Annotated in this window: 48 protein-coding genes, 2 tRNA genes and 1 pseudogene (2 of these 51 running past the window's edge); 19 read left to right on the top strand and 32 right to left on the bottom strand. The window is 71.6% G+C overall.

The window, feature by feature from the left end; genetic code table 11:
• The 6 genes from gatB to mnmA form a co-directional block, all read right to left on the bottom strand.
• Positions 1–1,107, bottom strand: the 5' portion of a protein-coding gene (gene gatB, locus ASF89_RS05890) for an Asp-tRNA(Asn)/Glu-tRNA(Gln) amidotransferase subunit GatB (protein ID WP_055812750.1). It extends 393 nt beyond the left edge of the window; 1,107 of the gene's 1,500 nt are visible here — the first part of the coding sequence; its start codon is at positions 1,105–1,107; its stop codon lies off the left edge, out of view.
• On the bottom strand, positions 1,107–2,657 hold the full coding sequence (gene gatA / locus ASF89_RS05885; protein ID WP_055794584.1) for an Asp-tRNA(Asn)/Glu-tRNA(Gln) amidotransferase subunit GatA: 1,551 nt from the start codon (positions 2,655–2,657) through the stop codon (positions 1,107–1,109). The genes gatB and gatA overlap by 1 nt, the downstream gene beginning before the upstream one ends.
• A 2-nt stretch (positions 2,658–2,659) precedes the next feature.
• Complete coding sequence (gene gatC, locus ASF89_RS05880; RefSeq protein ID WP_055794582.1) at positions 2,660–2,959, bottom strand: Asp-tRNA(Asn)/Glu-tRNA(Gln) amidotransferase subunit GatC; 300 nt, start codon at positions 2,957–2,959, stop codon at positions 2,660–2,662.
• 100 nt (positions 2,960–3,059) lie between these two features.
• Positions 3,060–4,451, bottom strand: coding sequence for an alpha/beta hydrolase (locus tag ASF89_RS05875; protein WP_055812746.1), 1,392 nt, complete (start codon positions 4,449–4,451; stop codon positions 3,060–3,062).
• Positions 4,452–4,557: 106 nt separating this feature from the next.
• Entirely contained in the window at positions 4,558–6,867 is a 2,310-nt protein-coding gene (ligA, locus tag ASF89_RS05870; protein ID WP_055812743.1) for an NAD-dependent DNA ligase LigA, read from the bottom strand.
• A gap of 7 nt (positions 6,868–6,874) precedes the next feature.
• Positions 6,875–8,002 (bottom strand): tRNA 2-thiouridine(34) synthase MnmA, encoded by a 1,128-nt coding sequence (gene mnmA, locus ASF89_RS05865; protein ID WP_082474966.1) that lies wholly within the window; start codon positions 8,000–8,002, stop codon positions 6,875–6,877.
• A 74-nt stretch (positions 8,003–8,076) separates the two neighbouring features.
• Between mnmA and ASF89_RS05860 the strand changes: the two genes are divergently transcribed.
• The 3 genes from ASF89_RS05860 to ASF89_RS05850 all read left to right on the top strand — a co-directional run bounded on the left by ASF89_RS05860 (position 8,077) and on the right by ASF89_RS05850 (position 10,233).
• Positions 8,077–9,330: an MFS transporter gene (locus ASF89_RS05860; RefSeq protein ID WP_055812740.1), complete on the top strand. Its 1,254-nt coding sequence runs from the start codon at positions 8,077–8,079 to the stop codon at positions 9,328–9,330.
• A 70-nt stretch (positions 9,331–9,400) separates the two neighbouring features.
• A tRNA-Leu gene (locus ASF89_RS05855) sits at positions 9,401–9,485 on the top strand.
• 22 nt (positions 9,486–9,507) lie between these two features.
• Complete coding sequence (locus ASF89_RS05850) at positions 9,508–10,233, top strand: DedA family protein (protein ID WP_055813187.1); 726 nt, start codon at positions 9,508–9,510, stop codon at positions 10,231–10,233.
• Positions 10,234–10,255: 22 nt separating this feature from the next.
• Here ASF89_RS05850 and rdgB read toward each other — a convergent pair whose 3' ends face one another.
• Genes rdgB through murI form a run of 3 tightly spaced genes read right to left on the bottom strand, consistent with a single transcriptional unit; the run spans position 10,256 to position 12,482 of the window.
• Positions 10,256–10,843, bottom strand: a complete 588-nt coding sequence (rdgB, locus tag ASF89_RS05845; protein ID WP_055794574.1) for an RdgB/HAM1 family non-canonical purine NTP pyrophosphatase — start codon at positions 10,841–10,843, stop codon at positions 10,256–10,258.
• On the bottom strand, positions 10,840–11,601 hold the full coding sequence (rph, locus tag ASF89_RS05840; protein WP_055794572.1) for a ribonuclease PH: 762 nt from the start codon (positions 11,599–11,601) through the stop codon (positions 10,840–10,842). Before rph ends, rdgB begins: the two co-directional genes overlap by 4 nt.
• Positions 11,598–12,482: a glutamate racemase gene (murI, locus tag ASF89_RS05835; RefSeq protein WP_055812737.1), complete on the bottom strand. Its 885-nt coding sequence runs from the start codon at positions 12,480–12,482 to the stop codon at positions 11,598–11,600. Before murI ends, rph begins: the two co-directional genes overlap by 4 nt.
• Positions 12,483–12,540: 58 nt before the next feature.
• On the opposite strand from murI, the gene ASF89_RS05830 reads away from it, so the two are divergent.
• Positions 12,541–13,830 carry a nicotinate phosphoribosyltransferase gene (locus ASF89_RS05830; protein ID WP_082489801.1) on the top strand — a complete coding sequence of 430 codons (1,290 nt, stop codon included), beginning with the start codon at positions 12,541–12,543 and terminating at the stop codon, positions 13,828–13,830.
• A gap of 26 nt (positions 13,831–13,856) precedes the next feature.
• Here the strand turns inward: ASF89_RS05830 and ASF89_RS05825 are convergent, their stop codons facing one another.
• The 3 genes from ASF89_RS05825 to ASF89_RS15940 are packed head-to-tail and all read right to left on the bottom strand — an operon-like array spanning position 13,857 to position 17,239.
• Positions 13,857–14,117 carry a DUF3039 domain-containing protein gene (locus ASF89_RS05825; RefSeq protein ID WP_156357251.1) on the bottom strand — a complete coding sequence of 87 codons (261 nt, stop codon included), beginning with the start codon at positions 14,115–14,117 and terminating at the stop codon, positions 13,857–13,859.
• A 39-nt stretch (positions 14,118–14,156) separates the two neighbouring features.
• On the bottom strand, positions 14,157–15,722 hold the full coding sequence (locus ASF89_RS05820) for an ABC transporter permease (RefSeq protein ID WP_156463319.1): 1,566 nt from the start codon (positions 15,720–15,722) through the stop codon (positions 14,157–14,159).
• The gene (locus ASF89_RS15940; RefSeq protein ID WP_235483993.1) at positions 15,698–17,239 is read right to left on the bottom strand and encodes an ABC transporter ATP-binding protein; all 1,542 of its coding nucleotides are present in this window, start codon (positions 17,237–17,239) and stop codon (positions 15,698–15,700) included. The genes ASF89_RS05820 and ASF89_RS15940 overlap by 25 nt, the downstream gene beginning before the upstream one ends.
• Before the next feature lie 257 nt (positions 17,240–17,496).
• Between ASF89_RS15940 and ASF89_RS05810 the strand changes: the two genes are divergently transcribed.
• The 5 genes from ASF89_RS05810 (at position 17,497) to ASF89_RS05790 (ending at position 21,032) form a co-directional block, all read left to right on the top strand.
• Entirely contained in the window at positions 17,497–18,210 is a 714-nt protein-coding gene (locus tag ASF89_RS05810) for an NTP transferase domain-containing protein (protein WP_055794561.1), read from the top strand.
• Positions 18,211–18,256: 46 nt separating this feature from the next.
• On the top strand, positions 18,257–19,054 hold the full coding sequence (locus ASF89_RS05805; protein ID WP_082474963.1) for an ABC transporter permease: 798 nt from the start codon (positions 18,257–18,259) through the stop codon (positions 19,052–19,054).
• 1 nt (position 19,055) lies between these two features.
• Positions 19,056–19,832, top strand: a complete 777-nt coding sequence (locus ASF89_RS05800) for an ABC transporter ATP-binding protein (RefSeq protein ID WP_055794559.1) — start codon at positions 19,056–19,058, stop codon at positions 19,830–19,832.
• A 9-nt stretch (positions 19,833–19,841) separates the two neighbouring features.
• On the top strand, positions 19,842–20,615 hold the full coding sequence (locus ASF89_RS05795) for a hypothetical protein (RefSeq protein ID WP_156463318.1): 774 nt from the start codon (positions 19,842–19,844) through the stop codon (positions 20,613–20,615).
• 135 nt (positions 20,616–20,750) lie between these two features.
• A complete protein-coding gene (locus ASF89_RS05790; protein ID WP_055812729.1) occupies positions 20,751–21,032 on the top strand; it encodes a hypothetical protein in 282 nt (93 codons plus the stop codon).
• A 12-nt stretch (positions 21,033–21,044) separates the two neighbouring features.
• On the opposite strand, the gene ASF89_RS05785 is transcribed toward ASF89_RS05790, so the two are convergent.
• The 6 genes from ASF89_RS05785 to ASF89_RS05760 form a co-directional block, all read right to left on the bottom strand.
• Positions 21,045–21,350, bottom strand: a complete 306-nt coding sequence (locus ASF89_RS05785) for a helix-turn-helix domain-containing protein (protein ID WP_055794553.1) — start codon at positions 21,348–21,350, stop codon at positions 21,045–21,047.
• A gap of 78 nt (positions 21,351–21,428) precedes the next feature.
• Positions 21,429–22,709 carry a CDP-glycerol glycerophosphotransferase family protein gene (locus ASF89_RS05780; protein WP_055794551.1) on the bottom strand — a complete coding sequence of 427 codons (1,281 nt, stop codon included), beginning with the start codon at positions 22,707–22,709 and terminating at the stop codon, positions 21,429–21,431.
• A 58-nt stretch (positions 22,710–22,767) separates the two neighbouring features.
• A complete protein-coding gene (locus ASF89_RS05775) occupies positions 22,768–23,646 on the bottom strand; it encodes a glycosyltransferase family 2 protein (protein WP_055795533.1) in 879 nt (292 codons plus the stop codon).
• Positions 23,643–24,449, bottom strand: coding sequence for a CDP-alcohol phosphatidyltransferase family protein (locus tag ASF89_RS05770; RefSeq protein ID WP_055812726.1), 807 nt, complete (start codon positions 24,447–24,449; stop codon positions 23,643–23,645). Before ASF89_RS05770 ends, ASF89_RS05775 begins: the two co-directional genes overlap by 4 nt.
• An 8-nt stretch (positions 24,450–24,457) precedes the next feature.
• The gene (locus ASF89_RS05765; RefSeq protein WP_055812723.1) at positions 24,458–25,501 is read right to left on the bottom strand and encodes a glycosyltransferase family 2 protein; all 1,044 of its coding nucleotides are present in this window, start codon (positions 25,499–25,501) and stop codon (positions 24,458–24,460) included.
• A gap of 162 nt (positions 25,502–25,663) precedes the next feature.
• A complete protein-coding gene (locus tag ASF89_RS05760) occupies positions 25,664–27,382 on the bottom strand; it encodes a S1C family serine protease (RefSeq protein WP_055812720.1) in 1,719 nt (572 codons plus the stop codon).
• A 158-nt stretch (positions 27,383–27,540) separates the two neighbouring features.
• On the opposite strand from ASF89_RS05760, the gene ASF89_RS05755 reads away from it, so the two are divergent.
• A complete protein-coding gene (locus ASF89_RS05755; protein WP_055812716.1) occupies positions 27,541–28,740 on the top strand; it encodes an aminotransferase class I/II-fold pyridoxal phosphate-dependent enzyme in 1,200 nt (399 codons plus the stop codon).
• 3 nt (positions 28,741–28,743) lie between these two features.
• Here the strand turns inward: ASF89_RS05755 and ASF89_RS05750 are convergent, their stop codons facing one another.
• From ASF89_RS05750 to ASF89_RS05735, 4 genes are all read right to left on the bottom strand, one after another.
• Positions 28,744–29,865, bottom strand: coding sequence for a glycerate kinase (locus tag ASF89_RS05750; protein ID WP_055812714.1), 1,122 nt, complete (start codon positions 29,863–29,865; stop codon positions 28,744–28,746).
• 88 nt (positions 29,866–29,953) lie between these two features.
• Positions 29,954–30,027, bottom strand: a tRNA-Met gene (locus tag ASF89_RS05745).
• Between the two features lie 148 nt (positions 30,028–30,175).
• Positions 30,176–33,085 carry a UPF0182 family protein gene (locus ASF89_RS05740; protein WP_369814529.1) on the bottom strand — a complete coding sequence of 970 codons (2,910 nt, stop codon included), beginning with the start codon at positions 33,083–33,085 and terminating at the stop codon, positions 30,176–30,178.
• A 149-nt stretch (positions 33,086–33,234) separates the two neighbouring features.
• Complete coding sequence (locus tag ASF89_RS05735) at positions 33,235–34,359, bottom strand: PDZ domain-containing protein (RefSeq protein ID WP_369814537.1); 1,125 nt, start codon at positions 34,357–34,359, stop codon at positions 33,235–33,237.
• Between the two features lie 82 nt (positions 34,360–34,441).
• Here ASF89_RS05735 and ASF89_RS05730 point away from each other — a divergent pair, with 82 nt between their 5' ends.
• On the top strand, positions 34,442–35,818 hold the full coding sequence (locus ASF89_RS05730; RefSeq protein WP_055794536.1) for a zinc-dependent metalloprotease: 1,377 nt from the start codon (positions 34,442–34,444) through the stop codon (positions 35,816–35,818).
• Between the two features lie 69 nt (positions 35,819–35,887).
• Positions 35,888–36,679, top strand: a pseudogene (locus tag ASF89_RS16080) (hypothetical protein); the annotation flags it as partial.
• Here the strand turns inward: ASF89_RS16080 and ASF89_RS05725 are convergent.
• Complete coding sequence (locus tag ASF89_RS05725; RefSeq protein ID WP_055812711.1) at positions 36,666–38,378, bottom strand: ATP-dependent helicase; 1,713 nt, start codon at positions 38,376–38,378, stop codon at positions 36,666–36,668. The pseudogene ASF89_RS16080 and the gene ASF89_RS05725 sit on opposite strands and share 14 nt — an antisense overlap.
• The gene (nudC, locus tag ASF89_RS05720; RefSeq protein WP_055794533.1) at positions 38,375–39,307 is read right to left on the bottom strand and encodes an NAD(+) diphosphatase; all 933 of its coding nucleotides are present in this window, start codon (positions 39,305–39,307) and stop codon (positions 38,375–38,377) included. Before nudC ends, ASF89_RS05725 begins: the two co-directional genes overlap by 4 nt.
• Before the next feature lie 74 nt (positions 39,308–39,381).
• Here nudC and ASF89_RS05715 point away from each other — a divergent pair, with 74 nt between their 5' ends.
• Positions 39,382–40,377, top strand: coding sequence for a phosphotransferase (locus tag ASF89_RS05715; protein WP_055794531.1), 996 nt, complete (start codon positions 39,382–39,384; stop codon positions 40,375–40,377).
• On the opposite strand, the gene ASF89_RS05710 is transcribed toward ASF89_RS05715, so the two are convergent.
• Positions 40,374–43,691 carry an ATP-dependent DNA helicase gene (locus ASF89_RS05710; RefSeq protein ID WP_055812708.1) on the bottom strand — a complete coding sequence of 1,106 codons (3,318 nt, stop codon included), beginning with the start codon at positions 43,689–43,691 and terminating at the stop codon, positions 40,374–40,376. The genes ASF89_RS05715 and ASF89_RS05710 overlap by 4 nt on opposite strands.
• Positions 43,688–46,822, bottom strand: a complete 3,135-nt coding sequence (locus ASF89_RS05705; protein WP_055812705.1) for an ATP-dependent DNA helicase — start codon at positions 46,820–46,822, stop codon at positions 43,688–43,690. The genes ASF89_RS05710 and ASF89_RS05705 overlap by 4 nt, the downstream gene beginning before the upstream one ends.
• Positions 46,823–46,896: 74 nt before the next feature.
• Between ASF89_RS05705 and ASF89_RS05700 the strand changes: the two genes are divergently transcribed.
• Together ASF89_RS05700 and ASF89_RS05695 are read left to right on the top strand one after the other, a co-directional pair.
• Positions 46,897–47,121, top strand: a complete 225-nt coding sequence (locus ASF89_RS05700; protein ID WP_055795529.1) for a DUF3107 domain-containing protein — start codon at positions 46,897–46,899, stop codon at positions 47,119–47,121.
• A 2-nt stretch (positions 47,122–47,123) separates the two neighbouring features.
• Positions 47,124–47,411, top strand: a complete 288-nt coding sequence (locus ASF89_RS05695) for a hypothetical protein (protein ID WP_055794525.1) — start codon at positions 47,124–47,126, stop codon at positions 47,409–47,411.
• Positions 47,412–47,461: 50 nt separating this feature from the next.
• Here ASF89_RS05695 and ASF89_RS05690 read toward each other — a convergent pair whose 3' ends face one another.
• Positions 47,462–48,181, bottom strand: a complete 720-nt coding sequence (locus ASF89_RS05690; protein ID WP_235483992.1) for a ferritin-like fold-containing protein — start codon at positions 48,179–48,181, stop codon at positions 47,462–47,464.
• A gap of 85 nt (positions 48,182–48,266) precedes the next feature.
• On the opposite strand from ASF89_RS05690, the gene ASF89_RS05685 reads away from it, so the two are divergent.
• On the top strand, positions 48,267–49,712 hold the full coding sequence (locus ASF89_RS05685) for a DEAD/DEAH box helicase (RefSeq protein ID WP_055812698.1): 1,446 nt from the start codon (positions 48,267–48,269) through the stop codon (positions 49,710–49,712).
• 148 nt (positions 49,713–49,860) lie between these two features.
• Here the strand turns inward: ASF89_RS05685 and ASF89_RS05680 are convergent, their stop codons facing one another.
• On the bottom strand, positions 49,861–50,715 hold the full coding sequence (locus ASF89_RS05680) for a PHP domain-containing protein (protein WP_055795527.1): 855 nt from the start codon (positions 50,713–50,715) through the stop codon (positions 49,861–49,863).
• Between the two features lie 40 nt (positions 50,716–50,755).
• Between ASF89_RS05680 and ASF89_RS05675 the strand changes: the two genes are divergently transcribed.
• Positions 50,756–51,784 (top strand): endonuclease/exonuclease/phosphatase family protein, encoded by a 1,029-nt coding sequence (locus ASF89_RS05675; protein ID WP_055812696.1) that lies wholly within the window; start codon positions 50,756–50,758, stop codon positions 51,782–51,784.
• A 79-nt stretch (positions 51,785–51,863) separates the two neighbouring features.
• Positions 51,864–53,366: an aminopeptidase P family protein gene (locus ASF89_RS05670; protein ID WP_055813178.1), complete on the top strand. Its 1,503-nt coding sequence runs from the start codon at positions 51,864–51,866 to the stop codon at positions 53,364–53,366.
• A 135-nt stretch (positions 53,367–53,501) separates the two neighbouring features.
• On the opposite strand, the gene ASF89_RS05665 is transcribed toward ASF89_RS05670, so the two are convergent.
• The 4 genes from ASF89_RS05665 to ASF89_RS05650 form a co-directional block, all read right to left on the bottom strand.
• On the bottom strand, positions 53,502–54,305 hold the full coding sequence (locus ASF89_RS05665) for a copper resistance CopC family protein (RefSeq protein ID WP_055812693.1): 804 nt from the start codon (positions 54,303–54,305) through the stop codon (positions 53,502–53,504).
• On the bottom strand, positions 54,302–55,072 hold the full coding sequence (locus tag ASF89_RS05660) for a YcnI family protein (RefSeq protein ID WP_055812690.1): 771 nt from the start codon (positions 55,070–55,072) through the stop codon (positions 54,302–54,304). The genes ASF89_RS05665 and ASF89_RS05660 overlap by 4 nt, the downstream gene beginning before the upstream one ends.
• A 104-nt stretch (positions 55,073–55,176) precedes the next feature.
• On the bottom strand, positions 55,177–55,782 hold the full coding sequence (locus ASF89_RS05655; protein ID WP_055812687.1) for a hypothetical protein: 606 nt from the start codon (positions 55,780–55,782) through the stop codon (positions 55,177–55,179).
• Positions 55,782–56,279, bottom strand: coding sequence for a general stress protein (locus ASF89_RS05650; RefSeq protein WP_055794509.1), 498 nt, complete (start codon positions 56,277–56,279; stop codon positions 55,782–55,784). Before ASF89_RS05650 ends, ASF89_RS05655 begins: the two co-directional genes overlap by 1 nt.
• Before the next feature lie 48 nt (positions 56,280–56,327).
• On the opposite strand from ASF89_RS05650, the gene ASF89_RS05645 reads away from it, so the two are divergent.
• Positions 56,328–56,799: the 5' portion of a magnesium transporter MgtE N-terminal domain-containing protein gene (locus ASF89_RS05645; protein ID WP_055794507.1), read on the top strand. Its footprint extends 848 nt past the window's final position; the window shows 472 of its 1,320 coding nt (coding positions 1–472); it begins with the start codon at positions 56,328–56,330; its stop codon lies beyond the right edge, outside the window.

Genomic DNA, 56,799 nt, shown 5'->3' with positions numbered 1-56,799 from the left:
CCACTTGCGGGCCGCCTGCGGCGTCGCACCGGCCTGGACGGTCTCGACCAGCTCGGTCAGGAGACCCGAGTTGACGACGTCCTGGAACTCGAGGTCCGCGAAGCCCCACTCGGCCTTCAGCCGACGCCGCAGGGCGACCGGAGCCTCGGGGAGCGCGAGGCGGAGCTCCTCGACGAGCTCGCGCGGCGGCACGACCGGAAGCAGGTCGGGCTCGGGGAAGTACCGGTAGTCGTCGGCGTCGCTCTTGGGGCGACCCGCCGAGGTCCGACCGGTGTCCTCGTGCCAGTGACGCGTCTCCTGGGTGATCGTCCCGCCACCGTCGAGGATCGCCGCCTGACGCTGGATCTCGTGCCGGATGGCGCGTTCGACCGAGCGGAACGAGTTGACGTTCTTGGTCTCGGTCCGGGTGCCGAGCTTCTCCTGGCCGTGCGGGCGGAGCGACACGTTGGCGTCGCAGCGCAGGTTGCCGCGCTCCATCCGCGCCTCGCTGACGCCGAGCGACCGCACGATGTCGCGGATGGTCGAGACGTAGGCGGCGCCGAGCTCGGGGCCGAGGGCGCCCGCGCCGATGATGGGCTTGGTGACGATCTCGACGAGGGGGATGCCCGCGCGGTTGTAGTCGACGAGCGAGTACTCGGCCCCCTGGATGCGACCCGTCGAGCCGCCGACGTGCGTCAGCTTGCCGGCGTCCTCCTCCATGTGGGCCCGCTCGATCGGGATCCGGAAGACGGTCCCGTCGGGCAGCTCGACCTCGACCTCGCCCTCCGAGGCGATCGGCTCGTCGAACTGGCTGACCTGGTAGTTCTTGGGGTTGTCGGGGTAGAAGTAGTTCTTGCGAGCGAACCGCGAGCTCTCGGCGATCGAGCACCCGAGCGCGAGTCCGAGGCTGATCGAGTACCTCACGGCCTGCTCGTTGACCACCGGCAGCGAGCCCGGGAGTCCGAGGTCGACCGGGGTGACGTTCGTGTTCGGGGCGCCGCCGAAGAAGTTGGGCGCATCCGAGAACATCTTGGTCTTCGTGGCCAGCTCGACGTGCACCTCGAAGCCGAGGACGACCTCGAACTTCTCGAGGGCCTCGTCGTAGTCCATCAGGTCTGCCTTGGCCATCAGATGACTCCTTCGGTGGCGGCGTTCTGCTCGGTGCTGCTGAGATCGGGGGCGCGCGAGATGAGGGTGCGCCCCCAGCTCTGCTCGAGCAGCTGCTCGAGGGCGGCGCCGTAGGTGTAGAGGCGGGCGTCCTGTCGGGCCGGCGCCATGAACTGGAGACCGACCGGGAGGCCGTCCTCCGGGGCGAGTCCCATGGGGACCGTGATCCCGGGGATGCCGGCGAGGTTCGCCGGGATCGTCGTGATGTCGTTAAGGTACATCGCCAGCGGATCGTCGATCTTCGAACCGAGCGGGAACGCCGTGGTCGGCGCGGACGGCGAGACGAGCACGTCCACGTCGGCGAACGCCTTCGCGAAGTCGCGCTGCACGAGCGTGCGCACCTTCTGAGCACTGCCGTAGTAGGCGTCGTAGTAGCCCGCGCTCAACGCGTACGTGCCGAGGATGATGCGGCGCTTGACCTCGGGGCCGAACCCGGCCTCGCGGGTCGCGGCCATGACGTCCTCGACGGTTCCGCCGCCCTCGGGGACGACGCGCATGCCGAAGCGGACCGAGTCGAACTTCGCGAGGTTGCTCGACGCCTCCGCCGGGAGGATCAGGTAGTAGGCGCTGATCGCGTACTCGAAGCTGGGGGCCGACACCTCGACGATCTCGGCGCCGGCGCCCGTCAGCAGTTCGAGGGCCTCCGAGAAGCGCGTCTTGACTCCGCCCTGGAACCCCTCGCCGTTCAGCTCCTTCACGACGCCGATCCGGACGCCCTTCAGCGCACCGCCGGCGAGACCGGCACGGGCGGCCTCGGTGAACGAGGGCCACTCGTCGCGCAGGGAGGTCGAATCGCGGGGATCGTGCCCCTTGATGACGTCGTGCAGCAGAGCCGAGTCGAGCACGGTGCGGCTGACCGGACCGACCTGGTCGAGCGAGCTGGCGAGCGCGATCGCGCCGTACCGGCTGACCGAGCCGTAGGTGGGCTTGACGCCGACGGTGCCCGTCACGGCACCCGGCTGGCGGATCGAACCGCCGGTGTCGCTGCCGAGCGCGAGCGGAGCCTCGAAGGCCGCGACGGCCGCCGCCGAGCCACCGCCCGACCCGCCGGGGATGCGGTCGAGCGACCACGGGTTGTGGGTCGGACCGTAGGCCGAGAACTCGGTCGACGAGCCCATCGCGAACTCGTCCATGTTGGTCTTGCCGAGGGGCACGAGATCGGCGGCGCGGAGCTTCTGGACGACCGTCGCGTCGTACGGCGGGATCCAGCCCTCGAGGATGCGGCTGCCCGAGGTCGAGGGCATGTCGATGGTGCAGAGGACGTCCTTCACGGCGATCGGCACACCGGCCAGCGGGCCGAGCGCGTCGCCGGCGGCGCGACGACGATCGACGTCGGCGGCCGTGGCGAGCGCGGCGTCGCTGACGTGGAGGAAGGCGTGCACGTCGCCGTCGACGGCGGCGATGCGGTCGAGGTGGGCCTGCGTCGCTTCGACCGACGAGACCTCGCCCGTCGCGAGCTTCGTGGACAGGTCGGCCGCGCTGAGGCGGATGAGGCTTGCGGTGTCGGTCATCTCTACTGCTCTTCTCCGAGGATGGCGCTCACCCGGAAGCGCGAGCCGTCGTGGTCGGGGGCTCCGGACAGCGCCTGCTCGGCGGTCAGCGTCTCGCCGACGACGTCGGGGCGGAAGACGTTCTCGAGCGGGATCGGGTGGCTCGTCGCCGGCACGTCGTCGGTGGCGACCTCGGCCACTTTGGCGACGTTGTCGACGATCTGCCCGAGCTCCCGGGTCATGGTGTCGATCTCGTCGGCGGTGAGGGCGATGCGGGCGAGACCGGCGAGGTGCTCGACCTGCTCGCGCGTGATGTCAGACATGGTGCTCCGTCACAGATTCGTGTGGGGTACAGCGCTTGGGGGTCGCCGACGATTCTACGGGGCGGCGCGGACGGCCGACCCGCGCCTCCCCGGGGTCGCGTCAGTCGCGGGCGTAGAGGTCCTGAGGGCGAACCAGCGCGATGTCGGGCAGTTCGGGGCCGCCGGTGCCGGGGGTCCGCTCGTCGACGTCGACGAGCTCGCCGTGACCGAGCCCGATCAGGGCGATGCTCCGCAGCGACTCGGTCCCGGGGCGCAGGTAGTCGTTGTGCCCGAGGGCGGCCGAGAGCGCCTGACCGGTCAGACCGTCCGGGCCGCCGCCCGTGTGCATCAGCACCGCGCCGAAGGCCGCGGACCCCGGATCGGCCCCGAAGGCGCCGCTGCCCGCGACGGGGTCGAAGCTCCCCGCGGCGGCGTAGACGTCGCTGCCGACGACGGCCAGCTGCGTCGCGGTCTCGACGACGCTGCCGGGCGAGCCGAGGAGGACGAGCGAGTCGACGGTGACGCGACCGGACGACAACGCCATCGTCGCGGCCGTCGACCCGTACGAGTGAGCGACGACCGTGACCCGCGCCGGGTCGGCCGCTCGCACCGCGTCGAGTCCGGCGATCGCGTCGGCGAGGTGCGCGGCGCCCACCCGGGCGAGGTCGAGCGAATAGACGTTCGTGAGATCGGGCGTGCGGTAGCCCATCCACGCCACCACAGCGGTGGTCTGCGGGGCGTCCGCCGACCGTCCGGCCAGCAGGGTGGCCCAGGCCGCCTGCTCGTCGTAGAGGTCGCCGGCCGTCTCCGACCAGTCGACGATCTGGCCGCTCACCGTGAAGAGCATGCCGGGGACGAGGACGCTGACGTCGTCGGCCGTGTCGAGGTCACCGACCACGACGGCGGCGCGACCCGGCATGACCGTGTCCAGCGCCACGAGATGCCGGTCGGCCGTGCCGCTGGTCCGGTCGGCGAGCGCGGCACCCACCTCGTCGAGCATCGCCGCCCGGGCGAGGTCGTCGGGGCTCGTCGAACCTCCCGCGAGACGGATGTCGAGCGCTGCGACCGCATCGGAGAGGAACGAGCGGTTGGCCGTGTCGCGCGCAGCGTACGGAACGCCCTCGAGATTCCCGACGAGCCCGGGGAGCGCGGTCGTCAGCCGATCCTGATGGACCCGGTCGAGCGACTCCCACCAGGCCAGCACGGTCGCGGGGGCGACGTCGGCGGTCAGCGCCGAGCTCGTGGTCCCGATGTCGTCGCCCGCGGGGTCGAGCGTCTGGCGCAGGACGTCGAGCGACGCCGAGGAGGCGCGGGTCAGCTCGCCGAGGCACCGCGCCCCGTCGAGCTCGTCGGCCTCGTCGACGACGCAGGCCCGCTCGAGGACGAGCGCGCTCGTCGACGCCGGGCCCGAGTCCGTGGCGGAGACGACGGTCGCGGAGGTCGCGGGTGGGGCCTCGACCACGCCGAAGACGTGGATCGAGGCACTCAGGATCGCTGCAGCGAGGAACAGCACGTCGGGTCTTCCCCCTCGAGGCGCATCTGTACCCCGGACTCCCTACAGTCCGAAGACGATGCGTGCTCATATCGTAGGGGCGACCGGTGACGCGTCACCAGACGGTCTAGCGATCTTCTGGCGCTTCGTCCCCCGTTTCGGGTACCGGGAGGGCCGCTGGGCCCTCCTTAATGAGGACTTGAAATTGCGCCGCATCGATGATCCGCACACCGAGGGCCTCCGCCTTCGCCAGCTTGGACCCGGCACCCGGGCCCGCCGCGACGAAGTCCGTCTTCTTGCTCACGCTGTTCCCGGCCTTGCCGCCCGCCGCGAGGATCGCCTCCTGCGCCCCTTCGCGGCTGAATCCCTCGAGGCTGCCGGTCGCGACCACGGTCAGCCCGGCCAGCACTCCCCCGGCGGCCTCGGCCGCCCCCGGTCCCGGGTGACCCGGAGTGGTGAGCTGCACCCCGGCGGCAGCCCAGCGATCGATGATCTCGACATGCCAGTCGACGGCGAACCAGTCGCTGAGGGCGTCCGCGATGATCCCGCCGACCCCGTCGACGGCGGCGAGCGCATCGCGATCAGCCGCTCGGATCGCCTCGAGCGATCCGAAGTGATTCGCCAGAGCTCGGGCGGCGACCGGACCGACGTGGCGGATGCTGAGACCCACGAGGATCCGCCAGAGCGGACTCGTCTTGGCCTTCTCGAGGTTGGCGAGCATCTCGAGCGCGCTCTTGGACGGGACGTGGTCCGCGTCGCCGGAGAACTCCGACGCTTCGGGATCGAACGGGCCGTCGCGCTTGGCGCGCCGACGGCGGAACGGCGTGACGAGCTTGGGGGCGCCATCGGCCTCGAGGCGCTGCATGCCCGTCTCGGAATCGCGCACGACGACGCGCACCGGGAAGATGTCGGCGATGGTCAGATCGAAGAGACCGGCCTCGGTGCGCAGGGGCGGTGTCGCCGGCTCCGCCGGCTGGGTCAGGGCCGCCGCGGCGACCTCGCCGAGACCCTCGACGTCGAGCGAGCCGCGCGACGCGATGTGCTCGACGCGGCCCCTGACCTGCGCGGGGCAGCTCTCGGCGTTCGGGCAGCGGAGGTCGATGTCGCCCTCTTTGGCGGGCCGGAGGGGCGTGCCGCACTCGGGGCACTCGGCCGGCATGACGAATTCGCGCTCGGTGCCGTCGCGCAGCTCGGCGACCGGTCCGAGCACCTCGGGGATGACGTCGCCCGCCTTGCGCAGCACGACGGTGTCGCCGATCAGGACGCCCTTCGCCTTGACCACCTGCTGGTTGTGCAGGGTCGCCTGGCGCACCTCGCTGCCGGCCACCTCGACCTTCTCCATGACGGCGAACGGCGTGGCGCGCCCCGTGCGGCCGACGCTGACGACGATGTCGAGGAGGGTCGTGTTGACCTCCTCGGGCGGGTACTTGAACGCGGTCGCCCACCGGGGAGCGCGACTGGTCGACCCGAGCTCCTCGTGCAGAGCCAGGTCGTCGACCTTCACGACGATGCCGTCGATCTGATGCTCGACGGAGGCGCGGCGGACGCCGTAGTCGTGGATGAACGCCTGGACCTCGGCGACCGTGTCGAAGACCCGGTGGTGGGTCGAGATGGGCAGACCCCAGCCGCCGAGCAGGTCATAGACCTCCGACTGCGAACGCACCTCGGTGGCGCGTTCCAGATCGCCGACCGGCCACGCGCCGATGCCGTGCACCAGCATCCGCAGGCGACGAAGGCGCGCGTGCATCAGCTCGCGCTTCTCGGGGCTCTTGCCCTCCTCCTTCTGACGCAGCGATCCGGCGGCGGCGTTGCGGGGGTTCGCGAAGACCCGTTCACCGGCCTCGCGCTGCCGGGCGTTGAGCTCGTCGAATCCACTGACGGGGAAGAAGATCTCGCCGCGCACCTCGACGAGAGGCGGATGCCCCGTGCCCGAGAGCCGTTCGGGGATCGAGCCCATGGCGAGCACGTTGCCCGTGACGTCCTCTCCGACGACCCCGTCGCCGCGGGTGGCCGCCGTGACGAGCAGCCCGTTCTCGTAGCGCAGGTTGATGGCGAGGCCGTCGATCTTCAACTCGGTGAGGAACCGCACCCGCTCGCCGCCGGCGTCACGCTGCACCTTGCCGGCCCACTCGGCGAGCTCGTCGTCGCTGAAGACGTTGTCCAGGCTCAGCATGCGCTCGGCGTGCTCGACGGGCGCGAACTGCGTGGTCTCGGCGCGGCCGCCGACCGTCTGCGTCGGGCTGTCGTCCTTCTGCAGCTCGGGATGGGCGCGCTCGATGGCGTCGAGTCGGCGCACCAGCCCGTCGTACTCGGCGTCGGAGGCGGTGGACGCGTTGCCCTCGTAGTACTGGTCTCGCAGATCGAGGATGACGGCGGTGAGCCGCTCGGCCTCGTCGCGCGCGGAGGACAGGTCGGCGGGGACCTCGGTGTCGCTCATGACGGGCTCAGGCGAGGGCGGTCGGGACCGGGACGGCGCTGACCGTGCGGTCGATCGTGCACTGGCCGAGCACGCGGGTTCCGACGTAGACGACGGCGGTCTGCCCGGGGGCCACGCCGTTGAGGGGTTCGCGAGGTGTGATCACGAGTTCAGTCTTACCCGCACCCTCCGACACGCGCGCCACCGCGGGCACCGGGTCGGCGTGGGCCCGGATCTGGACGTCGCACTCGAACTCGGTCGTCGGGTCGGCCGGGGGCAGTCCGGCCCAGGTGAAGGATCGTCCGGCGATCTCGGCGATGTCGAGGGCCTCCTTCGGCCCGACGACGACCGTGTTGTCGACGGGGCGCACCTCGAGCACGAAGCGGGGCTTGCCGTCGTCGGCCGGGAACCCGATGTTCAGGCCCTTGCGCTGACCGACCGTGAAGGCGTGAGCACCCTCGTGGCTGCCGATGACGGACCCGCTGCGGTCGAGGATCTCGCCGGTCTCGGCGCCGACCCGCTCGGCCAGCCAGCCCCGGGTGTCGCCGTCGGGGATGAAGCAGATGTCGTGGCTGTCGGGCTTCGTGGCGACGCTGAAGCCGCGCTCGGCCGCTTCGGCCCGCACCTCGGCCTTCGACGGGGTCGCTCCCAGCGGGAACATCGAGTGCGCGAGCTGCTCCGTGGTCAGGACGCCCAGCACGTAGGACTGGTCCTTCGCCCAGGCGGAGGCGCGGTGCAGCTCGCGGTTGCCCTGGTCGTCCGTGAGGATCGTCGCGTAATGCCCCGTGCACACCGCGTCGAACCCGAGGGCGAGCGCCTTCTCGAGGAGGGCCGCGAACTTGATGCGCTCATTGCAGCGCATGCACGGGTTCGGCGTCCGACCGGCCGTGTACTCCGCGACGAAGTCGTCGACGACGTCGAGCTTGAACCGCTCGCTGAAGTCCCAGACGTAGTACGGGATGCCGATCTTGTCGGCCGCCCGCTGCGCATCCATGCTGTCTTCGATGGTGCAGCAGCCGCGGCTGCCGGTGCGGAGGGTGCCGGGCATCCGGCTGAGGGCCAGGTGGACCCCGACCACGTCATGGCCGGCCTCGACCGCCCTCGCCGCGGCGACCGCCGAGTCGACGCCGCCGCTCATCGCTGCCAGAACCTTCATCCGGCAAGTGTACGCAGCCATCGTCGCCGCGGCAGGGCCCCGCGGGGCGACCCGGGCATAGTCTGACCGACGACATGACCGACTCATCCCCCGACTTCAGCATGCGGTCGGTCGCTCTCGCGGCGTTCCTGCCCGCCGCCCTCTTCGCCATCGGCGAGGGGGCGATCATCCCGATCATCCCCGTGGTGGCGAGCGGCCTCGGAGCCTCGCTCCCGTTCGCCGCGTTCGTGGCAGCGCTCATCCTCGTCGGCGAGCTCGTCGGAGACATCCCGAGCGGCTGGCTCGTGTCGCGGGTCGGCGAGCGCAGCAGCATGATCGGTGCCTCGCTCGTGAGCATCGGCGGTCTCGTGACCTGCCTCCTCGCCCCCAACGAGGTCGTGCTGGCGGTGGGCGTGCTCGTGATCGGTCTGGCGACGGCCGTCTTCGCGCTGGCTCGTCACGCGTTCATGACGAGCTTCGTGCCGATCGCCGTCCGGGCGAGGGCCCTGTCGAGCCTCGGCGGCGTCTTCCGACTCGGGTACTTCGTCGGGCCGTTCCTCTCGGCGGGCGTCATCGAGCTCACCGGCAGCGTGCAGTCCGCCTTCGTCGTGCACATCGTCGGCTGCCTCGGCGCGGCGGTCTCGCTCCTCGTCCTCCGCGACCCGTCGGCGTCGTTCGGTCCGACGCCGGCCGCGCGTCGCACCACGGCCGAGCCCGACCTCGTCGCCCTCGAACGTCAGGGGCTCTTCGCCACGCTCCGGCGCCATCGCGGCGTCCTCGTCAAGCTCGGCAGCGGCGCGGCCCTGATCGGGGCGATGCGCTCGGGCCGCCAGGTGATGCTGCCGCTCTGGGCCGTCAGCATCGGCCTCGGGGCGTCCGAGACCGCGATCATCATCGGCATCGCCGGGGCCGTCGACTTCGCCCTCTTCTACACGAGCGGGCAGATCATGGATCGGTACGGTCGACTCTGGAGCGCCGTCCCGTGCATGGTCGGTCTCGGACTGTCGTATCTCGCCCTCTCGCTCACCCACGATCTCGATGACCGCGTCGGATGGTTCATCGCCGTCGCGGTGGCCATGTCGCTCGCCAACGGCATCGGGAGCGGCATCCTCATGACCCTCGGCGCCGATCTCGCCGACCCGAAGGACCCGGCTCCGTTCCTGGGGGCCTGGCGCTTCACCGGCGATGCGGGCAGCGCGGGGGCGCCCCTCCTCATCTCGGCCGTGACGGCCCTCGTCTCCGTCTCGGTGGCGAGCGGCGTCATGGGTCTGCTCGGTCTCGTCGGAGCCGGCATCCTCCTCCGGTACGTTCCCCGCTACTCGCCGCACACGCCCCGCTCGAAGCGGTAGCGCCTCCCCGGCCGCCGACGCCGTCGAGCCGACGTCGACCCGGGGCTCGGATCGCTACACTGACCCTGCCGCGGGAGTGGTGGAATTGGCAGACACGCAGGATTTAGGTTCCTGTGCTTTCGAGCGTGAGGGTTCAAGTCCCTTCTCCCGCACCACCCGAGACCGGAGAACAACCCGATGCTGCCCCTCGCCGTCATCCCCTGGCTCGACCCCGAGTACCTCCTGTCGGCGTTCGGCCCCTGGGCCGTGCTCGGGGTCTGCGTGCTCGTCTTCGCCGAGACCGGGCTGCTCATCGGGTTCCTGTTCCCCGGCGACACCCTCCTGATCATCACGGGCATCCTGGCGGCGACGAACCCGGACGCCCTCGGCATGCCCATCTGGCTCATCGCGATCCTCATCAGCATCGCCGCCTTCGCCGGGGGCGAGCTCGGGTACCTGATCGGCCACAAGGTCGGACCCCGCATCTTCGAACGCCGGGAGAGCGGACTGTTCAGCGTCGCGAACGTGAACCGCACCAACGCCTTCTTCGAGCGGTTCGGCCCGACGGCGGTCATCATCGCCCGCTTCGTGCCGATCGTCCGCACGTTCGCCCCGATCATGGCCGGGGTCGCGCACATGAGCTATCGCCGCTACTCGCTCTTCAACGCGATCGGCGCCGTGGTCTGGGGCATGGGGATCACCCTGCTCGGATTCGGAATCGGGCACATCCCCCCGGTCGCCGATTTCGTCAGCTCGTACATCGACCTGATCCTGCTCGGCGCCGTGCTGGCCACGGTGATCCCGATCGCCGGGCACTACTTCCACGGCGTGCATCAGGCGAAGAAGGCCGAGGCCGAGGGCGAGTCCGAACCGGCCGACCCGCCGGCGGCGTCCGATCTCCCGGGCCGATCCCCCGGAGCCTGACCACGAGGAGGCGCGGGTCGGCTCAGTCGGCCAGTGCCGCCACGAGGGGCGCGATCGCCCGGAAGGCCCGAGAGCGATGGCTGACCGCGTTCTTCTCCTCGGTCGTGAGCTCGGCGGCGCTGCGGCTCTCGCCCTCGGGCCGGAAGACCGGATCGTAGCCGTGTCCGCCGGAGCCGACCCGCGCCTCCAGCAGGGTCCCCCGCCACTCGCCGTACTCGACGTGCTCGCGGCGAGGCTCGCCGGGGACGACGAGAGCCGCCGCGCACGAGAACCACGCCGACCGGTCGTCGGCCCCGGCGACAGCGGCCAGGAGCTTGTCGATGTTGTCGTCGGCGTCGCGGGTGCCCGCGTAGCGCGCCGAGTGGATCCCGGGCGCGCCGCCGAGGGCCGTGGCCGAGATGCCGCTGTCGTCGGCGAGGGCGGGCAGGCCCGTGTGCTCGGCGGCGGCCCGCGCCTTGATCAGCGCGTTCGCCTCGAAGGTCGAGCCGTCCTCGACGGGCTCGGGTCCGTCGTAGGCGACGAACTCGACACCGGGCACGACGTCGGCCAGCAGCCGACGCAGCTCGGCGACCTTGCCGGGGTTGTGCGTCGCGATGACGACCCGGGTCACGAGCCGAGCACCTCGAGCTGCTTGCGCGTGAGGTCGGCCGCACCCGCCACGGCGAGGTCGAGCAGCTCGCCGAGCTCACGGCGGTCGAAGGGCGCGCCCTCGGCGGTGCCCTGCACCTCGACGAAGAGGCCGCGGCCGGTCACGACGACGTTCATGTCGGTCTCGGCGCGGACGTCCTCGACGTAGGCCAGGTCGAGCATCGGCTCGCCGTCGATGATCCCGACCGAGACCGCCGAGACGCTGTCGATGAGGGGGACGGCCTTCTGCGAGATGAACTTCCGCTCGCGGCCCCACTCGATCGCCTGCGCGAGGGCGACGTAGGCCCCGGTGATGGCTGCCGTGCGGGTTCCGCCGTCGGCCTGCAGCACGTCGCAGTCGAGCACGATCGTGTTCTCGCCGAGGGCCTTGGTGTCGACGACGGCCCGGAGGCTCCGGCCGATGAGACGCGAGATCTCGTGCGTGCGACCGCCGATCCTGCCCTTGACGCTCTCGCGATCGTTGCGGGAGTTCGTGGCGCGCGGCAGCATCGAGTACTCGGCCGTGACCCAGCCCTTGCCCTTGCCCGCCAGCCACCGCGGCACGCCGTTCGTGAACGACGCCGTGCAGAGCACCTTGGTGTCCCCGAACGAGACGAGGGCGCTGCCCTCGGCCTGAGAGCTCCAGCCCTTCTCGATCGTGACGGCGCGCAGGTCGTCGACGCGCCGCCCGTCGGCTCGGACGGTCGCGCTGGTGCCGGTCGTTCCGCTGGTCTCGCTCATGCTGTTCTCCTGGGGCCGGTCGTCGGCCCGTGCTCGGTCGTTCGTGTGGGTCGTGCGGGAAGGTCGATCGCACCCGTCTCGAGGTGACCGACGCGGGAGATCTCGGGCCCGAGGAACCGCTTCGCGAGACGGAGGAAGGCCGGCTTGTCGTCGCCGGTCGCCTCGAACTCGTAGCGGGGGGTGTTGTCGCCCGGCGCCTCGAGACCGTGGTCGACGAGGGTGCGGTACACGTCGGCGGCCGTCTCGTCGGCGCTCGAGACGAGGCGGACGTCCGGTCCCATGACGTACTGGATGGCGGCCGACATGAGGGGGTAGTGGGTGCAGCCGAGCACGAGCGTGTCGACCTCGGCCTCACGGAGCGGTGCCAGGTACTCCTCGGCGACGGCGCGGAGCTCGGCGCTCGACGTGTCGCCGGCCTCGACGAACTCGACGAACCTCGGGCACGCGCGGGTGACGAGCTCGAGGTCGGCGGCCGCCGCGAAGGCGTCTTCGTAGGCCCGGGAGTTGATCGTGCCCTCGGTGCCGATCACGCCGATCCGCTTCGCCCGGGTCTGCTTGACCGCCGAGCGGACCGCCGGCTGGATGACCTCGACGACCGGGATGCCCCGACCGATCGTGTAGCGCTCCCTCGCGTCGCGGAGCACGGCCGCGGAGGCGGTGTTGCAGGCGATGACCAGCAGCTTGACGCCCTGCGCGACGAGGTCGTCCATGACGGCGAGCGCGTACTCGCGCACCGTCGCGATGGGCTTGGGGCCGTAGGGCGAGTGGACGGTGTCGCCGACGTAGAGGATCGACTCGCGAGGCAGCTGATCGATGATGGCCCGCGACACGGTGAGGCCGCCGACCCCGCTGTCGAAGACTCCGATGGGTGCGTCCGTCACGGTCGCCCAGCTTACCCGGCGCTCGGCCCACCGGGCCCTCACGGCCTAGGGTGGCGGGGTGACCAGTGCGCTGTTGACCGACCGCTACGAGCTGACGATGGTCGAGGCCGCGCTCCGCGCCGGCACGGCGCACCGCGACAGCGTCTTCGAGGTGTTCGCCCGCCGCCTGCCCGAGGGCCGCCGCTACGGCGTCGTCGCGGGCACGGGGAGGTTCCTCGACGAGCTGACGAGGTTCCGCTTCGGTGACGCCGAGCTCTCCTGGCTGCGCGACGAGCGCATCGTCGACTCCCCCACCATCGACTGGCTCGCCGACTACCGGTTCTCGGGCGACGTGCACGGGTACGCGGAGGGCGAGGTGTACCTGCCCGGATCACCGCTCCTCGTCGTCGAGTCGACCTTCGCCGAGGGCGTGCTGCTCGAGACCCTCGCTCTCAGCATCTTCAACTACGACTCGGCCGTGGCCGGCGCGGCTGCGCGCATGGTCTCCGCCGCCGACGGGCGGCCCCTGGCCGAGATGGGCTCCCGCCGCACCGGCGAGCGCAGCGCCGTCGCCGCCGCGCGCGCCGCCTACATCGCCGGGTTCGACGCCACGAGCAACCTCGAGGCGGGCCGCACCTGGGGCGTCCCGACGATGGGGACCGCCGCCCACGCCTTCACCCTGCTGCACGACAGCGAGGAGGAGGCCTTCCGGGCGCAGGTCGCCACCCTCGGCTCCGGCACGACCCTGCTGGTCGACACCTACGACATCGAGACGGCGGTCCGGACCGCGGTCGACGTGGCCGGGACCGACCTGGGGGCCGTGCGCATCGACAGCGGGGACCTCCCCTCGCTCGTCGGCCAGGTCCGTCGTCAGCTCGACTCCCTCGGCGCGACGGGCACGCGCATCACGGTCACGAACGACCTCGACGAGTACACGATCGCGGCTCTGCGCGCCGCCCCGGTCGACAGCTACGGCGTCGGCACCTCGGTGGTCTCGGGCTCCGGGCATCCGGCGGCGGGGATGGTCTACAAGCTCGTCGCCCGCCGCGGCGACGACGGCGCCTGGCTGTCGGTGGCGAAGAAGTCCGCCGACAAGGCGAGCGTCGGGGGACGCAAGGCGCCCGTGCGGGTGCTCGACGGCGGAGTGGCGACCACCGAGCTCGTGCGGGTCGGCGACCATGAGACGGCTGCCCATGAACGCGCCCTGCTCGTCCCGCTGGTCACGGGTGGAGTCGTCGACGAACGCTACACGGGGCACCACGGCGTCGAGCGGGCACGCGATCACCGCCGAGCGGCGGTGGCCGAACTGCCCGCCGGCGCGTTCCGCCTCGGGCGGGGCGAGCCCGTGATCCCGACGATCTACGCCTGACCCGCGGAGGGGACCCGCCAGGGCGTCTACTCGGACTTCATCTTCTCGTAGATGTCGCGGCAGGTCGGGCACACCGGGAACTTCTCGGGGTCGCGCCCGGGCGTCCACTTCTTGCCGCAGAGCGCCTTGACCGGTTTGCCGCTCAGAGCGGACTCCATGATCTTGTCCTTCTTGACGTAGTGCGAGAAGCGCTCGTGATCACCCGGGTCGATGTTCTCCTCGTTGAGGAGCTTCTCGAGCTCGCGATCGAGGACGTCGAGGCCACCGCCGGTTTCCGTGTTGCTCATGGCGACCATGGTACGACGGCCGGAGCCGATCGCGCCGAGTCAGCTCCGCAGCGCGAAGGCGAGCAGCTCGGGCGCGCGCCGCGTGAAGATCCGGGAGCCGACGACGACGCCCACGACGAGGACGATCGCGCCGACGGCGACACCCGTCACGAGTGACCACGGACCCGCGGAGACGTCGCCTCCGAAGAGATCGCGTCCGGCGAAGTACGACGCGGGGACGGCCGCCACCAGCGCGCCCCCGATCATGACGGTCTGCGCCATGACGGACGACGAGCCGAGCGACTGCGGCTGCTGGAACGGATCGTCGTGGGGTCGGACGGTCGCATACGGCATGGCCGCCGACATGATGCTCGAGAGACCCAGCCCGCTGAGCAGGAGCGCCGAGCCGATCCCGATCTCGGACCACAGCGCTCGCCAGTCGCCGAACGCCCACACGGCCAGGGTCGAGCCCAGCACGACCAGGGGGACGCCGATGACGAGCGCGGGAGCGAGCCGGCCCAGCCGGTCCGCCGACCCCTTCGTGTCGGCGGCGACGTGGAGCCACAATGCCGTGCTGTCGTACGCGACGTCGTTGTGCGGCAGGAACCCGACGATGAGGCACATGAGCGGCACGGGTACGAGAGCCAGCCAATGCCAGCTGACGCCGGCGATCCCGAGCGGGACGACGAGCAGGGGGAGGATCGGGATGACGACGAGCGACATCCGGTACCGCGCGTCGCGCATCCAGTAGGTGAGGCTCCGGGCGGCGACCGCCCCGGCCGGCGTGGCCCGGACGAACTCGAACCAGCCGAGCGCGCTGGTGTCGTCGCCGACGGCGGGTGCCGGCCGGTCGCGGAACGCCCGGGCGACGAGGGCGCGCCACGCCCACCAGAGACCGGCGACGGAGGCGACGGCGATGACGACGTCGCCGACGACGCGGCCCGTGTCGCCGACCGAGAGGTGTCCGGGGATCGCGAGCGCGGCCCCGAACGGGGTCCAGGCGAGAGCGTCGGCGACGACGCCGGTCGGCGACGAGCCCGTCCAGGTGGCCCGCACGAGATCGACGATCAGCGGCACGACCAGCACGGCGACGAGCACGCCCCCGACGAGGAGGAACTGCCGCGCCCGGCGGGAGGTCAGGACGACCGTGTTCAGGGTCGAGGCGACGAGCGACAGCAGGAACGCCGTGACGCCCGCGAGGAGCGCCGCCGCCACCGCGGCGATCGCCGGAGCCCCGGTCTCATCCCACGCCCGCACGTAGCCGGTCGAGAGCACGAGGAGGGCGAGGACGGGCAGACCCACGAGCGCCCCGAGGGCGAGACCCGTCGCGACGGACGACTCGGGCGCGCCGACGAGTGCGAGACGACGCGGATCCGCCCAGGGCGGACGGACTCGCGCGAAGGGCACGACGAAGTAGCCGAGGACGACGAGCGAGCCCGCGCCGACGACGAGCGCACGGACGTCGTCGACCGGCGATCCGCGGAGACCGCCGGCGAGGGCGGACAGGGCGGAGGACGAGAGGAGGACGACGAGGATCGAGACGACCGAGACCAGCAGAGCACGCGGTCCGAAGCGCACCGTGTTGGCGATCGTCTGGAGCCTCAGTCGGAGAAGCTCTGCAACCATTCCATGCCCTCCGTGACGGCACGCCCGCCGGCGAGTTCGACGAACGTCTGCTCGAGCGAGCGTCCGGCCCGGACCTCGTCGACCGTGCCGCTCGCCAGCACGTGGCCGTCGACGATCACGGCGACGCTGTCGCAGATGCGCTCGACGAGGTCCATGCTGTGGCTCGAGAGCAGCACCGTCCCCCCGCCGGCGACATACCGCTGCAGGACGTCGGTCACGGTCTGAGCGGAGACGGGGTCGACTGACTCGAAGGGCTCGTCGAGCACGAGCACCCGAGGCGAGTGGATGATGGCCGCGGCGATGGCGATCTTCTTGGTCATGCCGACGGAGTAGTCGCTGACGAGTCGCCCGAGCGCGTCCTGGAGGCCGAAGGCCGTGGCCAGATCGGACGTGCGCTTGCGGGCCGTCGCCCCGTCGAGGCCGCGGAGCGTGGCGGAGTAGTACAGCAGCTGGGCGCCGGTGAGGCGGTCGAACAGCCGCAGGCGGTCGGGGAGGACGCCCAGGGCGCGCTTGGCCGCCGCCGGATCCGTCCAGACGTCCGATCCGAGCACGCTGACGCTGCCCTCGTCGGGACGCAGCAGACCCGTGACGATCGAGAGGGTCGTGGTCTTGCCGGCGCCGTTCGGTCCGACGATCCCGTAGAAGGATCCGGCGCGCACCTCGAGGTCGATCCCGTCGACCGCGGTCGTGGCTCCGTAGCGCTTCACGAGACCGGAGATCGCGAGGACGACCGGGGGCAGGTCCGGATCCGAGGAGGGGCGGGTTGGGTCCTCGACGACGGCCTCGACCGCGTCCGCTGACGGCTCCGCATCGTGGCCGCCGTCATCGGGGAGGTCGTCGTCCGACCGGTCCCCGACGTCGAGGGCGGATCCGCCGGAGTCGGGTGCGGCCGGATCGGTCGCGTCGGCGTCCGCAGCGTCGACGGCGGGGTCGGCGTCGTCAGAGGGGTCGGCGTCCGCCTCGACGACCACGGAGGGACCGGCGTCCGCGTCGGCGACGACCGCGGGCTCGATGTCAGCGTCGTCGTCCGTCGCGGCGTCGATCGGCTCCTCGGCTACCGACGCAGGCGCGTCGTCGTCGCGAACGCTGCCGGACGCGACGTCCGCCTCGGTCTCGGCCGCGGGCTGCTCGGCGGTCTCCTGCTCGGCGACCTGCTGCTCGGCGACCTGCTGCTCGGCCCGCTCGCGCTCGGCTCGCTCCTGGGCGACGGCGGCTGCAGCGACCTCGGCTGCTCGGGCCCGGGCGTTCGCCGCCCGTGTCGCCGCGGCCTTCTTCGCGGCGGCCGAACGGTCGGCGGCCGATCGCGTCGCCGACGGACGCCGCGGCGCCCGTGCGCTCGGACGGGGCTTCGGGGTCGGAGTCCCCGCCGCGCTCTCGTCCTGCGTCGCCGACACGTCTCCGTCGCCGCTCTCGTCGCCCTGCATGTCGGTCCCCGTCCCGCTGTCCGGCCGACCCCCGTCGACCTCCGTCTGCTCGGCGCGCTCGGCACCCTGTTCGTCGTCGGTCGTCGCAGCCATCGCTCAACCGTACCAACGAGCGTCGGCCCGGCCCGCCGCCCGGAGCTCATCACGAAAGGGAAACGAAGAAGTCTCGGACCCTACCCTCGAATGGGCCGCCGCGATAGACTCCCCACACACAACGATGTGTCCAGATCGATACCCCGCGGTGAACTCCGCTCGAACACGAGACGGACCCGCGACTTCGCGGGCCGGGTCGCACCGGCGGGGCCCCAGAGAGCCGGCCCGACCGGCCTCGCCCCGTAAGGAGACAGCACGTGAGCAGAACCGACGCGACAGCACCGCAGCAGGTCGTCATCCTGGCCGCCGGCCTCGGCAGCCGCCTGGGCCGCTCGCTGCCCAAGGCTCTGACCGAGCTGAACGACGGCCGCACGATCATGCAGCAGCAGTTCGACAACATCCACGAGGCATTCGGGCCCGACGCGCGCATCACGGTCGTCGTCGGCTACAAGTTCGAGCACATCGTCGAGGCCTTCCCGTCCGCCGCGTTCGTCTACAACGAGCAGTACGACCAGACCAACACCTCGAAGAGCCTGCTCCGCGCCTTGCGTGCGAGCGCCTCCGGCGGCGTCCTGTGGATGAACGGCGACGTCGTCTTCGACCCCGAGGCCCTGCGCCGTGCGGCGCGTCTCGTCCGCGCCGACCAGTCGTTCGTCACGGTCAACACGTCGAAGGTCTCCGACGAGGAGGTCAAGTACACGACCGACGCCGAGGGCTTCATCGCACAGCTCTCGAAGCAGGTCGTCGGCGGACTGGGCGAGGCCGTCGGCATCAACTACGTCTCGCGCGCCGACAAGGCCGTCCTCATGCGTCAGCTCAACAAGGTCGACAACCAGGACTACTTCGAGCGTGGCATCGAATTGGCGATCGAGCAGAACGGGCTACTCTGTGAGCCCGTAGACATCTCCGACCTCTACGCCGTCGAGGTCGACTTCGCCGAAGACCTGGAGCGCGCGAACCTCTTCGTCTGACCGACGTCGGTCCGAGGTCGGTCGGCCCGACCGACGAAGGACATCCGTGAGCACAGCCCCGATCGCACGCCCGCAGCGCAGTGCCTTCACTCGCTATCGGCAGACGTTGTGGCTGCTGACGACTCGCGACCTCCGGGTGCGGTACTCGACGTCGGCCCTGGGATACGTCTGGTCGATCCTCGATCCGCTGGTCATGGCCGGGATCTACTACTTCGTCTTCACCGTCGTCTTCCGGCGTGACGTGGGCGAAGAGCCCTACATCGTCTTCCTGCTCAGCGGACTCCTCGCCTGGATGTGGTTCAACGGGGCCGTGTCCGACAGCACCCGGGCCTTCATCCGCGAGTCCAAGCTGGTCCGTTCGACGAAGATCCCGCGGACGATCTGGGTGAACAGGCTGGTGGCCTCGAAGGGCATCGAGTTCCTTCTGAGCCTCCCGGTGCTCGCCCTGTTCGCGATCGTCGCCGGGGCCCAGCTCCACTGGCAGGTGGTCTACTTCCCGCTCGCGATCGTGATGCAGGCGATCCTGGTCACGGGGGTCGGCCTCATCGTGGCGCCGCTCGTCGTGTTCTTCCGCGATCTGGAACGCGCGACCAAGCTGGCGCTGCGGTTCCTCTTCTACGCCTCGCCCATCATCTACAGCACGAACAACCTGCCCGAGGGCCTGCATCTGCTCGCGGCGTTCAACCCGCTGAGCGGCATCTTCGGCCTCTACCGGTCGGCGTTCTTCCCCGACCAGTTCGATCTGCTCGAGGTGCTCGTCGGAGCGGGGATGAGCCTGGTCATCCTCGGCGTCGGCCTCCTCGTCTTCCGTGCCAGCGAACGCGCCGTCCTGAAGGAGATCTGAGATGACCGTCCAGCCTTCCGATCCTCCGACGGCCGAGCCCGTCATCCGCGTCGACGGCGTGGGCATCCGCTTCCGTCGGAACAGACGAGGGCGGCGTTCGTTCAAGGACCTCTTCGCCGACAGCAGCCGCCGATCCCGTCCTGGCGAGTTCTGGGCGCTGCGCGACGTCTCGTTCGAGGTCCGTCCCGGCGAGGCCATCGGCGTCGTCGGCCGCAACGGACAGGGGAAGTCGACGCTGCTGAAGCTCGTCGCCGAGGTCATCCTCCCGGACACGGGCAGTGTCGAGGTCGAGGGCGGCGTCGCGCCCCTGATCGAGATCACGGGCGGATTCGTGGCCGACCTCACCGTCAGAGACAACGTCTATCTGACCGCCGGGCTGCACGGCATGACGAAGGCGGAGATCGACGCGCGCTTCGACGAGATCATCGAGTTCGCCGAGATAGCCGCCTTCGTCGACACGCCGTACAAGCATCTGTCGAGCGGTATGAAGGTCCGCATCGCCTTCGCGGTCATCTCGCGGCTCGAGGAGCCCGTCATCCTCGTCGACGAGGTCCTCGCCGTCGGAGACAAGGCGTTCCGTGAGAAGTGCTACCGCCGGATCGAGGAGATGCTCGCCGACGGCCGGACGCTCTTCCTCGTCTCGCACAACGAACGGGACCTCCGACGGTTCTGCAGTCGAGGGCTCTACCTCGACAAGGGCGCGCTCGTCTTCGACGGGCCGCTCACCGAGGCGCTGTCCCGGTACAACTCGGATCATCCTCCCCGGCCCGCGGCGTAGGGTCCGATGATGGCCTCGAAGCACGACTCCCCCCACCCCGTCGGCCCCATCGAGCCCGGCTCGCGGGCTGTCCGGAATGACGACGGCGTTTCCGACGAGGTCTTCGCCGAGTCGCCGTGGCTCCGTCGACTCGACAAGCTGCTGGCCGTCCAGCGGCCGGTCGTCGTCCGCCACGTGCGAGCGCTCCGCCGTCGCCACAAGAAGGCCTCCCCCGAGAAGCTCATCCGCATCCTCGAGCGCGAGTACCTGACCGCCGTCACGACCGGGGGCGCGGCGGTCGGCGCCAGCGCCGTCGTGCCCGGCGTCGGCTGGGGCGTCTCGCTCGCCCTCTCCGGCGTCGAGACCGCCGGATTCCTCGAGGCCAGTGCGCTCTTCGCCCAGTCGGTCACCGAGGTGCACGGCATCGCGGTCACCGACCCCGATCGGGCGCGCGCCCTCGTGATGGCGATGATGATGGGCGCGCCCGGTGCGACGCTCGTCCGGCAGTTCGCCGGGGAGGCTCTCGGGACGGCGCCCGCGCGGTCGGCCTTCTGGGGTGAGCTGGTCACGCAGAAGCTGCCCAAGGCGGCGATCAGCGGCCTGACCGACTCCGTCCGGAAGTCGTTCGTCCGCCGATTCGCGGCGACCCAGACGGCGACGGTGATCGGACGGGCGGTCCCCTTCGGCATCGGCGCCGTGGTGGGCGGCACGGGCAATCACCTGCTCGGCCGGAAGGTCGTCACGAGTGCACGCTCGGCGTTCGGGCCGGCGCCCGACGTGTTCGTCGTCGAGCTCGACGCCTGACACCCGAGACGAGGCGGATGCGGATGCGGAGGACGCTCCTGCTCGCCGAGGTACGTCGTCGTCCATCCCTCCACAGGTAACGGTCGTCACGGAGATCCGCGCGGCGACGTCGGCGGGCGGTCGTACGGTGACGTCATGTCCGAGACAGCGACCGCCTACCCCGTGCCCTTCCAGATCGACCGCACCCGCGCACCCCGTGTCCACCGACTCGTGAACGTCGCCGACGAGTCCGTCCTCGGGATCCGCGTCAGCCTGCTCGGCTGCGGTCTTCTCGTCCCCGTGGCGACGGACCGCCTCGAACCGGGCGAGGCGCTCTCGCTGAGCGTCATCGCGGCCGAGCTCACCCAGAACGCCATCGCCGTCGTGAGGTGGTTCCGGCCGACGCGCGAGGAGTTCCTCTGGCGCTTCAGCTTCTGACGCCCGGCCCCGTCAACCGGAGCGTCGGGCCGTGCGCTCCTTGACGTAATCGGCTGCGCTGAAGGTCTCGAGCACGGGCGGGAGGTGCTCGGCCGACATGCCGGTGACGAGCACGGCAGGGTCGACACCCACGACGACGGCCAGTCTCACGATCGTGTGCAGCACCGGGTTGCCGATGCCCCGCTCGATCTTGCCGTAGTTCGAGACGTTCATCCCGGCGAGGTGAGCGAGCTCGTCCTGCGTGAGGCCGAGTCGTTGACGCTCCTCGCGGACACGGTCTCCGAAGATGCGGGCAGCGGTCGATGTCGGCTCAGGCATACCTCATGGATACGCGGTTCAGCGTTCAGACTCCAGATGCCGGATACATCATGGCTCCAGCCCCGGTGCCTTCGAGCCTCATCGATCGAGATCGTCGTCCTCGTCGGGGCCCCCCTCGGACCCTTCGGCCATGATCGGTTGGGCAGCGGCGTAGTCGTCGCGGAGATCGACGAGCCGTTCGACCGCGCCCTCGAAACGGGCCGTGGCCGAACCGGGCGTCGTGTCCCCGAAGTGGTGATGCACCCAGTGATCGAGACGGCCCCGCGCCTCCGGGTCCGCCTGCACCCTGTCGACGAGGTCCGCCACGTCGCCGGCCCCGTCGGCAGTCAGCCACTCCGCATCCCCGAGGTACCCGCGCTCATCGACGTCCGCCTCGGATGACACCGGGCGCGTGACGATCAGGGGTCGACCCGTGGCCAGACGGTCGTAGACCATGGCCGAGATGTCGGTGATGGCGACGTCGGCGACGACGAGCTGCCATCCGAGCTCGGAGCCCGAGTCGTAGACGTGCTGCGCCGTCTCGTCCGCCTCGTTGGCATCCGAGATGGCCTTGACGATCGACTCGTGAGCGCGGCGATACTCGCGATCGAGGACGCCGCTCCGGGGATGCGGCCGGTAGACCACCCGATGGCGACCGGTCGCGATGAGGGCGTCGACCAGGGCGACACCGTGCGTGGCGATCGAGCCGTAGGCCGCCGAGGCGCGATCCCCCTCCCAGGTCGGGGCGTACAGGACGACCGTCTTGCCGTCGTCGTCGAAGGGCACGACGCCCGCCACGTGATCGGCCTGGGGGCGGCCGATCGGCACGGCGCGCTTGGCCAGGTCGTAGTCCCACAGCTTCGCCGAGAGCCGCTCGAGCGCCGCGTCTCCGGCGACGAAGGCGTAGTCGTAGGCCTTGAACTGGTTCGTGGTCATGTACATCTTGTCGCTCTCGCCGTGGTTCACGAAGACGTGCCACATGCGGCCGTAGCGCATCATCTGGAAGTTCTTCGCATTCTGGTTCACGTAGAGGGTCAGAGCGAGGGGATGCGCGGCGACGAACGCCTCGAGGTCGGCGACCTGCCGCGCGTAGACGACCGGCACCGGCGACTCCTCGAGGAGCTGGAGCATCGCTCCCGGGGACCGTGCCACGATCGCGACCGGATAGCGCTCGTTCAGATGCGCCAGCGGGCCGTACCACTGCCGGATCTGATACATGTTGACGGACGTGTCGGCGAAGTACACGGCCACGCGGATCGTCCCCTCCGCGGGGAGCCGCCGGGTCGGACCGGTCCTGTCGAGGGTGCGACGACTGCGTCGGGACCTCACCAGCCGACCGGCGAGACTCCAGGCGAGTGCGAGGTCACGGGTCAGGGCCACAGGGTCGTTCTCCGTTCCGAGGTGTGCTCCGCGGCGGTTCCGTCGCCACTCGTCCAGGCTAGATGACGGGTGGGCGGCCAGCCCGCGCCATCCGTCCGACCGTTACCCAACCGATGGACCGACGACCTGCGGGGCTCGTGCGCCAGCCCTCCCGCCATCCCCCCAGCCACGGGAGGAGCTTCGCGGGCGACCGCCCCCACCGGAGCAGCTGCACGAGCGTCCACGATCCGACGTAGACGGGGACGAGCGGCCACGGCAGGTTGCGCTTGGCCAGCCAGACCCGATTGCGGGCGTTCAGGCGGTAGTAGTCGTCGTGGCGTGCGGGGTCGATCGCCGGGTGGTTGACGACGAGACCGCCCTCGTAGTGGGCTCGGCGCCCCTGCGCCCAGACGCGCCAGGCCAGCTCGATCCCCTCGTGCGCGTAGAAGTAGGGCTCACCCCATCCTTCGCAGGCGTCGAAGACGTCACGCGGCAGCAGGGTCGCGCCCTCCCAGACGGAGAAGACGTCGCTCGAGTCGCGGGGATCGCCCTTTCGGAGCCGTGGGATCCACCGCCGGGGGTTCGCCGCGCCTCCTGCATCGACGACCCGGGGCTGGAGGAGCCCGATGCCGCGGTCACGTCGCAGGATCTCGACGGCGTCCGCCAGGAAGCGCGGCGACGGCAGCGTGGCGTCGTCGTCGAGGAAGAAGACGTACTCGCCGGTCACGAGGTCGGCCCCGCGGTTGCGCCCGGCCGGGATGCCGACGTTCTCGGGGAGGGTGATCCCCCGGACGCCGTCGGGCAGCGCGCCCGGACCGCCCCCGTTGCCGACGCAGACGATGTCGAGCTCGACGTCGGTCTGCGCGAGGAGGCTGGCGAGCCCCTCGGCCAGATCGGCCGGACGACGCCCCTGCGTCAGACTGACGACCCCGATGCGGGGCCGGACCGTCGCGGTCAGGACCGCACCCGCTTCGAGGCCATGATCGCCACGAAGTGGCCGACGAGCGCGAGGAGCGCGAGCGGCATCAGGATCGACAGGAACACCCGGTCGGCGATCGGCTGGCCCACGACGAGGCCGACGATCGACACCGCGAACGCGAGGATCGTGAGCTCGACCGAGTGGTAGAGACGGTGGAACGGCACGAACCGAGCGGCGCTCCGCAGGCGGGAGAGGACGCGGCTGCTCGGGGTCGTGACCCCGCCCCGCTTGTCTTCGAGACGGGTCAGCCCAGCGTGGGCTCTCGCGACGTGCACCATGTCGTTCAGCGACTTGTTGAGGACGATGACGAGGGCCAGAGCGAAGCCGAGCGTCGTCCAGAGGTAGTCGCTCGGAGCGTCGAAGGGGAGGCCGGCGGCCCGGAGGCCGAGCGCGATGGGGATCAGCGCCTCGGTCGTGTAGTGCCCCACCTTGTCGAGGAACACCCCGGCCGGAGAGCTCGCTCCGCGCCACCGGGCGACCTCGCCGTCGCAGCAGTCGACCAGCATCTGCAGCTGGCCGAGCACGAGCGCCAGGGCCGCCCCGCCCGCACCCGGGATGAGGAGGGCGGCCGCGGTCGCCCAGCCGGTGAGGATCATCAGCCCGGTCACGCCGTTCGCCGTGACGCTGGTCTTCAGCAGGAGCCAGGTGAGATACGGAGAGAGGTCTCGGAGGTAGAGCGACGCCGTCCAGTGCTCGGCGTTCGCACGGCTGCGTACCTCGGGGGGTTGGGCGACACGACGCAGCTCGGCGATCGACGACGGTCTCGTGGGCGGCGCGGTCATCGGATCGCCTATCTTCCGGTGTGTGCGGTGATGTTCTTCGTCAGGTTCGAGAAACCGAAGACGAATCCGAATCCCCAGCCGAAGTGGATGGAAGGCAAGACTACGAGAAACCACAGTCGCGTCCGCACGCTCTCGCCCCGGGCCGCGAACAGCGTCGCCGCCACGACGAACAGCAGATAGCCGCCGGGCGCCACGAGCCCCAGAGCGAGCCACGCCAGAGGACTCCCGACGACGGCGGCGGCGAGACCGACGAGACCGAGCAGAAGACCCGCCACCACGCCGATCACCATGGCCGGGGGCACGAGATAGCGCACCGTGTTCGACTTGGGGAACCGTCGCGCGAGCTCGCCGCGCCACAGCCCCGTGGCGACGAACTGCCGGGCGAGCTTGCTGATGCTCGGGCGGGGTCGGTAGGTCACGACGAGCTCCGGGGTGAACCAGACCGTGCCCCCCGTGGCGCGGAGCCGGCGGTTCAGCTCCCAGTCCTGTCCGCGCTTGATGCCCTCGTCGAACAGGCCGACCTCGATCAGTCGGGACCGCAGGAACACGCCGAGGTAGGCCGTCTCCGTCGGGCCCTCCGCGCCTCCCACGTGGTGGGGGGTGCCACCGAGTCCGACTCGACTGCCGTAGGCGCGCGCGACGGCCTTCTCGAACGGCGTCCGGCCCTCGGCCTTCATGATGCCGCCCACGTTGTCGGCGCCGCTGCGACGGAGCGCGGCGACGGCGAGGCGCGTGTAGTCGGAGGGCAGCACCGAGTGCGCGTCGACCCGGACGGTGATGGGGTGCACGGAGGCGCGGATCGCGACGTTCAATCCGGCGGGGGTCGACCCGACGGGGTTCGGGAGGCTCCGGATGCGCGGGTCGGCCGCCGACATCGCGGCGACCACGTCGTTGGTGCCGTCGACGCTCGGTCCGAGCGCCAGGAGGATCTCGAACGGACCCTCGTAGTCCTGGGCGACGAGACTCTCGACCGCGGAGCGGATCTCGCGCTCCTCGTTGAGGACGGGCATGACGTACGAGACACCCGGCAGAGGAGTGTCGAACGGTGCCATGTCGGTCGGGCCTCGGCTTCTCGCGGCGCCGGTGGGCGCGGTGGGTCGCGTCGGGTGCCCGACGATCGACAGCGAGCCTACCAAGAGCGGAGGGCGGGACGCGGCGCTCTGCGCCACGACCCGCCCGGAGGAGGACCCCCCCTCGGTCCGAGGGGGGACCCCTTACGTCGTCAGGGTGTCGAGCGACACCTCGGCGGTCGAGGTCCGGCCGTCGCGGACGTAGGTCAGCTCGGCGTCGCTGCCCCCGGCCAGGAACCGCACCTGAGCCGTGAGGTCGGTCCGGTCGCTGATGGGGATGCCGTTGAACTCCGTGACGACGTCGCCCTGTCGGAGCCCGGCGGACTGCGCCGCGCCTCCCTGGCTGATCTGCACGATGAGCGCGCCGACCTGCGTCGCGGCCGAATCGCTCGTGGCATCGTCGACGCTGGCGCCGAGCAGGCCGTGCGACGCCGTACCCTCGTCGCGGATCTCGGTCGCGACCCGCTTGACGAGGTTCGACGGGATGGAGAAGCCGACGCCGATGCTGCCGGAGGACTCCCCCGAGCTGGCGATCGCGACGTTCAGGCCGATGAGCTTGCCGTCGGAGTCGAGCAGGGCACCACCGGAGTTCCCGGGGTTGATCGAGGCGTCCGTCTGGATCACGGGCAGCGAGATGACGCTGCTGGCCTGCGACTGCTGGTTCCCGTCGCCGTTGTTGAAGGAGAACGGGCCCTGGCCGTTGTTGTCGTTCGAGTCGCCCTGGTCCGATCCGTCTGAGGGCGCCGCAGACGACTGCACCGTGATGCTCCGGTTGAGGGTCGAGACGATGCCGTCGGTCACCGTGTTCGACAGACCGAGGGGCGCGCCGATGGCCACGGCGGTGTCGCCGACGTTCAGCTTGGACGAGTCCGCGAACTCCATCGGCGTCAGGTCGGTGGCGTCCACCTTGAGCACGGCGAGATCGACGACGGGGTCGAGCCCGACGACCTCGGCCGGCAGGATGCTGCCGTCGCTCATCGTCACGCTGACCGCTCCCGACGCGCTGGCGCCGTCGAGGGTGACGACGTGCGTGTTGGTGACGATGTAGCCGTCGTCGGAGAGGATGACGCCCGATCCGGTGCCTCCGGACGAGCCGGATGCGACGTTGATGGTGACGACCGACTGGGTGGCCTTCGCCGCGACGGCCGTCACGACGGTCGCGTCGTCGTAGTCGTTCACGGTGAGGTCGCGCGCCGGACCCGCAGACGACGATGCGCCTTCACCCCCGTCGGCGACGGAGCCGCCGACGGCACCGCCGACCACGCCACCGGCCAGGAGACCGACGGCCAGAGTCGCCGCCAGGACCCCGACACCCCGGTTCCGCTTCGCCTTCTGCGGTCCAGCCGGCCCCTGCCAGGTGCTCGCGCCGTACTGGCCTGGCGTTCCGTAGGGGTTCTGCTGCCCGAAGTGCGACGGGTACTGCTCCGTGGGCGAGTCCTGGCCGCCCTGCTGGGGGTGACCCTGCTGGTCGTAGCTCTGCTGCCGGCCGTACGCGTCGGGTCCGCCGTAGGACTGCTGACCCTGGTAGGCGCTGGGCCCTGCGTAGGCGCCGGGCTGCGAGAAGCTTCCCGGGGCCGAGTAGCTGCCGGGCGCCGAATAGCTGCCCGGGGCCGAGTAGCTGCCGGGCGCCGAATAGCTGCCCGGCGCGGAATAGCTGCCGGGCTGCGGGTAGCCCCCGGGCTGCGAGCGGCCGGCCTCGTGCTGCGAGCCGGGCAGGGGCGGGGCCCCGTAGGTCACGTCGCCGCCGGTCGTCGAGTCGCCCCGACCCGCGGCGTCGTCTCGCGCCGCGGCGTCGTCGTGCTGTCCGCGCGTCGTGTCGTCGGCGTCGTCGACGCCGTCGGCGCCCCGGGGGTTCTCGTTCATCAGCTGATGCTCCTTCCAAGCGGCTTCAGCCTGGTCCGTCCACCTGTGCAGAGCATTTGGCGAACCTGGGAGCGGGCTGGACACAGCGTAAGCGGCTCCTGGAGTCCCGCCGTCCGCGTCGACGAGCGGCGGCCGGAGCGGGTCTACGGTGAGGGACCATGACCTCATCGACACCGTGGCAGCGGACGGCCCGCGGAGCCGGCCTCCTCGACGCGACCGGCCACCTCAGGTCGACCGTCTTCGCCGAGATGTCCGCGCTCGCGACGGCCACGGGAGCGGTGAACCTCGGCCAGGGATTCCCCGACGAGGACCCTCCCGAGGCGGTGCTCGAAGCGGCCCGTGACGCCCTGTTCGGCGGGTCGAACCAGTACCCGCCGGGGAGGGGCGTGCCGACCCTGCTCGAGGCCGTGTCCGAACACCAGCAGCGCTTCTACGGCATCGACGTCGACCCCGGACGCGAGGTGCTCGTGACCGCGGGGGCCACCGAGGCCATCGCCGCGACCGTGCTCGCCTTCGTCGACCAGGGCGACGAGGTGATCACCTTCGAGCCCTTCTACGACGCCTACGGAGCGGTCATCGGTCTCGCCGGCGGCCGACATCGGACGGTGCCGCTGCGCGGCCCCGACTTCCGCGTCGACGCCGACGAACTCCGAGCCGCCTTCTCGTCGCGGACGCGACTCGTCATCGTCAACGATCCGCACAACCCCACGGGAACCCTCCTCGACGACGCCACCCGCAGCTCCCTCGTCGCGCTCGCCCATGAGTTCGATGCTCTCCTGGTGACCGACGAGGTCTACGAGCACGTGGTCTTCGACGGGGTCCCTCACGTACCCCTGTCGACTCTGCCGGGAGCCTCCGAGCGGACGATCACCGTCTCGAGCGGCGGCAAGACGTTCAATGCGACGGGCTGGAAGATCGGCTGGCTCTCGGGGCCAGCCTCGCTCGTCTCGCAGATCATGAGCGTCAAGCAGTATCTGACCTTCGTCAACGGCTCCGTCTTCCAGCCGGCGATCGCCGTGGGTCTCCGGCTGCCCCGCGAGCACTTCGACGACTTCACCGCCGATCTGCAGAGCAAGCGCGATCTGCTGTCCGCGGGGCTCCTCTCCGCAGGCTTCGACGTCTCCCCCGCGAGGGGTTCGTACTTCGTCGTCGCGGACGCCGCGCCGCTCGGCTACGACGACGCGGCCGAGTTCTGCCGTGCCCTGCCGCAGCTGGCGGGAGTCGTCGGCGTCCCGGTCAGCGCCTTCTGCGGGCCCACCCTGGCTGCCGAGCACTCGTCGCTCGTGCGCTTCGCCTTCTGCAAGCGCGCCGAGGTGATCGACGAGGCCGGACGTCGGCTGGCGGCCCTGCGCGCCTGACCGTCAGTCCCGTCGACGCGACGCCCTCTCTGTGGTGAGGTCGTGCCGCGCGAGCACGGCACCGGCGCGTTCGGCCCAGCTCTCGGGGTTCAGCAGGGACTCGCCCGCGCCTCCTGCGAGGTCCGACAGGGACACGGCCAGGTCGTGATCGCCGTCGGAGGTCTCGACCGAACCGGCGACGACGAAGACGGAGGCTCCGGCGTCACGGGCGACCCGCGTCACCCAGGACACCGCCTTGCCGTCGGCCGTCTGCTCATCGAGACGCCCCTCCCCCGTGATGACCACGTCGGCGCCCACGACGAGCCGCGGCAGCCCGACGAGATCGGACACGGCCCGGGCACCCGGGACCAGCGACGCGCCCCAGACCAGCAGGCCGAAGGCGGCGCCGCCGGCCGCGCCCGCCCCGGCGGTGTCGGGATCGACGTCGACGAGCTGCGAGAAGCGCCGCAGACCGTCGTCGAGTGCGAGCACGTCGTCGCGCGAGGCGCCCTTCTGCGGGCCGAAGACCGCCGCGGCGCCATGCGGACCCGTGAGCGGATTCGTCACGTCGCCGAGCACCGTGACGCCCCGCGCCGGCAGGGGCCGGAGCGCGCCCAGGTCGATCCGCGCGGCGGCGGCCAGACCGTGGGCGCCATCGGGGACGACGTCGCCGACGGAGTCCAGGAGGCGCGCGCCCAGCTCCGAGAGCAGCCCGGCTCCTCCGTCGGTCGAGGCGCTGCCGCCGAGCCCGATGACCAGGGCGGTCGCGCCGGCGTCGAGGGCGGCGACGATGACACGCCCCACTCCGCGCGTGTGCGCGTCGTAGGGCCGCGGCTCGGCCAGGAGCGTCAGACCGCTGGCCGCGGCCAGCTCGACCACCGCCGTGCCGTCGGGCAGCAGCAGCCACGGCGCCTCGACGAGCCGATCGTCGGGGCCGGGGACCATCGTCGTCCGACGCTCGGCACCGGGTACGGCGGCCTCGAACGCATCGAGGGTGCCTTCGCCGCCGTCGGCCAGGGGCGCCTCGACGAGGACGTCGTCGGGGCGAGCGTCGAGCCAGCCGCGGGCTACCGCCGCGGCCACGGTGACCGCACTGGCTGAGCCCTTGAAGGAGTCGGGGGCGACGACGACCCGCAGAGGTGACATGCCGCCAGCTTCGCAGGGCCCGAGCTGCGTGTACACCCGCGGAGATGAAGAAAAGCCCCGGTCAGAAGACCGGGGCTTTTCTCTTCTGTTGCGGGGGCAGGATTTGAACCTACGACCTCTGGGTTATGAGCCCAGCGAGCTACCGAACTGCTCCACCCCGCGGCACAAGAAGAAACACTAGCACGGGATTCGAGGCCCGTCCAATCGGCGCAGCCGGATGGTGATTCGGACCCGCGACTCGCAGCCCGGAGAGCACGAGACCCCCGTCGGCAGGGACGACGGGGGTCTCGTGGATCACTCGGAACGAGTGCTACTGGCCGCTGGCCGCCACCGCGTCCTCGAGGGCCGTCTGCAGGCGAGCGTCAGCCTGGGCCGCCGAGACGAGGTCGTTGTCGGCGTACGCCGCCGCACGATCCTCGAGGGCGGACTGCGCGTCGGCCAGGGCCTGGTCGAGCGCCGCGTTGTCCGTGCCGGAACCGGTGCCCGGGTCGGTCGTGCCGGGGTCCGTCGTGCCGGTGTCTCCACCGTCCGCCTCACCGTCGCCGGCACCGTCGCCCTCCGTCGCCGGATCGGTCGTCGGCACGCCGTTGTCTCCGGCGGTCGCACCCGAATTGCCGCCGAAGAGCTCGTCCAGGGCACCGTCGAGGGTGTCCTCGAAGGCGATCTGGTCGCCGAACGACACGAGGATCCGCTGCAGCACGGGGTACGACGTCTCCGAGGTCGACTTCACGTAGATCGGCTGCACGTACAGCAGGCCTCCGCCGACGGGGAGCGTCAGCAGGTTGCCCCGCACGACGCTCGTGTCGCCCCGCGTGAGCAGCGCCAGCTGATTGGCGACCGCCGTGTCGGTGTTGAAGTTGTTCTGCACCTGGCCGGGGCCGGGCAGGGTGTCCGTCCGCGGCAGCGTCAGCAGCGTCAGCTCGCCGTAGCTGTCGGCGACCTCGCCGGGTGTCGAGCCGGCGTCGGCGTTCGCCGCCAGATAGCCCGTCAGCACGTTCCGCGCGTTCTCACCCGACTGCTGGGGGATGTACGTCGAGTAGATCGAGAACGCCGGGTCCTTGTCGGGCAGCTGCAGCGTCAGGTAGTACGGCGGCTGGAGCGGCGGGGTCGTCGCGGTGCTCGTCGGCTCGTTGGGCGTGACCCACGCGTCGTCGCTCGAGTAGAACGAGTCGGAGTCGGTGACGTGGTACGTGCCGAGGATGGCGCGCTGCACCTTGAACATGTCCTGCGGGTAGCGGACGTGCTGCATGAGATCGACGGACATCTCGGAGAGCGGCGTCAGCGTCGAGGGGAAGATCTTCTGCCACGTCTTGAGCATCGGGTCCTCGGTGTCCCAGGCGTAGAGGTTCACCGAGCCGTCGTAGGCGTCGACGGTCGCCTTGACCGAGTTGCGGATGTAGTTGATCTCGTTCGAGGCGTAGGTCGGACGCTCCGTGTAGGTGTCGGCGATGGCGTCGCTGAGCGCCTGCGGCTTCGAGTAGGGGTAGTTGCGGGTCGTCGTGTAGCCGTCGACGATCCAGACGACCTTGCCGTCGACGACCGCCGGGTACGGCGCGCTGTCGATGGTCAGGTACGGCGCGACCTTCTGGACGCGCTCGGACGGGTCGCGGTCGTAGAGGATCTGCGACTCGTCGTTGACGGCGTCCGACAGGAAGATCTGCTCCGACTGGAACTTGATGGCGTAGATCAGCTTCTTGAACGGGTTGTCGAGCGTGGGCCCGCCGTCGCCCTCGAAGGTGGTCGTCTGGTTCGTGCCGTTGTCGTTGCTGCCCGACGGGTAGTCGAGCTCGATGTCGTTCTCGCCGTTCCCGCCGACGATCGAGTAGGCCGGGGACTCCTGACCGAAGTAGATGCGCGGCTCGTACTCGTCGGCGTCACCCAGCGCACCGGTGACGGGGATGCCCGACTCGAGGAACACGGGCTGACCGTCGGCCGAGCGCTGGTTGCCGTAGGCCGCCACCACTCCGTAGCCGTGGGTGTACACGAAGGTCGTGTTGTAGGGGGTCGCCGAGGCGCCGAGCTGATCCGTGTTGAGCTCGCGGACGGCGATGACGGTGTCCTGGGTGTTGCCGTCGATCGTGTAGCGGTCGACCGAGAGCTGCTCGGGGAAGCTGTAGTACTGGCGATACTGCTGCAGCTGGGCGAAGGCGTCGGTCACGAGCGCGGGGTCGATGATGCGGATGTTCGCGGTCGTCACGGCGTCGCCGGCCAGCGCACCGGCCTCAGCGTCGGACTGCGCGTCGTACGTCTCTTCTTCGACGTCGGCGACGCCGTAGGCCTCGCGGGTCGCGTCGATGTTGTTCTCGATGAACGGCGCCTCGACCGTCCGCTCGCTGGGCTCGACCTGGAACCGCTGGACGATCCACGGGTAGATGCCGCCGACGATGATGCTCGCGATGATGAGGGCCGCCGTGCCGATGACCGGGAGCCGCCAGCGACCGATGATCGCGGTGACGATGAAGAGCACGGCGACGATCGCCGCGGCCAGCGCGAGGATCTGCTTGCCGGGGATGCCCGCGGCGTCGTCGGCGTACGTGACGCCGGTCAGGAGCTTGTTGGCGCCCTGGGTGAGCGTGGCGTACTGGTCGAGCCACAGGCTGACGCCCTGCAGCAGGAGGTAGACCGCCGCGGTGATCGCGAGCTGGATGCGCGCCACCTTCGAGATGCGAACCTCACGACCCGTGAACCGCAGGGCCCCGTAGAGGTAGCTGGTGGCCACGGCGGCGAGCCCGGAGATGAGGACGACCGCCGAGGCGAAGCCGACCACGCCCTGATAGAAGGGCAGCGAGAAGACGTAGAAGCCGACGTCGAGCCCGAACTTCGGATCCGTCGTGCCGAACGGCGTGCGGTTCAGCCACTGGAGGGCCACCTGCCAGCTGGTGGACGACGCGATGCCTGCGAAGAGGCCGAGGACGATGGGCACGCCCAGCACCACGACCCGGCGGAGCGGCTCGATGACCTGCTGGTAACGGTCGAGCTGCGAGTTGAGCTTGGCGTAGACCGGGCGGAACCGGAAGGCGATGTCGATGCTGACGTAGACCGGGACGGCCATGGCCAGGAATCCGATGAAGAACATCACCGCCGATGCGATCCACTGGGTCGTCAGGACGTTCGCGAACCCGAGCTGCTTGAACCACAGGAAGTCCGTCAGGAGCGACGAGAAGATGAAGAAGGCGATGACCAGGGCGGCGAGGATCGCCACCGTGACCAGGACGGGCAATCGGGGCGAACGTCGTGCGGATCGCGACGATGCAGGTGACGTCAAGGGTGTGCTCCTGGCATAGGGGTACGTGGAGGGGCCATCCTACGGGCCGCACCTGACCGTTCCACCCTGCCCGGGGTACCTATGCCCCGGCTGGACGCCGGCCCTCAGTCGGCGGTGCAGGTGGGCAGAGCCGAGGTGTCCCCGTCGTCCGCGACGGTCTCGAGCGCGGTCACCGCGTCGTCGAGCGTCGTCACGGCGTAGACGTCCAGACCCGCCGGGACGTTGCCCACGACCTCGTCGCAGTTGTCGACGGGGGCGAGGAACACGGCCGCCCCGGCGTCGCGGGCGCCGTACAGCTTCTGCCGGATGCCGCCGATCGGGCCGACCTGACCGGAGGCGGTGATGGTCCCGGTGCCGGCCACCTGCTCGCCGCCGTTGAGCTCGCCCGGCGTCGTCTTGTCGATGATGCCGAGCGCGAACATCATGCCGGCGCTCGGGCCCCCCACCTGATCGAGCTTCAGGGTCACGTCGAAGGGGAAGTCGTAGTCGACGCTGACGCCCACCCCGAGCAGGGCCGTGCGCTGCACCTCCTGGGGGGTCACCTCGGTGGTGAGGGACGACCCGTCGCGCTCGACGACGACGACGGCCGGCTGATCGACGCCGTTCTCGGCGACGAGCCGGCGCAGCGTGTCGACGTCGCCGTCCGTCTCGAGGCTCGTGCCGTTGACGCTCGTCACGACGTCGCCCTCCTCCAGCACGTCCTCGGCCGGGCCCCCGGGCGAGACCTGGCTGATGGTGACGGTGCTCGGCACCGAGTACCCGTCGTGGATCATCGCGGCGGCGATGGCGGACTTCTGCGAGTTCTGCATGTCGACGGTGTTCTGCTCGTCGACCTGCTCGTTCGTGACGCCCGACGGGTAGATGGCCTCGACCGGGACGACGGCCCGGCTCGGGTCGAACCACGCCGAGACGACCTCGACCCACGACGGACGGACGGACTCGTTGCCCTGGACGCTCACCGTGAGGAGGTCGAGGGTCCCCGCCGTCGGATACGTCTCGGCGCCGGAGACGGTGATGAGCGGCTGCTCCGCCCCCTCGTACTCGGCGCTGCCGAGCGTGTCGAAGACCGGACCGGGCTGCTCGATCAGATAGGGGGACGGCAGGAACGTGAGCACGAGCCCCGAGGCCAGCGCGACGCCGAGCAGCGACCAGCCGACCCGGCCGGGTCGACGAGAGGAGAGGGAGGCGCGGGTCGGGGGCGTGAAGAAGGCCACGACGGTCCTTTCGATGTTCGCCACGGGCGGAGCGGGGAGGCTGGGGCGGAGGGCGTTTTCCCGGCTGTTCCCGTGGCCAGCAGTTAGCGTAGTTCGTATGACCGATGATTCGCAGCGCGAGCCGGAAGACGAGTTCCGCGACATGCTGCGCCAGTTCCTGTCCGGCGACTCCGAGATCGACCCCGCGCAGCTGGCCGGTGTGGCCGGGCTGCCCGACGACCCCGCGTTCATCGCACGCCTCATGAGCCAGCTGCAGAACGCCGTGGACAGCAGCGGCGACGGCATCGACTGGAAGGTCGCGACCGAGCAGGCCGTCGCGGCCGGTACGCAGTCCGCCGTGACGACGCCGCCCGCCGAACGGGCCGCCCTCGAGCAGGCCTTCCATGTGGCCGCCCTCTGGCTCGACGACGTCACCTTCGTCTCGGAGCTCACGGTCGCGCCCCGGCTCGTCACCCGCGCCGAGTGGTCGCGCCTCACGATGCCGGTCTGGAGCCAGCTCGCGGAGCCCGTCGCCACGTCCATCGCGGACTCGCTGACGGGCGTCCTGAAGGACCAGGCCCCGGAGGAGATGCAGTCTCTGCTGGCCGGCGCGAGCCAGGTCATGCGCAGCGTCGGCGGGACCCTGTTCGCCATGCAGCTCGGCCAGGTCGTCGGCCAGCTCTCGCGCGAGGTGGTCTCCGGGGGCGACGTCGGCATCCCGCTGCTCGACGAGCAGCAGGCCGCGCTCCTCCCCCAGAACGTCGCCGCATTCGGCGAGGGACTCGACATCGAGCCCGACCAGATCCAGATCTACCTGGCGGTCCGCGAGCTCGCTCACGCGCGTCTCTTCCGCCATGCGCGCTGGCTCAGGCTGCACCTCATCTCGTCGATCCGCGAGTTCGCGCAGGGCATCAGCATCGACACGGAGCGCCTCGAGGCGCTGGCGGTCGACTTCGATCCCTCCAGCCCGGACGAGCTGCGCGACGCCATGGCCAGCGGAGCGCTCATCCCGCCGAAGTCGGACGAGCAGCTCGCGGCCCTCGCCCGCCTCGAGACGACGCTCGCCCTGATCGAGGGATGGGTGGACGTCGTCACCGCGGCGGCGACCGTGCGACTGCCGAAGTCCGGGGCGATCGCCGAGACCGTCCGCCGACGGCGCGCCGCCGGCGGACCCGCGGAGTCGGCCTTCTCGACCCTGGTCGGGCTCGAGCTCCGCCCCCGGCGGCTCCGCGAGGCCGCGGCCCTCTGGGCGACCGTCACGGACGCCGTCGGCGCGGAGGAGCGCGACTCCCTCTGGTCGCACCCCGACATCGTCCCCACGAGCGCCGACATCGACGATCCTCAGGCCCTCGTCGCCCGGCTGACCGCCACCGAGCCCCAGCTCGACGACGTCGATCGTGCGATCGAGGATCTCCTGAACGACACGTCCGACGGACGCCCCCGCGAGGCGGACGACGGATCGGCCGACGAGCCCGGGTCCTCCACCGAGCGCTGACCGGGCGCCCGCGCTCGGGCCCCTGTGGAGAACCGTCGGCGCCTCCCTCACGGCGACGATGATCGTCGGATGCCCCGCCCACTCCGGTTCCTCCCCCACACCACCCTCGTCTGGCGTGACCCGTCGACCGTGCAGATCGGGGTCGAACGGGCCTACGTCGTCCTGCACGAGGTGAGCGCGTTCGACGAGAGATTCGTCTGGGCGGTGGCCGCCGGGCTCGGAGATGGCGGGGTGGGCGCGATCCTGGCGCAGATCGGCGGTGAGCGGGGGTCGGCTGATCGTCTCGTCGCGCGGCTCGAGCCCGCCCTCGATCCTCGACCGACCGAGGGCCAGCCGGCGCTCTCCGTCCTCCTCCACGGCGCCGGCCCGATCGCCGACGACGCCGGGAGGCTCCTCCAGGCCGAGGGCGTCCCCGTCCGCCTCGCCGCCGACCCCCTTCCGGCGAGGCGAGCCGCGGCTCCCGGTGCGCCGGTCCTGGGCCTCCTCGTCGGCGGCCTGGCCCTCGACCCCGTCACCGCGTCCTCGTGGGTCCGAGACGACCTCAGCCACCTCCTCGTCAGGACGGGCGATCGCTCGGTACGGATCGGCCCCCTCGTCATCCCGGGGCGCACCGCGTGCTCGCGGTGCCTGCATCTGACCGCGGGCGACGTCGACGCCGCATGGCCGGCCATCGCCGGTCAGCTCAGCGGACGACCCGTCGTGATCCCCCGCCCCCTCGTCATCCGAGAATCCGCCACCGTCGCCGTGCGCCGACTCCTCGACGCGGCGAGCGTCATCTCGAGTCGGCGCGAAGCCGACCCGGACCACGCAGCGCTGGTCACGCGGATCGATCTCGAGAGCGGGGCCGTCACGCAGGGGCGGAGTCGACCCCATCCCGACTGCGGATGCGCAGCTCTGCCAGGAACCTGCTCGGCTGACGCGCGCCTCCTCGGCCCTGCCCGCTCTGACTCCACGAGAGACGGAGACGTTCTCGAGCGCGGGTGACGCCGACGTACAGCAGACGGCGCTCCTCGTCGACGGCTTCGGGACCCTGGGCGTAGCTGATGGGCACCAGCCCCTCGCTGAGACCGACGAGGTAGACGCTCCGCCACTCGAGGCCCTTGGCCGAGTGCAGGGTCGCCAGGGTGACCGACGGCATGGTCGGCTCGTGCTGACCCGCCTGACGCGCCATGAGCTCGTCGACGAACTGCCGGAGCGTCGTTCCGGCGGGCGAGGCCTCCGCGAGACCCATCAGGGCGTTCAGGGACTCCCAGCGATCACGGACGGCACCGCGCTGCTCGGGGGCCTCCTGAGTCCAGCCGAGCGACCGGAGGACGTCGCTGACGGTCTTGAAGAGCGGCTCGCCGACGATGCTGATCGCGGCGCCCTTCAACATCATCAGCGCCTCCTTGACCTCGCGCAGCTCGAAGAACCTCGTCGCACCGTGGATGCGGGTCGAGACGCCCACGTCCGCCAGGGCCCGTTCGATCAGCGCGGCCTGCACGTTGACCCGATAGAGCACGGCGATCTCCTCCGGGGCGACGCCCGACCTGATCTCGTCGGCGATGGTCTGCGCCACGCCCCGCGCCTCGGCGGAGTCGCTCGGGTACTCGATGACGGGGGGCACGGGGCCGGTCGTCTCGACGGCGGGATGGAGGTGCAGCGCCCCGGGACGACCGCGCATCAGCTGATTCGCCGTGTCGACGATCTGACGCGACGACCGGTAGTTCTGCTCGAGCCGGACCACCGTCGCGTCGTCGTAACGCGACCCGAAGCCGAGGAGGTAGTCGGCCGACGCCCCGGCGAACGAGTAGATCGTCTGACTCGCGTCTCCGACGACGCAGAGGTCGTTCCGATCGCCGAGCCACAGCTCGAGGAGCTCCTGCTGGAGGGGCGAGACGTCCTGGTACTCGTCGACGACGAAGAAGCGGTACTGCTCGCGGACCTGCTGGGCGACCCGCGCCTCCAGCTGGAGCATGCCGACCGTGGCGAGGAGGACGTCCTCGAAGTCGAGCTGGCGGCGTTCGTCCTTGATGTCCTCGTAGGCGGCGTGCAGATCGACCGCGCGTTCGGGGCTGACGTTCTGCGGCAGCGACCGCTGCGGCAGGGCGGCGGCGTACGACTCGAGCGTCAGCCGCGAGACCTTCCGCCACTCGATCTCGCCGGCCATGTCGCGGAGGGACGCCGTGTCGAGCTTCAGACCGAGGCGCTCGGCCGCATGCGCGATCAGCTTGCCCTTGCCGTCGACCAGCCGCGGCATCTGACCGCCCATGGTCTGCGGCCAGAAGTACGACAGCTGCGAGAGGGCCGACGCATGGAAGGTCCGCGCGGAGACCCCCCCGGCGCCCAGCGCCCTCAGGCGCCCCCGCAGCTCGGCCGCCGCCCGGGACGTGAAGGTGAGCGCCATGACCCTGCTGGGCGCGTAGACGCCGGTGGCGACCCCGTAGGCGATGCGATGGGTGATGGCCCGCGTCTTGCCCGTTCCGGCGCCCGCGAGGAGGCAGACCGGCCCGAGCAGTCGACGTGCCGCCTCGCGCTGCTGCTCGTCGAGCCCGGCGATGAGTTCGGCGGCCTCGGTCACTGGTCGATCTCGCCGCCGAACCAGTCCTCGATGATGGCGCGGGCGATCGAGGTCCGACCGGGGAGGATCACGTCGTCGAGGCTGGCGGCCAGCTCGGCGCGGCTGAACCAGCGGAGCTCGAGGATCTCGGCGCCGTCGGGCTCGAGCACGCCCGGGTCGTCGGCGTCCACCCGGGCGCGGAACCCGAGCATGAGACTGGCGGGGAACGGCCAGGGCTGCGACCCCAGGTAGACCGGGTCGACGACCTTGACCCCGGACTCCTCGAAGATCTCCCGCTGCACCGCCTGCTCGAGCGACTCGCCCGGCTCGACGAAGCCCGCGAGCAGCGAGTAGCGGTTGTTCTCCCAGAGGGCGTTCGAGCCCAGGAGGAGCCGGTCGTCGGCGTCCGTGACGGCGACGATGATCGCGGGGTCGGTCCGCGGGAAGACCTCGTGTCCGTTCTCGGGGTCGCGACGGACCCAGCCGGCCTTGTCGCTCACGAGGGCGCGACCGCTGCGTGGTGAGAATCGGTGGGAGTCGTGCCAGTTGGCGACGGCGACCGCCTCGACGGCGAGGCCGGCGTCGCGAGCGCTGAGGACGCTGCCGAACGCCCGCAGGCCGCCCCAGGCGGACTCGTCGGGCTCGAGGGTCCGGGCCTGCTCGTCGCTCAGGAGAGCGGCCACGAGCGGGGTGCCCACCGGCTCCGCCTCGTCGACGGCCTGCGACAGCCCGAGATAGACGTAGTCGTCGGCCTGCGGGACGGCTCGGGCCGGGAGCAGCGCGAGCCGGTCGGACGAGGCCATGAGCGTGCGCCCGCGCCACAGCGGGAGCACCCGCGTGTCGTCGGAGGCGAGGAGCTCGGAGACGACGTCGGCGCGGTCCCGCGTCAGGTAGTCGCGATCGACCTGGTGACGCGCGAGCGGGAGGCGGTCCGTCAGGGGCGAGGACATGGAACGACCAATCACTACGGTTTGACAGCGTGGCGAACGACGAGGCACCACGCCGAGCGGCCTACCCTGAGGACATGGCCAGATCTCATCTCACTCTAGCCGCGTTGGCCACGGCGGCCGTCGCCGACCTGGACGTCTCCGCGGCCGCGCAGCACGGCTCGTCGACCGACGGCGACTACGACTCCGCCCTGCTCACCGGGCGGCTCGGCGAGCACTGGATCATCCGCGTGCCGCGCACGCAGCGCGCCGAGGCGCGCCAGTCCGCCGACCTCGTGGCCCTGCGCGCCCTCAGCGCCGGCGTCCGCGGGCGTCTGCCCTTCGCGGTGCCCCAGTACCGCGGCCAGGCGCCGCTCGGCCGCACCCGCGGCATCGTCTACGACTTCATCCCCGGCGAGCACCTCCCGGCGTCGCGGGTCACCCCCGACTCGGGTCTCCCCCCGGTCGTCGGACGCGGCGTCGCCGCGATCCACTCGCTGCCCACGAGCTTCGTCACGGACGCGGGCCTGACGAGCCACACGCCGTTCGAGGCGATGCGCTCGACCGCGTCGCTGGTCGACCGGGCCGCATCGACGCGCCTGCTGCCCGCCGCTCTGCTGGAGCGCTGGGAGGCGGCGATCCAGGATCACCTGCTCTGGCAGTTCCAGCCCACGGTCGTCAACGGCTCGCTCGACGCCGGGTCGATCCTCGTCACGGGCTCGGAGGTCACCGGCGTGCTCGGCTGGCACGATCTGCACGTCGGCGACCCGGCCCGCGACCTCGCCTGGCTCCTCGGCACGCCGTCGGCGGTCGACGACGCCTTCGAGGCGTACAACACCGCGCGCGGTTCGAGCGACCATCAGCTGCGGCACCGGGCGACCCTCTATCACGAGCTCGAGCTGGCGAAGTGGCTCCTGCACGGCACGAGCACGAAGAGCACCGAGGTCGTCGACGACGCCGTCGAGCTGATGGGCAGCCTGGTCGACTCGCTCCAGCTCGACCGCAGCGGAGCCATCGGCGCCGGTCAGACGGCTGCGCTCGACATCGACGGCGTCGAGAAGCTGCTCTCGTCCACCGAACGACGCCACAGCTAGCCGCCCGCCCCCTCTTCGACCCGGGTCCAGAGCCCGAGCAGCTCGTCGCGGTCGGCCACGTGCTCCGGCCGGAGCACGTGATCGTCCGCGACGAAGTAGAACGCGGCGTCGATGCCGTCGGCGTCGATGCCCCGATACGAGGCGTAGGCCTCTCGATACAGCGCCAGTTGCAGCTGCTTGAGCTCGAGGTCGTCGGCGTCGGCGGGTGAACGACCCGTCTTCCAGTCGACGACCTCGAAGCGATCGCCCCGAGCGAAGACGGCGTCGATCTTGCAGATGATCGTCCGGCCGCCGAGGGGCAGATGCACCTCGAGCTCGACGTCCACCGGGTCGAGGCCCGCCCACTCCGAACGCTCGAACGTCGCCTGGAGCTCCACCAGCCGGCGCGCGTCGTCCGGGTCGACGACCCCCCTGGTGCCGCCGATCCGCTCGTCGTCCTGATCGGTCTCGGCGGCGAAGGCGTCGAGCATCTCGACGCGCCCGGTCGGACGGTAGCGCGACTCGACCCACTCGTGGAACAGCGTGCCCAGCCTCGTGGCCCGGTACGGCCGCTCGGGGAGTGGACGCCGCAGGGCCGCCGCGACGGCCGCCGGGTCGTCGACGTAGTCCTTGAAGCGGGAGGCGGGGATGCGCTGCGGCAGATCGAGCAGCCCCGCCCGCTCGCGCGCCGCGTCGCGCTCGAGCAGGAGCAGATCGATGTCGGCCGCCCAGAAGAGGGGCGTCTGCGGGGCGGGGGCCTCGCCGCCGTCCTGCCCCGCGCCTCCTGGGTGCTCTCGCCGATCGGCGATCAGACGCGAGACGCGCGCGGCTGCGTGCTCGACCGCACCGCGGCGAGCGCCCAGAGGGTCACCCGGCCACGGGAGCTCGCGAGACTCGTCGGCGAGGGGGTTCGCGTCGTCGTCGGGCCCGTCGGGCACCCGGGAGGGGTCGACGAGACCCGCGTCGACCAGATCGACGAGATACCGGCTCGGACGACGCGGCTTGACGGTCGACGACCAGAACGAGCCCGACAGCAGCAGCTCGTCTTTGGCCCGGGTGAAGGCCACGTAGGCCAGACGACGCTCCTCGCCCTCGTGACGGGCGACCAGTTCGGCCTTGAACTCGGCCAGGCGCCGGTCGAAGTCCTTCTGGTCGTCGACCCCGCGCCACGCCAGTTCGGGCAGCTCGGCCGCGTCGCCGCGGAACTCGTAGGGCAGCTCGCCGAAGCCGAGCCAGCCGACGCCGGCGCGTGACGTGCCGGGGAACTCGCCGTCGACGAGCCTCGGAACGCCGACGACGTCCCATTCGAGCCCCTTCGAGCCGTGCACGGTCAGCAGCTGCACCGTCCCGCGCTCGCCGGCCTCGGATCGCGGGCCCATGTCGTCCCGACGTTCGGCGGCCGTGAGCCACGAGAGGAAGCCGCCGAGCGACGCGTTCTCGTCCGTGGCGACGTAGCCGGAGAGCTCGTCGTCGAAGGCCTGGAGCCAGGCCCCGCCCGACCCGGCGCCGGTCGCGGCGGCGACCTCGACGTCGAGCAGCATCTCCTGCTGCACCAGGGTGACGAGGTCGACGAGGTCGAGCCCCGTCCGCCCGCGGAGGAACGCCAACTGCGCACCGAGTCGGCGGAGCCTCACGAGACCCTCGGGGCTGAAGGCGCCGAGCTGCCGGTGGGTCGGCGGCGCCGTGGTGACGAAGTCGAGCGCGTCGACGATCGAGCCGTGCTCGCCGACGGCGACCGACGCGCGGAAGCCCGCGGCGACCTCGTCGGAGAGCGCCTGCTGCGCGTGGTCGTGCGAGAAGAGCCACGACGAGACGCCGCGGAGGGCCGCGACGTCGTGCACACCCACCCGCCAGCGCGCGCCGACCATCAACCGGATCAGCTCGGACCCCGCGGACGGGTCGTGCAGCACCCGGAGGCACGCCACGAGATCGACGACCTCGGGCCGCTGGAGCAGACCCCCGACCCCGAGCACGTGGTACGGGACCCCTCGCGCAGCGAGCGCCTCGACGAAGACCGGCATCGTCTTCTTGGATCGGAAGAGCAGAGCCGCCGTGCGCTGCGCCGGTCGGCCGTCGACGAGCACCGGAACGGACAGCCGGTCGGCGAACCAGTCGGCCACGCGCGCGGCCTCGTCGGGCAGGGTCTGGTCGTAGGCGACCTCGACGTGACCGGGCGGCGCCGCGGGTCGTGGTCGCAGGACCCCCACCGCCTCGTCGCCGGTCGCCGTCAGGTCGGCCACCACGCGGTTCGCGGCATCGAGCACGGTCGACGCGTTCCGCCAGCTGGTCGACAGGCTGAACCGGCTGCCGGCCGGCGCCTCGAAGTCGACGGGGAAGCGACCGAGGTTGGCGGCGCTCGCACCCCGGAACCCGTAGATGGACTGATGGGGGTCGCCGACGGCCATCACGCCCGTTCCCCGGAACAGACGCGCCAGCAGCCGGGTCTGCACGACGCTGGTGTCCTGGTACTCGTCGAGCAGCACCACGCGGAAGCGCTGTCTGAGCTCGGCCACGACGTCGGGGGCCGTCTCGCAGACCTCGAGGGCGAGAGCGACCTGGTCCGAGTACTCGACGAACCCGCGTCGCGTCTTCTCGTCGGCGAAGGCCTCCGCCAGGACCAGCAGCGGCGGGAGCGCCGACACCGCGGCCACGGCGTCGGTCACCGATCGGTAGTCGCTGCCCTTGGTGGAGGGCAGACCGGCGAGATCGAGGAACCGATCCGCGAGAGCGGCCACGGGGGCCGCCGCCGTGACGTTCTCGCTGAGTGCGTGGCTCAGTCGCAGGACGGCCTCGGTGATCGAGTCGACGCTCCGAGCGAGACCGGCGAGACGCTCGTCGCGGCTCGAGACGACGAGGGACCGGGCGAGCTGCCAGGCCGAGGCGTCGCCGAGCACCTGCGACTCGCTCTCACGACCGACCCGGAGGGCGTTGTCGCGGAAGATCCCGTTGGCGAAGGCGTTGTAGGTCGACACCGTCGGCAGATCGAACGGGTCGAGGGCGTCGCCGAGCAGACCGGCCGCCTCGAGCTGCGCGATCCGCCGCTCGATCCGCTCGCCGAGCTCGCCCGCGGCCTTGCGGGTGAAGGTGAGGCCGAGCACCTCCGACACCCGGACGTGCCGGTTCGCGAGAAGCCACACGACGCGATTGGCCATGGTCTCGGTCTTACCGCTGCCGGCACCCGCGACCACGAGAGCCGGCGTGAGAGGCGCCTCGATCACCGACTGCTGCTCGGGGGTCGGCGGCGGCAGCTCGAGGACGTCGGCGAGCTGGAGAGCGGACAACCCGGGCGCGGACGACGCGGAGGGATCCGAGGAGGCGCGGGTCGACGCGGTCACGAGCTCACCTCTCCGACGATGTGGATGCGGCACGGCCCGCCGTGCCTCCCGGTGCAGTGGTCGTCGAGTCGCGCCAGGAACACCGGCCCCACCATCCTCTCGGCCGCCGTGCGGACGCGATCACGGAACCCCTGCAGCGTCTCGGCGTCGAAGGGAGCCTGGGTGGGCTCCCGGTACGGCTTGCCGCGGACGCCGGATGACACGATGACGAGCTTCGCCCCGCCGGGCGGCGTGCCCGGCGGCACCGACTCGATGGCCCCGTCGGCGAGCGCGACCTGGTAGCTGCCCAGCTGAGGGTGCTCGGCGACCGCGGCCGCCGAGGTCGGGGCCGATCGGCCGGTCTTCAGATCGACGATCACGGCGGCGCCGTCGCGGGTGCGCTCCACGCGGTCGATCGCGCCCCGGAGGCGGGCGACGCCGATGTCCAGCTCGAAGGTGGACTCGGCCCCGATCAGTTCGGCGCCGCTCGTCTCGAAGTCGCGGAGGTACGAGGCCAGGCTCTCGGTCATGTCCCGTGCCCGACGCTTCTCGGACTCCCCGATCCACGGGGCCTCGAACTCGAGCTCGCTCCACCGGGACTCGACCGCGGCCCAGAGCGACTCGACGTCGCTGTCGACGGCGTGCTCCATCACATCGTGCAGGACGGTCCCGAGTCCCATGGCGGAGTTCGGGGCGGAGCCGCCGAAGCGGTCGACGAACCAGTGCAGAGGGCACTCCTCGAAGGAGCCGAGCTGGGAGGGCGAGACGGGCACGTGCACCTCGGGGTCGGTGAGGTCGGCGAGGGGCGACGTGGTGGTCGGCTCGGCGAGGCCGTACCACTCGACGGGGTCGGCACCGGCGACCCCCGCCTCGGCCAGCCGGGCGAGACCGACCGTCGCCGCCTCGGCGCGAGCGCCCCGGGGAGACTCGACGAGCGCATGACGGAGATGCCCGACGAGCCCCCTCAACGACAGCGGGTGCCCCGCGGGCGCGGTCGGGGTGCCCGTCGGCAGCAGCCGATGGAAGACGGAGGGCCCCTCGTCGTCGCTCTCGGTGCAGGAGAGGACGACCTGCCTGGTCGCTCGCGACACCGTGAGCGCGAACATCCGCAGCTCGTCGGAGAGCACGGCGGCGCGCTCGTCGAGGGCGGAGGCGGGAGCGGGGATCTCGTGCGACGCGTCGACGAGCTCGTCCGGCCCGAGGAGGGCCCCGCGGAGGCGGAGGTTCGGCCAGACGCCGTCCTGCAGACGGGCGGCCACGACCACGTCGACCTCGAGACCGACGGCGCCGGACGGCGAGCAGACGAGCACGGACTCGGTGGAGGTCTGGGGCGACAGGGTGTCGTCGGGCACCTCGGCTCCGAGCAGCGAGTCGAGGAAGCCGATCGCGTCGGCCTCGGGGGTCCGTTCGACGAAGCGCTTGGCCGCCGTGAAGAGGGCGACGACGCCGTCGAGATGCCGGTCCGCCTCGGCGGCCACGATGCCGCGGCCCGCGGACTGCGCCGACCATTGCGCGGCAAGACCGCTGCGCTCCCACAGACCCCAGAAGACCTCCTCGATGCTGGCTCCCCCTGCCGCCGCACGCCTCGCGGCGTCGAGGCTGTCGGCGAATCGTCCGGCGCGAGCGGCGAACCGCGAGTCGATGGTGACGAACCGACCCGGGCCCTCCAGGGCCTCCACGAGCAGGGCGTCGGCCGAGCGGGATCCCCCGGCACCCAGCTCGTCGGCCCGGAGCGCGAGGCGGAGGCGACGGACGGCGAGCGCGTCGAGCCCGGCGAGGGGCCCCGTGAGGAGCTCGGCGACGTTGTCGGGGGTGAGCGCATCGCGGCCGACGGCCACGGACGCGGCGATGAGGAGGTGGCGGGCCGCATGCTCGTCTCGCACGGCTCGACCGGCGATGGAGGTGCGGGTGGGCACCTCGGCCGACTGCAGGCCTCGCGCGACGCTGGCGACCTGGCCGCCGCTCCGCACGACGACCATCATGCGGGCCCACGGGATGCCCCGGACGAGGTGGTGCTCGCGCAGCACCCGCGCGACGGAGGAGATCTCGTGGGCTGGGCTGTCGGCCCGCACGGTGAGGATCGGAGGGGCCCCCTCGGACCCGGCCGGCGGCGCACCCGCGACCGCCGCGTGCTGTCGGCCCGCGCCGGCCGTGCCGATCCGCGCCGTGATGCGCGACACGAGATCGCGGAGGGCCGGATCGTGCCGGTGCGCGGTGGACAGGAAGATCGTCTCGACGTCGTCGAGCCCGAGCCGCGCGCCGAGCCGGCCGAGCACGTCGGGGCTGCCGCCCCGGAACGCGTTCGTCGAGAGATCCGGGTCGCCGAAGGCGATCACGGCGACCCCTCGGCGGACCAGGGCCCGCAGGAGCGACACGGTGGATTCCGTCGCCTCGTGCGCGTCGTCCACCAGGACGAGCCCGAGACCGTCGACGACGGGGGCCGTCTCTCCGCGGTCGAGGGCGGCCACCGCGTAGTCGACGAGCTCGGCGGAGTCGAGATGCCGCCCCGGGAGACCGTCGACCACACGGCGGTACTCGTCGAGCAGGTCGCCGACCGCCGCCCATTCGGGTCGGTCGCGGGATGCGGCGAGCGAGCGCAGATCGACGGGCGAGACCCCCTGCTCGGTCGATCGCATGAACATCTCGCGGAGCTCCGTCCGGAAGCCGCGGAGTCGGCGGACCTGCGGCCCGAGGTGCTCGGGCCAGCGCGGACCCGTGCCGTCGGTCTCGTGTCCCTCGAGCAGCTCGCGGACGATGATGTCCTGATCGCCGCCGGTGAGCAGCGTCGGCGGCTCGGCTCCGGCCAGCAGGGCCGAGTGGCCGACCACGTCGAACGCGAGCGACGAGACCGTCCGGGCCATCGGACCGGGCGTCGGCACACCGAGGCGAGCGGCGATGACGTCGCGGAGGCGCGTGGCGGTCGATCGCGCGGGAGTCAGCACCAGCACCGAGCGGGGCCCCTGGCCGCGCCCTTCGACCCGGTCGACGACGGTCTCGATCAGAGTCGTCGTCTTGCCGGTGCCCGGTGCGCCGATCACGGCAGCGGAGACACCGTCGGGCAGGCCGACGACCCGGGCCTGCGACTCGTCGAGACGAGCCGGGCGCGTCCCGCGCCGCGTGTCGCCCGGAGGTCGGAAGCCTGTCGTCGCCATGACTCCGACGCTACTGGCTTGCGCCGACAGTGAACGTGCCGCCCACGTTCGGCGGGGTCGGATATCGTGACGTCGTGGACATCAGAATCGGCATCACCAACAGCCCCCGTGAGATCAGCTTCGAGACGTCGCAGAGCGCGACCGAGGTCGAGAAGGTCGTCGCCGACGCTCTCGACGGCGGCAAGTCGTACGTGACCCTCGCCGACTCGAAGGGCAAGACCTACCTCGTTCCCACCGCGTCCCTCGCCTACGTCGAGGTCGGCTCGGAGGAGAACCGCCGGGTCGGCTTCGTCAGCTGAGCATGGAGCTCCTCTTCATCGTGCTGGGCGGGGCGATCCTGGGCGTGATCGCCCATCTCGCCCTGCCCGGCCGCCGCACACGCGGTGCGCTCCTGTCCCCCGCGGTGGGTGCCGCGTCGGCGGCGGTCCTCTGGGAGGCCCTGACCTGGCTCGGCTGGCCCGCCGACGGCGGGTGGATCTGGGTCGTGTCCCTGGTCGTGCCCGCCGTCGTCGCCGCAGTCGTCTGCCGGGTCACCGCGAAGTCGCGTCTCGCCCATGACGACGGGCTGGTCGCCCGACTCATGGCCTGAGGCCGTGACCGGTCGACGGCGAGCCCTCGTCGAAGGCGGCCGTCGGAGGTTCAGGCCGTCAGGCCGAGGGCGTCCATCCGCCGGGTGTGCGCCGCGATGAGCTCGGTGAAGACGGGCTCGAGGCGCTCGTCGTCGGCGGACTCGTGCGAAGCCGAGATCGCCGCCCGCGCGACCAGAAGCGTGTCGCCGACCAGCCGCCGGCCCCAGAGGGCCAGTCGGGACGCCAGCCGGGGGTCGGCCTCGATCGACGCCGACAGGATCTCCGCGACGGTCTCCGCGTCGTCCCCCGCCTCGAGGACGCTGACGATGCGGTCGCGATGATCCGCCGAGAGGCCGGCCGCGAGTCGGACGAAGACGTCGTCGAGGAGCCCGGCGCAGACGTGGTGCGCGAGCATCGTCTCGTGCCACGTCGAACCGGTCGTGCGACGACGGAATTCGTCGATGGCGGCGACATGGGGCTCCATCGACGCCGCGGGATCACCACCGGATCGCTCGATCTCCGCGGTGAGGCCGCGATGGCGGTCGAGCGTGGCACCGGCGACTCGCGCCGTGACCGCCTGCGCACGGACCGAGGGAGCCGCTTCGGTGGCGCGACCGAGCGCCTCGGAGAGCGCGAGCTGGAGATAGGCGGCCTGACCGAGGTAGACCTCGAGGTCGGGGGTGAAGGCCCCCAGCTCGACCCGGTTGACGGGGAGCTGCCTGGACGACGGACGCGGCCACTGCAACGAGGGAACGACGCGCTTCGACCCTCGGCCCATCCATGACACCACGCCGACAGCTTACGGGGTCCGGAGGCCCGCTCGGGGCGACGGGCTAAACTCGACGCATCCCCCTATATGAGACAGGGCAACAACAGTGACTTTCACAGACCTCTCGATCGACCAGGACATGGTCGACGCACTGGCCGCGAAGGGGATCGTCGAACCGTTCCCCATCCAGACCCAGACCATCCCGCTCGCGCTCGCCGGCCAGGACATCATCGGCCAGGCCAAGACGGGCACCGGCAAGACCCTCGGCTTCGGCCTCCCGATCGCCCAGCGCATCGGCCTCGACCCGACCCCCGGGGTCAAGGTCCTCGTCGTCGTCCCCACTCGCGAACTCTGCGTCCAGGTCGCCGAGGACCTCGAGGTAGCCACCTCGAACCGCGCGACCAAGGTCGTCAGCATCTACGGCGGCAAGGCCTACGAGGGCCAGGTCGAGCAGCTGAAGGCCGGCGCCCAGATCGTGGTCGGCACCCCCGGGCGCCTCCTCGACCTGGCCGGCCAGCGCCTCCTCGACCTGAAGGGCGTGCAGGAGGTCGTCCTCGACGAGGCCGACAAGATGCTCGACCTCGGGTTCCTCAGCGACATCGAGAAGATCTTCCAGCAGGTCCCCGAGACGCGTCACACGATGCTGTTCTCGGCGACGATGCCCGGCCCCATCGTGGCCCTGGCCCGCCGGTTCATGAACCGCCCGATCCACATCCGCGCGACCGACCCCGACGAGGGCCTGACGCAGGCGAACATCAAGCACGTCGTCTACCGGGCCCACTCGCTCGACAAGGACGAGGTCATCGCCCGCATCCTCCAGTCCGAGGGCCGCGGCAAGACGGTCGTCTTCACCCGCACGAAGCGCGCCGCCGCGAAGCTCGTCGAAGAGCTCAACGACCGGGGGTTCAACGCCGCGGCCGTGCACGGCGACCTCAACCAGGAGCAGCGCGAGCGGGCCATGGCCGCGTTCAAGGCGGGCAAGAAGGACATCCTGATCGCCACCGACGTCGCCGCCCGCGGCATCGACGTGAACGACGTCACGCACGTCATCAACCACACCGTGCCCGACGACCACGACACCTACCTCCACCGCGCCGGTCGGACGGGCCGAGCGGGCAAGACCGGGATCGCCGTCACCTTCGTCGACTGGGACGACCTGCACAAGTGGGCGCTGATCAACCGCGCCCTCGACATGGGTCAGCCCGAACCGGTCGAGACGTACTCGTCGAGCCCGCACCTCTTCACCGATCTCGACATCCCCGCCGGCACGAAGGGCCGCCTGCGCTCCGCGCCGAAGGCGGCCGTCGAAGGCGGCGCCTCGGCCCCGCGCGAGCGCACCCCCGGGGCGCGCGGCCGCTCGCGCGGTCGCGGGGACGACGCCCCCCGTTCGTCCGGCCGCGACGGCTCGGGTCGTGGCACGGCCCCCTCGACGTCCGCCGCTCCGGCGGAGTCCGCGCCGTCGGCCGACACCGTCGGCGAGAACGGCGAGACCCGCCGACGCAGCCGGAACCGCCGCCGACGTCCCAGCGGCGAGACCCCCGCGCAGAGCTGACCGTCGGCCTCCTGAGTCACCCGCGCGACCCCCTGACCCCACCGGGCCCGGGGGTCGCGCTCCGTCTGGGGCCGCCACCGGCGATCGCAGAGCACCCGGGAGCCTCGCTCCGTCGGTCGACCGGGCTCCGGACCCGCGCCTCCTGCCGTCAGCCTGCGACCGGTGCCCACCCCGTGGCGGCGGCGACGATGCGTTCGAGCTGCTCGGGGTCCGTGCTGTTCTCGCCCAGTCGGTTCGGCTTGCCCTCGCCGTGGTAGTCGCTCGAACCCGTCACGATGAGGTCGTGCTTCGCGGCCAGCTCGCGCAGGCGTTCGGCGCCGGCCCGCGTGTTCTCGCGGTGCGCGATCTCGACCCCCATCAGGCCGGCCTCGACGAGCGACGCGAACCCCTTCTCGGAGACGTTCGGCTCGCGGCCTCTGGTGGCCGGGTGCGCGATGACGGGCACGCCGCCCGCCTCGCGGATCAGGCGGATGCCGACGAGGGGGCTCGGCGCCTCGTGCGGCTCGTAGTACCCGGAGCGCCAGTGCAGGATGCCGGCGAAGGCGGCGCTGCGATCGGGTGCGAAGCCGCGGGCCACCAGCGCGTCGGCGATGTGCGGCCGTCCGAGGGTCGCCCCTCGGGTGGACTGGTCGAGGACGTCCTGCCAGGTGATGTCGTAGTCGACGGCGATCCGCTCGACGATGCGCTCGGCCCGGTGCAGCCTGCTGTCGCGCAGTCGGGCGGTCTCGGTGAGGATCGCCGCGTCCGTCGGGTCGAAGAGGTACCCGAGCATGTGGACGCTGTTCAGGCCGAAGCTCGTGCTGAGCTCCATGCCCGGGACGAGCAGGAGACCGGTGCCGACGACCGCCCGCGTGGCCTCGGCCCAGCCGGCCGTCGAGTCGTGGTCGGTCAGGGCGAGGGCGCCGAGACCGGCGTCCACGGCGGCGCGGACCAGCTCGGCGGGGGTCTCGGTGCCGTCGGAGACGCTGCTGTGGGCGTGCAGGTCGATCGGTCGTGACGGCATCCCCTCATCGTAGGCGGCGTCGCCTATGCTCGGTCGGGCCATGATCCGTCGTCTCGTCGCCCTCGTCCTCGTGCTCGCCGCCGCTGCGGTCCTGCTCATCGCCGTCTGGCCCCAGGCCCTCGACCTCCAGAGGAGCTGGCCGGCCGCCCAGGCGGTGTCGTTCCGTGTCGTCGGAGCGGGCGTCGCCGTCGTCGTCGCCGTCGTCCTCGTGGTCATCGGTCTGTTCGCCCGACGGATCCGATCCGTCACGGCGTCCGTGGCCGTCCTCGCACTCGTCGCCGCCGCCGTGTCGGCCGGCGTGCTCGCCTCGAGGGGCATCGGCCGCGACGACTTCACGGACGCCCTCGACACCGACGTGACCGTGCTGTCCTGGAACACGCTGGGCGGCGCTCCCGGCGCCCCGACCGTCGCCGAGCTGGCCGTCGAGGTGGGAGCCGACGTGGTGGCCCTGCCCGAGACGGACGCCGAGACCGCGAAGGCCATCTCGGACGCGATGAACGCCGCGGGTCTGCCGATGGCCTGGTTCACTTCGAGCTACGACGACGTGCCCACGGCCAAGCCGACGTCCCTGCTGGTCTCGACCGCCCTCGGCGAGTACACCGTGGCGACGGAGGACGACGGCACCTCGGTCACGACGACTCCGGGGATGCCCAGCATCATCGCCACCCCCGTCGACGAGGCGTCCCCCGTGATCGTGGCCGCCCACCCCGTCGCGCCCCTCCGCGAGGCGATGGAGCCGTGGCGCGCCGGCCTCGACGTGCTGGCCGACGCCTGCGCCTCGGGCAACGTGGTCATGGCCGGCGACTTCAACGCGACCATCGACCACATGGCGGGCCTCGGCACGGCAGGAGGCGCGCTCGGGACCTGCCGCGACGCCGCCGTCGGCACGGCGAACGGCGGAGTCGGGACCTGGCCCACCGATCTCAGCCCGCTGCTCGGGACGCCGATCGACCACGTGCTGGCGTCGCGCCACTGGCTCGCCACCGGCTTCCGGGTCGTGACCGATCTCGACGAGGCCGGCAGCGACCACCGACCGGTCGTCGCTCAGCTCAGCCGCACCGGGGCCTGAGTCCCCTCGTCCGCCGTTCGGAGCCCGGGACAGCCGGGGGTCGCGCGCGACGTCGGCCGTTCGCGCGAGAATGGACGGCATGGCTGAATCGAAGGCACCCCGCGCGACCACGAACCGCTCCACGACCCCCGGCTCCGACACCTTCAAGGACTACATCTCGTCGAACTGGGCCGAGAGGCCCGGCGATCTGCCGGAACCCCGTGAGCAGTCTCCGTTCGCCGCGGCGCGGCGCGCCGCGCTGTCGGCCCTGCACCCCGGCAAGCGCCTCGTGATCCCGGCGGGCCGCGCCAAGGTCCGCTCCAACGACTGCGACTACCCCTTCCGGGCGCACTCCGCCTTCTCGCACCTCACCGGCTGGGGATCCGACACCGTTCCCGGTTCGGTGCTGGTGCTCGAGCCCGTCGACGACGGGCACGAGGCGACGCTGTACTTCCGGGCCAGCGCCGGGCGCGACTCCGACGAGTTCTACGCGAACCCGGAGATCGGCGAGTTCTGGATCGGACCGCGGCCGTCCCTGGTGCAGGTGGGGGCCGACCTCGGTCTCACCACGCGCGACCTCGGCGAGCTCGATGCCGTCGTCAGCACCGTCGACGGCGACACCCTCCTCCTCCGCGAGGCCGACCCCGAGCTGACCCGGCGGATCGACGACGTGGACTCCGCGCGTCTGGCCGACTCCCCCGCCCGAGCCTCCGCCGAGGCGGACCGGGCCTCGGACACGGCCTCCTCCGACGACCTCGCCCGCGACCTCGGCGAGCTGCGTCTCGTCAAGGACGCCTACGAGATCGCTCAGATGCGCGAGGCCGTCCAGGTCACGGGCCGCGGGTTCACCGACGTCGTGGCGGACTTCGACGAGATCCTCGCGCATCCTCGTGGGGAGCGTCTGGTCGAGGGCACCTTCAACCGCCGGGCTCGGGCCGACGGCAACACGGTGGGCTACGACACGATCGCGGCGTCCGGAGACCACGCCTGCGTGCTGCACTGGACCCGCAACGACGGCGTCGTGCGCGACGGCGACCTCATCCTGATCGACGCCGGCATCGAGCTCGACAGTCTCTACACGGCCGACATCACGCGGACCCTGCCCGTCTCGGGCCGGTTCACGGACGTCCAGCGCCTCGTCTACGAGGCCGTCCTCGAGGCGGCGGACGCGGCGTTCGCCATCGTGAGGCCGGGCATCCGCTTCCGCGAGATCCACGCGGAGGCGATGCGGGTCATCGCCGAGCGGACGGCCGAGTGGGGGTTCCTGCCGGTGAGCGCCGCCGAGTCCCTCGAGCCGGACCACCAGTACCACCGCCGCTACATGGTCCACGGCACGAGCCACCACCTCGGCATCGACGTGCACGACTGCGCCGCCGCTCGACGCGACCTGTACCTCGACGGCGTGCTCGAGCCCGGCATGGTCTTCACGATCGAGCCGGGCCTGTACTTCCAGCCCGACGATCTGACCGTGCCCGAGGAGTTCCGCGGGATCGGCGTCCGCATCGAGGACGACATCGTCGTCACGGCCGACGGAGCCGAGAACCTGTCCGTGGGGATCCCCCGCACGGTCGCGGACGTCGAGGCCTGGGTCGCGCGCGGCTGATCACCCTCGCGTGCCCCGTGCGGAGGGCCCGGACGACCGTGACGACGGTCGTCCGGGCCCTCCGCCCGTACTCGCCTCCGTGTCGAAAGGCCGAAGGGCCGTAGGGCCGGAGCCCGAGACGGGGCCGTGCAGTACCTAGCCCCTCGGCCCCTCCGGCTCGATCTCCTCGCCGGAGCGTTCTCCGGGGGGCGTCTCCGCGTCGACCGCACCGGAGCGGCGGCGGCTCGTCGCCAGCACGACCGCGACGGCGGCCAGCGCCACGACGACGATGCCGACCCCGAGGCCGATGACGAGGCCGAGGCCCGTCCCGTCGTCGTCGCCCGCGTCTCCCGCGCCGCCGTCGACCGGCGCGAGCGTCTGATCGGCGCCGTCCGACGCCGTTGCCGACGCCGAGTCGGTCGGGGCCGGGTCGGCCGTGACGACGCCGTCCCCGGGCTCGGCCGTCGCCGTCGCCGTCGGGTCGCAGACCGGCCGTTCGGCGGAGCCCTCGGCCACGGCGGCGTCGGCCGGCGGCTCGTAACGGAACGGCAGCGAGTCGGAGACCGTGTGCCCGTCGGCCGAGACGGCCTGATAGGTCATCGTGTAGTCGCCCGCGCCTCCCAGGGCCACACCCGTGCTGAGGACGGAGCCCGCCGACGTCGAGCAGCCGTCTTCGAAGTGCCGACCGGAGGCGTCGGTGATCTCGATGACGTTCGACGACCCGGTGCCCGAGAGGTCGAGGACGACGTCGCTGAACGTGATGGCGGCTTCGTCGAGCGGAGCCGTCACCGTCGACCCCGCGGCGGGGTCGCTCGTCAGGACGGAGTCGTGCGCTTCCGCACCCGTGGCCGGCGCGAGCACGAGGGCGGCGATGGCGACGAGTCCCGCCGCCGACGCCGTCAGGCCGGCCCGGCGAGACACCCGGCCGTGACCCGCGGACGGGAGAGCGGCGCGGGTCATCGCGTCGATCCCTCGGACGAACCGGCGTCGCCGCGGCGGCCGGTGGACCGACGCGTCAGAGCGACGACGCTCACGACGAGGGCGACGGCCCCGAAGGCGAGACCGCCGATGCCGAAGGCGATCGCCGCCGTCGACCCTGCGTCGGAGTCGGACGACGCGACCACGGACGCGTCGTCGGCGGCGTCCTCCGACCCGTGGGTGCCCGAGTGCCCCTCGTCGGGCGCGGCGTCGTTCACGTAGAGCGTCGGAGCGGGGTGCTCCGGCTCCTCGCCCGACGCCGGGGTGGGCTCGTCCCAGTCGACGACCGTGCCGTCGCTGTACTCCTGGTGCGCCGGCAGCACGATCGACCCGGTGTCGGGCACCGCGCCGGCCGAGACGACGAAACGCTGGAACTGCCCGGGGGCGATCTGCGTGCCCTCGTCGGCCGTCCAGATCACCGACAGCGGCGCCTCGGTGACGGTGGCGCCCACGATGTCGACGGGCTCGGGCAGCTCGCCCGTGGTCACCTCGGCGCTCCACCCGGGCACGGGCTCGTACGACACCGAGGTGAAGGGCGTATCGGTGGGGAGGTCCACGACGAAGCGGACGGTGCCCGCGTCGGCCGACTCGTTCGGCACTCGGAAGGTGAGCGTCGAGTACGAACCGGCCTCGGCCTGTCCCGGCTCGACGTGAACGTGGGCGGAGGCGGCGAGGGGCGCCGCGAGAGCGAGGAGGGCGGCGGCGCCGAGCGCGCTGCCCGCTCTGAGGGCGAAGGTGGTCGTGTTCATGGGCATGTCCTGTTCCGGACCGCGAGGTGGCGGTCGTCGTCTGATGGGTGGGGCCGGCGGGAGCGCTCGGCCGGGACCGCGGCCGGAGTCGGCCGCGGCGGGGGTCAGACGGGACGAGGGGGTCCGCGGAGCGGGGTCGCAGCGAGGAACGCGAGGGTCGCGGGTCGGCGGAGGGGCGAGGCGACGACGGGCAGGAGGCGCGGTGCGGCGCCGACCGCGCCTCCCGTCTCGAGGACCCGCGCGGCGGCCACCGCGCGGCGGGCGGCCGCACGCAGGGCGGCGCCGACGGCGCGTCGACCCCAGGCCATGCCCGCGAGGGTCACGGCCGCGGCGACGGCGTGGGCCAGCCACATGGCGGCGTGTCCCATCGCCATGCCCGTGGCGGCGGACCCGCTCGCCGACGCGGCGGAGATGATCAGCGGCGAGTGGTGCCCGCCGGAGGCGACGGCCCCGGCGGGCTCGGTCGAGCCGAGGGTGAAGAGCACGTGGAAGGCGAGCTGGCTGAGCACGACCGACACGGCCACCCGCGGCATCGACACGCGGCGTCCGGCCAGCCCGACGCAGACCGGCAGGGCGAACGCCATCGAGAGGACCACCCCGAGGAGGCCCGGCTCGGCGCCGCCGCCGGCCGCGTGCGAGAAGGCCGCGACGACGACGGACAGGCCGGCGGTCAGCCCGCCGCGGAGGAACCGCATCCGTCGGTCGTGCATCAGCGCTGCTGGTCGGGTCGCGCCAGGATCTCGTGGGCGCGCGACGACACCGAGGGGTCGACGACTATCTGGTAGCTCGTGGCGAGGACCTGGTGGGTCGAGGTGAAGTCACGGCGGCGACGGCTGACGGCGAAGCTGGCGATGCCGTAGAGCATTCCGAAGCCCGCGCCGATCAGGGCGGCGGCCACGACGGTCGTGATCGTGACCGTCGTCGGCGAGAAGACCAGCATGACGAGACCGAAGAAGACGCCGAGCCAGAGCCCCGTCACCGCACCGGCCAGCGCCGCACGACCGTAGCTCAGACGCCCGGTCACGCGCTCGACCGTCGTGAGGTCGTTGCCGATGATCGCGAGCTGCTTGATCGGGAAGTCCGCATGCGACAGCCGTTCGACCACGGCCTGCGCCTCGGGGTAGCTCTCGTACGTGCCGAGGACGTCGCCCCGCGGCACCGTGGGCACCGCGCGGGTGCGTCGGCCCAGGGGGCTCGGGTTCGTCATGCCCCCATTAAACACGGGGCCTCCGACACGAGAGACTAAATTGGTCGTGTGAGCGCCAACAGAGTCTTCATCGCCCGTCTGGCCGGGTGCTCCGTCTTCGACCCCGCCGGCGACAAGGTGGGCAAGGTCCGGGATGTCCTGGTCGTCTACCGCCGGAGCGAACCTCCCCGGGTCGTGGGGCTGATCGTCGAGGTCCCGGGCAAGCGCCGGGTGTTCGTGGGCATCGGCCGCGTGACGAGCATCGGCTCGGGTCAGATCATCACGAACGGCCTGATCACCCTCCGCCGCTTCGACCAGCGGGGCGGCGAGACCCGCGTCATCGCCGAGATGCTCGGGCGCAAGGTGTCCCTCCGTCGTGACGGCGGCCGCGCCACGATCGAGGACGTCGCGATGGACGAGGTCAGCGAGGGCGACTGGGAGATCGGGCAGCTGTTCCTCCGCAAGCCCAAGACCACGCCCTCGCCCTTCGGCAAGGGGCCGACGACCTTCGCCTCGTGGCAGGACGTCCGCGAGGAGCACG

It is taken from the genome of Frigoribacterium sp. Leaf172, assembly GCF_001424285.1.
Lineage (GTDB): Bacteria > Actinomycetota > Actinomycetes > Actinomycetales > Microbacteriaceae > Frigoribacterium.
This window is presented reverse-complemented; position numbering and strand designations above follow the sequence as displayed.

Excerpts from the sequence above, each read along its gene's own strand:
- gatA (WP_055794584.1), bottom strand. The coding sequence starts at position 2,657 with ATGACCGACACCGCAAGCCTCATCCGCCTCAGCGCGGCCGACCTGTCC.
- gatC (WP_055794582.1), bottom strand. The coding sequence starts at position 2,959 with ATGTCTGACATCACGCGCGAGCAGGTCGAGCACCTCGCCGGTCTCGCC.
- ligA (WP_055812743.1), bottom strand. The coding sequence starts at position 6,867 with ATGAGCGACACCGAGGTCCCCGCCGACCTGTCCTCCGCGCGCGACGAG.
- mnmA (WP_082474966.1), bottom strand. The coding sequence starts at position 8,002 with ATGAAGGTTCTGGCAGCGATGAGCGGCGGCGTCGACTCGGCGGTCGCC.
- ASF89_RS05860 (WP_055812740.1), top strand. The coding sequence starts at position 8,077 with ATGACCGACTCATCCCCCGACTTCAGCATGCGGTCGGTCGCTCTCGCG.
- ASF89_RS05850 (WP_055813187.1), top strand. The coding sequence starts at position 9,508 with ATGCTGCCCCTCGCCGTCATCCCCTGGCTCGACCCCGAGTACCTCCTG.
- rph (WP_055794572.1), bottom strand. The coding sequence starts at position 11,601 with ATGAGCGAGACCAGCGGAACGACCGGCACCAGCGCGACCGTCCGAGCC.
- ASF89_RS05825 (WP_156357251.1), bottom strand. The coding sequence starts at position 14,117 with ATGAGCAACACGGAAACCGGCGGTGGCCTCGACGTCCTCGATCGCGAG.
- ASF89_RS05820 (WP_156463319.1), bottom strand. The coding sequence starts at position 15,722 with ATGGTTGCAGAGCTTCTCCGACTGAGGCTCCAGACGATCGCCAACACG.
- ASF89_RS15940 (WP_235483993.1), bottom strand. The coding sequence starts at position 17,239 with ATGGCTGCGACGACCGACGACGAACAGGGTGCCGAGCGCGCCGAGCAG.
- ASF89_RS05800 (WP_055794559.1), top strand. The coding sequence starts at position 19,056 with ATGACCGTCCAGCCTTCCGATCCTCCGACGGCCGAGCCCGTCATCCGC.
- ASF89_RS05795 (WP_156463318.1), top strand. The coding sequence starts at position 19,842 with ATGGCCTCGAAGCACGACTCCCCCCACCCCGTCGGCCCCATCGAGCCC.
- ASF89_RS05790 (WP_055812729.1), top strand. The coding sequence starts at position 20,751 with ATGTCCGAGACAGCGACCGCCTACCCCGTGCCCTTCCAGATCGACCGC.
- ASF89_RS05785 (WP_055794553.1), bottom strand. The coding sequence starts at position 21,350 with ATGCCTGAGCCGACATCGACCGCTGCCCGCATCTTCGGAGACCGTGTC.
- ASF89_RS05770 (WP_055812726.1), bottom strand. The coding sequence starts at position 24,449 with ATGACCGCGCCGCCCACGAGACCGTCGTCGATCGCCGAGCTGCGTCGT.
- ASF89_RS05765 (WP_055812723.1), bottom strand. The coding sequence starts at position 25,501 with ATGGCACCGTTCGACACTCCTCTGCCGGGTGTCTCGTACGTCATGCCC.
- ASF89_RS05760 (WP_055812720.1), bottom strand. The coding sequence starts at position 27,382 with ATGAACGAGAACCCCCGGGGCGCCGACGGCGTCGACGACGCCGACGAC.
- ASF89_RS05755 (WP_055812716.1), top strand. The coding sequence starts at position 27,541 with ATGACCTCATCGACACCGTGGCAGCGGACGGCCCGCGGAGCCGGCCTC.
- ASF89_RS05750 (WP_055812714.1), bottom strand. The coding sequence starts at position 29,865 with ATGTCACCTCTGCGGGTCGTCGTCGCCCCCGACTCCTTCAAGGGCTCA.
- ASF89_RS05730 (WP_055794536.1), top strand. The coding sequence starts at position 34,442 with ATGACCGATGATTCGCAGCGCGAGCCGGAAGACGAGTTCCGCGACATG.
- nudC (WP_055794533.1), bottom strand. The coding sequence starts at position 39,307 with ATGTCCTCGCCCCTGACGGACCGCCTCCCGCTCGCGCGTCACCAGGTC.
- ASF89_RS05715 (WP_055794531.1), top strand. The coding sequence starts at position 39,382 with ATGGCCAGATCTCATCTCACTCTAGCCGCGTTGGCCACGGCGGCCGTC.
- ASF89_RS05705 (WP_055812705.1), bottom strand. The coding sequence starts at position 46,822 with ATGGCGACGACAGGCTTCCGACCTCCGGGCGACACGCGGCGCGGGACG.
- ASF89_RS05695 (WP_055794525.1), top strand. The coding sequence starts at position 47,124 with ATGGAGCTCCTCTTCATCGTGCTGGGCGGGGCGATCCTGGGCGTGATC.
- ASF89_RS05680 (WP_055795527.1), bottom strand. The coding sequence starts at position 50,715 with ATGCCGTCACGACCGATCGACCTGCACGCCCACAGCAGCGTCTCCGAC.
- ASF89_RS05675 (WP_055812696.1), top strand. The coding sequence starts at position 50,756 with ATGATCCGTCGTCTCGTCGCCCTCGTCCTCGTGCTCGCCGCCGCTGCG.
- ASF89_RS05670 (WP_055813178.1), top strand. The coding sequence starts at position 51,864 with ATGGCTGAATCGAAGGCACCCCGCGCGACCACGAACCGCTCCACGACC.
- ASF89_RS05665 (WP_055812693.1), bottom strand. The coding sequence starts at position 54,305 with ATGACCCGCGCCGCTCTCCCGTCCGCGGGTCACGGCCGGGTGTCTCGC.
- ASF89_RS05660 (WP_055812690.1), bottom strand. The coding sequence starts at position 55,072 with ATGAACACGACCACCTTCGCCCTCAGAGCGGGCAGCGCGCTCGGCGCC.
- ASF89_RS05655 (WP_055812687.1), bottom strand. The coding sequence starts at position 55,782 with ATGCACGACCGACGGATGCGGTTCCTCCGCGGCGGGCTGACCGCCGGC.
- ASF89_RS05650 (WP_055794509.1), bottom strand. The coding sequence starts at position 56,279 with ATGACGAACCCGAGCCCCCTGGGCCGACGCACCCGCGCGGTGCCCACG.